A 55659-nucleotide genomic window follows, 5' to 3' on the forward strand; every position below is an offset into this window, starting at 1 on the left:
CGCGGCTGGCAATTTCGCTTTGCCATCGTTACGGTCCGCGTCCGGTGGTACTGAGCGGCCGGGTGCAGGAATTGCATCCGCTGATTACCGAATCACTGCGCAAACATCTGCCATCAGAAATCAGCCTGCGTCAGAGTACCTGTCAGGCCCATTTTTCTGCGGCCCGGCTGGCGGCCAAACAATTACCCGACACACCATGAAACGTCTTTTCGCTGTTGCCCTGCTGGCTGGCTTATTGTCCGCCTGTTCCACACCTGCGCCTGTACTGACTCAGATTGACCGCAGCGTCGTCTCGGTCAGCCAGGAGCCACGGATTCAGTTTCTGATTCTGCATTACACGGCAATCAATGAACCTGCATCGCTGCGTGTTTTAAGCCAGCGCGATGTCAGTGCGCATTATCTGGTTGGCGATCAGACGCCGGTGAAAGTCTGGCAACTGGTAGATGAGGGTCGCATGGCCTACCACGCCGGACTGAGCGAATGGAAAGGTTACAGCCGTTTAAATGCATCTTCCGTCGGCATTGAAATCGTGAATCAGGGTTTTCAGGATACCCCGCAGGGACGTGTCTATTTCCCGTTTCCGCAAGCACAGATTGATCAGGTAATCGCCTTGTCGAAAGATATCGTCAAGCGCTACAACATCAAGCCGGAATTCGTACTCGGTCACTCTGATATTGCCCCTTCACGCAAGCAGGATCCGGGTCCTTTATTTCCATGGAAACAATTTGCCGATGCCGGACTGATTATCTGGCCGAACGCAGATGAGGTAGCGCGACTGACGCCTTTGTACACCCAGCAGTTACCGGAAGCGCGCTGGTTCCAGCAAAAGCTGGCGAAGATTGGATACGGCGTACCGCAAAACGGACAGTTCGATGATGCAACCCGCAATGTCATTATTGCTTTTCAGACGAAATACCGTCCGACAAAATTTGATGGCGTGGCTGATGGTGAAACTGCTGCAATGATTGATTCTGTCGCAACTCAGACACGCTGAGTTCACCGGATATTGCCGAGAGAGCAGAACCGGAGTGCATTGTCTACGAGTTTATCGCTTTGGCATCGCTTTTTTTAATGCGTGGCCTACACTGAATATATGGTAATTTAGGAGGCTGCCATGAAACTCACTGATACCTTTGAATCTCTGATTCTGCTGAGCTTTGTGCTGATTGCTGCACTGCAGTTTTTATCGCAGATCGCACGTTAAGTCAGCAAACAAAAACCCGGTGTCAGCGCACCGGGTTGTTTATTACTGCACTTGACTGAAAATATCGTGCAGTTCTTCGAAGTAATCTTCCAGTTCATCGTGAGATATGCCGAGGTACTCGCATGCGGCGGCACCACCTTTATCCCACTCTGCCTGATTTTCACGCCCATAGTATTTATGGATACTGAACTCTGCGACCACACATAAAGCGATCAGTGCACGCACCATATCGTCGGTTGCGGAATCGTCGAGTGCTCTGTAATCGTGATGCAGCAAAATTGCTGCCGTAACTTGCTCCGGCAAACCCCAGGTACGTGCCATCAGCGCGCCAATTGAGGTGTGGCTGGTGGAGTGACGATCCTGTTCAATTTCGGTAAACCGCAACTCCCGTGCTTCCGCAGCGAGATTCAGCGTTTCCTGATAATCGTCGAAACGTTCCATCAGCAACGGGATGCCAATATCGCAGAACAAACCAAAGGTGTGCGCTACATCCGGCGGACAAACACGCATACGGGATGCCAGATAAGACATCGCCTGCGCCCGTTTGGTAGAAAAATCCCAGAATTGCTCCAAAGGCATTTTTTCCGTCTGCACCGACTGACGGGCAATGATGCCGGTCAGTACCAGCCCGCACTGACGCATACCGATCAACTGCACTGCATGCTCAACCGACGTCGCTTTTAAGCGCAGTCCGTAAAATGGTGAATTCGCCAGTTTCAGCAGCGAGGCAGACAGCGACACGTCGTTCGCGATCAGACCGGACAGACGACGCGGGTCCGGATCGCTGCCAGCCAGCTCATCCTGTACGTCGGCCAGCAGACTGGGACGCGGCGGGATACGGATCGTTTTGATCAGACTGTCAACAGACTTTTCGGCAACTGCGGATGTAGAGGAATTCATAGCGTAATCAACGGGCAAGACAGAAAAACCGGCAAGGTCGGAGTGTAACATTTTCCGTCAGGAAACAGCAGCACAGACCGGCAGCGTTTCAGAGAAAGCACCGCCAGATCTGCAAAGAATTGTTTCAGCGCAATGGAATCGTTACCGAGCGCTCTACCGGTACCGCTGTCACACTGTTTTTAGGAGAACCTTCGATCAGTTTATCCGAATAGGTCAGATATACCAGTGCATTTCGCTTGGCATCCACCATGCGCACGATGCGCAGCTTTTTAAACAGAATCGACAGGCTTTGATTAAACACTTCCTCCTGCTGACGCAGCTGACCATTGAAAGAAATCGGTCCGACCTGACGGCAGGCAATCGATGCTTCGGATTTATCTTCTGCCAGACCCAGACCACCGCTGATGCCGCCGGTTTTGGCGCGGGAAACATAGCACGTGACGCCGTTCACCTTCGGATCGTCATAGGCTTCCACCACCACTTTATGATCCGGCCCGATCAGTTTAAACGCGGTATCGACACTGCCGATATTTTCCGCCTGCGCCATACCGCTGATTGCAACCAGTACACCCGCTGCCAGCCAGCCAGAAGTTTTCATGCTTACCCTTTCAGAACGGTCATAAAAAAACAGGGAGGCCATGCCTCCCTGCCATCTTAGCAAGATATGTGGTCGCTCAGTTTTTATTCAAGCGGGAATGATGACGGCTGTATAACAAATAGATTGCCAGTGACACCAGCATCCACGCGAAAAACACATGGTAAGTGACTGCCGACAAGTCTTTCAGGATGTACAGACAAGCCAGAATACTCGCGCCCGGAATCAGGTAAGGGCCGAACGGCACACGGAAACCTTCGCCGTGTACACCGAGATGGCGGCGACGCACGACCGGCACCGCGGCTGACACCACGATAAACGCGACCAGCGTACCCATGCTGACCATATCCCACAGCAAGGTTGCATCCACCAGACCAGCCACCAGCCCCACCGCCAGACAAACAAAAATAGTGTTGATGAACGGTGCGCGGGTTTTCGGATTGACGACCTGAAACGATGGCGGAATCAGGCCATCTTTACTGATCGCATACAGAATACGGGTCTGACCGTAAATGGTGACCAGCGTCACGCTGAACACGGAAATCACCGCACCGGCAGACAGAATCAGCGCTGGCCAGGATTTACCGGTGACATTCTGCAGAATCACGGCGAGACCGGCTTCCTGCCCTTCAAACATCGCAGCCGGTTGCGCACCCACCGCAGCCACCGCCACCAGCATATAAAACACGGTCACGATCAGCAGCGCCAGCATGATCCCCAGCGGCACATTGCGTTTCGGATCTTTAACTTCAGCGCCGGCAGTCGCCACAGTATCCAGACCGATAAACGAGAAAAACACCGTGCCGGCGGCGGCTGTCACGCCGGCCATACCGGCCATGCCTTTGCTGTTATCGGTATTAAAGAACGGGGTGAAGTGTTCTGCCTGAAAACCGCTGAATGCGATAACGGAGAAAAACACCAGAATCGCCAGCTTGACCATCACCATCACAGCATTCACACCCGCGGATTCTTTGGCGCCGCGCAGCAGCAGGAAGCAGCAGATAATCACCAGCACAATCGGCGGCAGATTAATCTGGCCCGGATGGAATTCCACACCGTTCGCGCCCGCCACAATCATCGGGCTGCGCAGCATGGTCGGAATATGCCAGCCAGCCGCATTTTCGAGGAAGTTGTTCAGATACGCCGACCAGCCGATCGCGGTAGCGCTGCCAGCCAGCCCGTATTCGAGCAGCAAACAGGCTGCCACAACGAAAGCGCCGAACTCACCGACGCTGGCATAAGCAAACGAGTACGAAGAGCCGGAAGCCGGAATCCGTGCCGACAATTCGGAATAGCACAAGGCGGTCAGACCGGCAGTAATCGCCGCAATCAGGAAAGACAGAATGACGGAAGGTCCCGCCTTCGGCACCGCTTCCACCATTGTGAAAAAGATACCGGTGCCGATGGTGGCACCGACGCCGATCATGGTCAGGGCAAATAAGCCCAGCGTGCGGTGCAAACCGTGCTGACCTTCAACAATCACTTCCGGTGCATCCAGCGGGCGGGTTCGTAACAGCTGTTGTAAGAACGTCTGTCTCAAGATTTTTCCTTATTGATATTGCCCCGTCGCGGCGGGGCGGGATCAGCGCCGGGGCTGATGTATTCGGGTTTATGTCAGTCCGGTGACATAAAAACCGCCATCATATAGGCAAAAGCACCGCGCATGCTGCGGCAAAAGCCCAAAATCAGCGCAGAAAATGTGCTTTTTACGACAGCATCACGCCGGATACTGCGCCGCACGGGCAGATGGCAACAGGCAGTCGTCGTCGCCTTCATTGCAAAATAGCAACAGCGCGACGGCAGAAGATGATCAACGGCGGCACGAATACAGCTCAGTAGAAGACTGATAGCAGAGAAACAGCGCAGACTGGCCGGAACAGCCTGAAAGCAGCCGAAAATGCCTGAAATGCGGTGTTCTGCACAGCGATCCGGCGGTCGTCGGCAGAAAGTCCGGCTCTCCGGAATGAGCGGATGCGGACTTCTGCACAATGACATTGCCGATTCGGTGACGTTCGCTTACAAAACCAGTAGTAAGGGAGAAGCTAATTTGACCAGTGCGCTGCGCAAAGCTGCCAGAATACTGTTGACCGCATCCTGTACTGCGAGCAGCGTCAGCTGTGTCATCGCCACCAGTACCGAAACACAGGCGTGCTGCTGCATTTGCAACATCAGCTTGCCGGTTGCCGGACTGTAGCCCTGAGAGTTGTCGAGCTGAAAAGCTGCCACGTTGTCAGCAATGCTGTTCAGTTGCACCGCCATTTTCTTCAGCTCAGTCGGCAGATAGTCCGATACCTGCTGCCAGTGCGCGCCGAATGCGGTTTTGGCATTCAGCATCATTTCCTGAAATAAGTCGTCAGTTTGCATGGGAATCTCAGTGAAGTTGCGTCTCAGGGTTGAACCACAGCATGACCGGCTTTGGCGGCCTCAATCACAAACACCGCACGTATCGCCTGATCGGTGATCGCTCTGGCATCCGCCGCGGTGGCCGGACGCAGGCAGGAATACGCGCCGCAGCGGTCGGCATCGCGGTGAATTTGTTTCAGCAGCGCCAGTTGCTGGCGTATCTGGGTCAGCAATAAGGTATGACATGCCTGACTGGCGCCCTTGTCTGTCTGCGCTGAAGTTTGTACCGGAAACGGCAGTGCCTGCCCGAATACCTGCTGCATACGCTGATACACCGCATCCTGCACGGCGCAAGGGGTATTGCCGGCGTACACCGTGGCGCGTGTGATCAGCGCAGCAAGCTGTGCATCCATTTCCTGATAACTGCGCCAGTTCGCCTCATAACTGCCCTCCGGCTTGCCCGCCAGCTCTGCCATGCTGCCCAGATGCAATTGCAGGCGGGTCGCGTAGTCGAGCATACCGCGCTCCGTCAGCGGATCTGCCGGACTGACCAGTTTCAGTGGCTGGCAGGCAGTCAGCACGCCCAGCCCCGTTATCAGTAACAATCCGCGCAGGTGGCGGAAAGTCAGCTCAGAAAAAATCTGCATGCAATCTCCGGTATCAGGTATTAAGGAACGATGGTGGTCAGCAGATACACTGCAAAAATCACCAGATGGATAGTGCCCTGCATGATGGTGGTGCGACCGGTACTCAGCGACAAGGAAGTAATCAGCAGCGACAGCAATAACAAGACTGTGGACTTCGCATCAATCCCCAGACTCAGCGGCCAGCCGGTCCACAAAGAAATCACCGCCACCACCGGAATCGTTAAACCAATCGATGCCAGCGCAGAACCGAGCGCCAGATTAATACTGGTTTGCAAACGGTTAGCCCGCGCAGCACTGAGCGCGGCCAGACCTTCCGGCAGCAAGACAATAATCGCAATCACAATACCGACCAGTTGCTTCGGTGCACCAAGCGCCGCTACAGCCTTTTCCAGCCCCGGTGCCAGTGACTTCGCCAGCAGCACGACAGCAACCAGACTCGCAATCAGTAATGCCAGACTGGTCCATGCCATGCTGGCACTCGGACGCGGCGCATGAACAGCTTCATCCGCCGCCGCATTCGCCGGTAAGAAGTAATCTCGGTGGCGCACGGTCTGCACCAGAACAAAGGTGCCGTATAAGACCAGCGACACCAGTGCGATAAATGCCAGCTGCGATTTGCTGTAGAACGGACCGGGAACCGTTGACGTAAAGTTCGGCAATACCAGCGTCAGAATCGCCAGTGCAGCCAGCGTTGCCAGTGAAGTGCTGGCGCCATGCAAGCCAAAACTCTGCTCACGGTGACGCAATCCGCCAAGCAGCAGACAGGCGCCGATAATGCCGGACAAAATCACCATAATCGCGGCGAACACTGTGTCGCGCGCCAGACCGGAAGCCGATTCGCCACCGGCAATCATCAGCGATACGATCAGCGCGACCTCGATCAGCGTCACCGCCACGGCCAGCAGCAGCGTACCGAAAGGTTCACCGATTTTATGGGCAACCACTTCTGCGTGATACACCGCACAGGTCACACCGGCAAACAGTGCCGGCACCAGCAGCAAAGCCAGCCACTGACTGTCACTGACACTGGCGATTCCCAGCGTCAGCCAGGCCAGCACAGGAATCGCTTTTGCCCAGACCGGCAAGCGTTCGGAAATTTTCATGCAGGCTCCTCCTTCAAATAAACTACTGCCGCCGCATCGGTGCGCAGCAGCGAATAACAATGCAGACTGACATAGCGGTCCTGCTTGCGCTCACACTCACGCAATATGCCTTCCAGCTGAAAACCGGTGCGCTCCAGCAAACGGCAACTGGCCAGATTGGCGGGTTCAGCACGCGCCTGCACCCTGTGCAATTGCAAATGCCTGAAACCGTAACCCAGCACGGCATCGCAGGTTTCGCGCATCAGCCCCTGATTTGCATAGGCCGGCAGTAACCAGAAACCAAGCTCGGCACACTGATGCTCCTGTTCCCATTCATAAAAGCCGCAGGTACCGATGAGCACATCCGGTCTTTCAGCAAGATGTATTCCCCACCACAGACCGGTGCCACCGCGCTGCATCAGTTCATACCAGTCCATCTGAGCACTGGTGCTTTCTAAAGTTTCATAATGAATACCGTAATACTGCGTTACCTGCGGATCGGATAAGCCCAGAAAAATCTGCGGCTGATCCGCCCGGACAATTTGCCGCAACCCCAGTCTGGGCGTTTGCAATACCGGGAATTCGGGAATCATCGCAACCATTCACTTTCCCCTGTTATCAAACCAGCCATCAGTGTACGCGATTCATGCAAAACGCACGCAATGCATTGCGCAGCAGGCAAAGAAAAGCTTTGTGCAGAAAGTAGCTTTTGCTGTGTGCCGCCCCGTATAATCCGGCAGATCTGTTAAAAAAAAGGAGCTGTAATGAACCTTGCGATGATTGTCTTTTTTAAGGCATTTCTGGTCGTGCCTGTTGCCATGTTGCCGCTGGTGAATCCGATTGCGATTGCACCGATTTATTTATCAATGACCGGCCCGCTGGACCCGGTCACTGCACGACGTCTGGCAAAACGTATCGCTATTAATTGTTTTTTTATGCTGATGGGTGCTGTCTTTGTCGGCTCTTATGTGCTGGACTTCTTCGGCATTTCCATTTCTATCGTGCGGGTTGCCGGTGGTATTGTGGTCGGCATGGCAGGCTGGAAACTGCTGAATGACCAGAGTCAGGACAAGCTGCGCAGCTCGGTGGCGGCATCCAGCCATGCGGGCCAGTGGAGCAAAGAAGAATTACAGCGCCGCAGCTTCTATCCGTTCAGCTTTCCGCTGACTGTCGGCCCCGGCACGATTGCTGCTTCCGTCACCATCGGTACACAAATGCCGCACAAACCCATCGACTGGCTGGTGACCAGTCTGGCATCGGCACTCGGCGTGCTGGCAACTACACTGGTGATTTATTTCTGTTACCGCTTCGCGCACAAAATGGAACGCTTCCTTGGCGATGTCGGCGGCATCGTGCTGCTGCGTTTGTCCGCCTTTATTCTGGTCTGCCTGGGTATCGCGATCAGCTGGGCAGGCATTTCTGAACTGATTAAAGACCTGGTCACCGAACTGGTTTCCTGATCACGCAGCAACAGGCAGCATAACCGGCAGGCGGCTGAACATTCAGCCGCCTTTTTTATGCTCAGCAGAGGCTGCATGGGTATGGCACAGGCAGGCTTCACCATGGGCTGCCGCCACCAGTTCATGCAAAATACCGCACTCCCGTCCGTGATGCGCTTCATCACAGGCCGCACGTAAACGGCTTAACTGCTTCTCCAGTGCCGCCATACTGGCCAGTCTGGCTTGTACCCGCTCAATCTGCGCATCAATTAAATGGTTGATGTCGCCGCAATCTTCCGCAGGGTTTTCCATAAACTGCACCAGCCGCCGGATATCGGCCAACGGAATATCCAGCGCACGGCAATGCCGGATAAACGCCAGTCGTTCCAGATGCGCCTGCTGGTAATCGCGATAACCATTTTCCTGTCGCTGCGGCTCCGGCAGTAAGCCACTTTTTTCGTAATAACGAATTGTCTCCAGATCCACGCCAGTTGCTGCTGCCAGTGCTCCTATCCGCATAGTCTTCACCTTTGCTCAAATTACCCTTGACCCTGTAGTGACTACAGCCTCTAGACTGCAGATTATCACGGCTTCGCCCGTCACATTCGCAGAGAAAGCGCATTATGGATTCCTGTACATCATCTGCCTGCAAAACCAAAGCGGCTTCCGCAGCACATCGCCATGCACATACAGACGTTCATTCATCGGATCACACCGGCTGTGGTCACAGCACGCATGTACCTGATACGGCGGATGCATCAGAGCATGTGCACACTGATACCTGCGCAACAGACAGCGGGCATGACGAAACCACTTCTGCCTGCAGCTCCGGTCAGCACTGCTGCACGCCGGCAGATCTGGTTCCGTCTGAAAAAACATCAGCGCCGGAAGGCTTTGCGACACTGCGTGTGCGGATTGATGCCATGGATTGTCCCACGGAGGAAGCGCTGATCCGCAAACAGTTATCCGCCATGCCAGAGGTCCGGCATCTGGAATTTGATTTACTGAACCGGCTACTGACCGTGCATCATGAAAACCTGACTCACGAAGCATTGCAGGCCGCGCTGCGTGCGATTGGCATGGAGGCTGTTGCTGCAGGGAGCAGTACGGCCACCCCGCCAGCAACACGATTTCCGTGGCCTTTAGTCTTCGCCGCTGCGCTGGCACTGACAGCTGAAATTGCCGATCTGGCGGCAAACAGCGTACCAGTCTGGCTGGCTCCCGTCAGTGCATTGCTTGCCGTTGTTTTATGCGGCGGCACGACACTCAGAAAAGGCTGGATTGCGCTGCGCCATCTGACACTGAATATTCACTTACTGATGACGATCGCCGTAGCCGGTGCACTGGCACTGGGCGAGTGGCCTGAAGCTGCGATGGTGATTGTCTTATTCGCCGTTGCCGAACGCATCGAGGCCGCCAGCCTGAACAAAGCGCGGGATGCAATCCGTGCATTGCTGCAGCAAGCGCCGGACAGCGTGCGGATACAGGATGCAGACGGACAATGGCAGATACAGCCAGCCGCCAGTGTGACAACCGGCAGCCTGATGCTGTGCCGCCCGGGTGACAGAATTGCACTGGACGGCATGATCGTCAGCGGACGATCAGCACTGAATCAGGCCGCTGTCACCGGTGAGAGTCTGCCGGTAGAAAAGCAAACGGGCGACACCGTTTATGCCGGAACACTGAATATCAGCGCTGCACTGGAAATTCGCGTCACTGCAACCGCTGCCGACAGTATGCTGGCGCGGATAGCAGACTCTGTTCAGCAAGCACAAAGTCAGCGCGCACAGAGTCAGCGCATGATTGACCGCTTCGCTGCCATCTATACGCCGGTAGTCGGTCTGATCGCCCTGGCGATTGCGGTGATACCGCCCTTACTGGGCGAACTCAGCTGGCAAACCAGTCTGTACCGTGCGCTGGTCTTACTGGTTATTGCCTGCCCTTGCGCACTGGTAATTGCGGCACCGGTCACAATCGTCAGCGGCCTGACACTGGCAGCACGACGCGGTATCGTCATCAAAGGCGGACAATATCTGGAAATGGCGCGTTCCCTGAAATTTCTGGCACTGGATAAAACCGGCACACTGACCGAAGGCAAACCAAAGCTGCAACAAATCCTCTGCGCGCCGGATGTGTCAGAACAAGATGCGCTGCAAATCGCCGCCAGTCTGGAACAAGGCTCTTCCCATCCGCTGGCACACGCATTACTGTCTGCCTGCCAGCAACAATTGCTGCCCGTGACAGCAAGCGCCGTACTGGAAGAAGGTGCAATACGCGGCATTCAGGCGCAGATCGGCGGACAGCATTACCGGATCGGCAATCAGGCAATGCTGAGCACGCTTTCCGCTACCCCTGACTGGCTGTCACCGCTGCAAACACTGAGTACGCAAGGGAACAGTTTGCTGTACTTATGCGATACAAACCGTCTGCTCGCGGTATTTGCAGTAGCTGACAGCATACGCAGCAACACTGCCAGCGCAATCAACAATTTGCGTACGATGGGTGTGGAAACGCACATGCTGACCGGCGATCAGGAAGGTACTGCACAGTACATTGCAGCACAAGCCGGAATTGCCGTTGTCCACAGTCAGTTGCTTCCTGATCAGAAAGCCACACTGATTGCCGAACTGGCAGATAAAGGTGTTACTGCGATGACAGGCGACGGCATTAATGATGCACCGGCGCTGGCGCGCGCACATCTTGGTATCGCCATGGGTGCCGGCAGCGATATTGCACTGGAAACAGCCGATATCGCACTGATGGAAAATAATTTGCAGATAATCCCGGAGCTGATCCGCATTTCCGCCAGTACGCACCGGGTGTTATGGCAAAACATTGTGCTGGCGCTGGGGCTGAAACTGATCGTCTTTGGCCTGACACTCAGCGGACACGGCAGTCTCTGGGCAGCCGTGATGGCAGATACCGGTGCCAGCGTGCTGGTTGTGCTGAATGGCATGCGAATTTTGCGTACACGTCAACAGTAGGCATTTCGGATGACTGATCCTGACACACAATGGTTTTTTTGTTGCTGTAAAAGGCTTCATCAGAAGTCAGCTGCCTGCTATCTGTTGATGAATGTAATAAAAAACGCCGGAATCTGATCCGGCGTTTTTGTCTGTAATACATCCGGTCAATCAGTGAAAAGCGAATACCGTTCAGGCATCACTTTCGGCTTCTGCCTCCGGCAGCTCGCGCAGCATCAGAGCATGCTCAATATTGGAGGACTCATCCCCCATGCGACTTTGCCACGCGCGCAGAAAATAGGTCAGTTCACGCGCATTTGGTTGCTCGTACCAGATTACAACCAGATTACCTTTGTGATCATGCAGCTTGGCAACTTTTGCACAAAAACCGGTATTTCCGTCCATGTCGGACAGCGCAGTTGCATAACCATACACACGACTGAGGCGCTCCAGACGATCAGGTTCTGTTTCGCTGTTCGTTGCGGAAATTTTCGGAATATCAAGGAACATATATGCTCTCCAGAGTTTGCCGGTTCAGATGTGCCGGTGAATGCTCCGATTTTACTCCAAGCCAACAACCGGCAACAGGCAACCAAGCCCCTTTTTGATTTGTATGCAACGCCCCGGTGTCTCAGCAAGCGCCGAACAGCACGTATCAGCCAGCCACTGTCCGGAGAGCAAAGCTAGCGGCAATCAGGGACGATGACGTTTCTCCCATTTACAGTCGTGACGGGCAATGATTTTATTATTGCTGTCCACGGTATCCAGGTACACATCGAAGCCCCACAACCGTGCCACATGCTTCAGCATTTCCTGTGTACTCTGATTTAACGGCCTGCGCTGATACTGTGAATGACGCAGGGTCAGTGAGCGGTCTCCCTGCATATCGACAGACCATACCTGTATGTTCGGCTCCCGGTTACCCAGATTGTACTGACCTGCCAACTGCTGACGAATGTATCGATAACCTGCGTCATCATGAATTGCTGACACCATCAGCTTATCTTTGTGATCATCATCCAGTACAGAAAACAAATGAAACTCACGAATCAGTCGCGGCGATAAAAACTGTGCGATAAAGCTCTCATCCTTAAAATTCCGCATCGCAAACTGCAAGGTCTGACGCCAGTCACTCCCCGAAATATCCGGAAACCATTCTTTATCTTCCTGCGTCGGGTTTTCACAAATCCTGCGAATATCACGCATCATCGCAAAGCCCAGCGCATACGGATTGATACCATTGTAATATTTACTACCAACTGGTGGTTGATAAACCACATTGGTGTGACTTTGCAAAAATTCCATCATGAATCCGTCGCCGACAACACCTTCGTCATACAACTGATTCAGAATTGTGTAATGCCAAAAGGTTGCCCAACCTTCGTTCATTACCTGAGTCTGGCGCTGCGGATAAAAATACTGGGATATCTTTCGGATAATCCGCACAATCTCACGTTGCCACGGCTCAAGCAAAGGAGAATACTTTTCAATAAAATATAATAAATTTTCTTGTGGTTCTTTTGGAAATCGCTGCCTTTCCTGCGGTGCTTCCTGCACCTCCGGACGTCTTGGTAATGTGCGCCACAAATCGTTGATCTGTGACTGAATATAGCGCTCACGCTCTTCCTGTCGCTCGCGCTCTTCCAGCATAGAAATCCTAGCGGGGCGCTTATATCTGTCGACGCCATAGTTTTGCAATGCATGACAGGAATCAATAACCAATTCCACTGCTTCCGCACCATAGCGCTGTTCGCATTGTGATACATAGTTCTTCGCAAATACCATGTAATCAATGATGGCTTCGGCATCAGTCCACGTGCGGAATAAATAATTTCCCTTAAAAAAAGAATTATGTCCGTATGCTGCATGTGCGATCACCAGCGCCTGCATTGTCAGACTGTTCTCTTCCATCAGATAGGAAATACAGGGATTGGAATTAATCACGATCTCGTACGCAAGCCCCATCTGGCCGCGCTTATAGCTTTTTTCGGTATGCAGAAAATGCTTACCAAATGACCAGTGGTTGTACGATACCGGCATACCAACTGATGCATATGCATCCATCATTTGCTCGGCAGTGATAATTTCCAACTGATTCGGATACGTATCCAGCCCGAACCATTCAGCAACCCGGCGGATTTCTTCGTGGATTTGGTCAATTAGTTCAAAAGTCCACTCTGACTGCTCAGGTAGTGCGCTCAAGTGTTTGCTCCGGGCTACGGCGACAGGCGTTTCCATAAGCCACCTCTTCAGACAGGTTGTTTTTTAAACAATTCCCGAAAGACCGGATAAATATCCGCCGGACTCTCAATTTTTTGCATCGCGAAGTTCTCTTTCGCTTGTGCAACCTGCTCGTATTCCAGCCATAGATTTTGCGGATCTCCCTCAGTAATTTCTACATAGGCGTAATACTGGACGAGAGGTAAAATTGCCTTCGAAAGCAACTCACGACATTGCACAGAGTCATTGTCCCAGTTATCGCCATCCGATGCCTGCGCAACATAAATATTCCAGTCACTGGTTGCGTAGCGTTCCTGTATCACTTTCAGCAATAAGTTTAATGCCGACGATACGATGGTACCGCCGGATTCCCTTGAGTGGAAAAATGCGTGTTCGTCGACTTCAAGCGCAGTTGTATGGTGACGAATAAAGACAACCTCAATCTTTTCGTACATTCGTGTCAGGAACAGGTACAACAAAATAAAGAATCTTTTCGCGGTATCTTTTTTCTGCTCATCCATTGATCCAGATACATCCAGCAAACAAAACATCACGCACTGCGTTGCTGGTTTTGGCACACGAATCCGGTTACTGAAACGCAAGTCAAACGGATCAAGAAAAGGGATTGCAGCAAGACGGATTTTCAGATGATGAATCTCCTCGCGCAAACCACCGACACGACGATGATCAGGGCTAGGCGATGCGAGCTCTGCTGCCAGCTCCGCCTCAGCATGCTCAAGACGGTGCTTTGACTTGCCGCCTATAGCGATCCGGCGTCCAAGCGCTCCGCGCAGCGAACGGATCACATGCAAACTTGAGGCTGTTCCGGTCGTTTTATAACCAGCACGCTGCGTCCGGAAATCCTGTGTGGCACTCAGCTGAGTCTTGACCATATTCGGCAACTCCAGATCTTCGAAGAAATAATTCATAAATTCTTCGCGACTGAGCTGAAATGCAAAATCGTCTTCTGTCACGTCCTCGCTGTTACCGCCCTGTCCTTTACCACCGCCGCCACCGGCACCGCCTTTGGGTCGAGCGATCTGATCGCCTTTCTGATACTGATCGTTCCCCGGATAAACGCCTTCCCATACACCTCCGCGGGAATGTCCGAAAGTCGGCTCACTGATATCCTTGACCGGTATAGATATTTTCTCACCGTTTTCGATATCGGTAATCGAACGTCCTTTAACAGCTTTGGCAACAGCTTCTTTAATCTGCGCTTTATAACGTCGCAAAAACCGCTCGCGATTCGGCGCAGATTTATTTTTTCCCTGAACACGCCGGTCTATCAGATGCACCAAGATATTCTCCCGTTCGTTCAGACAATGTCAGCAGGTCATCACTACGATGACTTTCTGACCCTCAGATACCATTCGCACAACAAACGAACCTGTTTTGGCGTATACCCTTTGCTAACCATGCGATTCACAAATTCCTGATGTTTATTCGCATCTTCGGCACTGGCTTTCGCATTAAACGAAATTACAGGCAATAAGTCTTCTGTATTCGAGAACATTTTCTTCTCGATAACAGTGCGCAGTTTTTCGTAGCTGGTCCAGGTCGGATTCTTACCGCCATTCTGTGCTCTCGCCCGCAGGACAAAGTTCACTATTTCGTTCCGGAAGTCTTTTGGATTGGAGATACCTGCCGGTTTTTCGATTTTTTCCAGTTCGTTGTTCAGTGATTCACGGTCAAAACTCTCTCCGGTATCAGGATCCCGGAATTCCTGATCCTGAATCCAGAAATCGGCAAACGTGACATAGCGGTCAAAAATATTCTGACCGTATTCAGAATAGCTTTCCAGATACGCTGTTTGTATTTCTTTACCAATAAATTCTGCGTAACGCTGTGCAAGATATTCTTTGATATAAGAAATATATTTTTGTTCAGTCTCGGCAGCGAACTGTTCGCGTTCAATTTGCTGCTCCAGGACGTACAGCAGATGAACCGGATTTGCCGCAACTTCTGTATTATCAAAATTAAATACTTTAGAAAGTATCTTGAAGGCAAAGCGGGTTGATAGCCCCGTCATTCCTTCATCAACCCCGGCATAGTCAGAATACTCCTGCAGAGATTTTGCTTTCGGATCGGTATCTTTCAGATTATCACCGTCATAAACCAGCATCTTGCTGAAAATACTGGAATTTTCCGGTTCTTTCAGCCGCGAAAGTACCGCAAACTGCGCCATCATTTTCAGAGTACCCGGCGCACACGGTGCCTGTGCCAGTGAAGAGCTGCGAATGAGTTTTTCGTAGATGTGAATCTCATCAGAAATTCGCAAGCAGTAAGGTACTTTAACAATGTAAATACGGTCCAGGAATGCTTCGTTGTTCTTATTATTTTTAAAACTTTTCCACTCTGACTCATTCGAGTGAGCCAGAATGACGCCTTCAAACGGAATTGCTCCAAAGCCTTCAGTTCCTTTAAAGTTGCCTTCCTGCGTTGCAGTCAGCAGTGGATGCAGCACTTTGATCGGTGCTTTAAACATTTCCACAAACTCCATCAACCCCTGATTAGCAAGGCAAAGACCTCCGGAATAGCTGTAAGCATCCGGATCATCCTGCGAATAATCTTCAAGTTTACGGATATCGACCTTACCCACCAGCGATGAAATATCCTGATTATTTTCGTCACCTGGCTCGGTTTTCGAAACGGCAATCTGCTTCAATACCGACGGATAGCGTTTCACAACACGGAATTTATTAACATCACCGTTAAATTCATGAAGACGTTTTACAGCCCATGGACTCGGTATTGTTTTCAGATACCGACGCGGAACTCCATAGTCCTCTTCCAGGATTGCGCCATCCTCATCCTCGTTAAACAAGCCGAGTGGTGACTCATTAACCGGCGACCCTTTAATGCAGTAAAACGGAATCCGCTCCATGAGATACTTGAGCTTCTCCGCGATCGACGATTTTCCACCACCAACCGGCCCAAGCAAGTAAAGGATTTGTTTCTTCTCTTCCAGCCCTTGTGCCGCATGACGAAAATAAGAAACAACCTGCTCAATTACTTCTTCCATTCCATAAAATTCACGGAACGCAGGGTAAATCTTAATAACTTTGTTTGAGAAGATCCGTGACAGGCGTGGATCATGGCGGGTATCAATCAGCTCTGGCTCACCAATGGCAGCCAGCATACGCTCCGCGGCGCTGGCGAAGGCGAGCTTGTCTTTCTTGCAGAGATCAAGATATTCCTGCATGGAAAATTCTTCCTCTCTGGTCCGTTCATACCGTGCAGCATAGTTGTCAAAGATGTTCATCCTGACCTCCCGGGTTAAGCATCAACACGCAAATTCCGAACAGCAGCATTGGTCACAGACAGCCGGTGGTGTCACCAACCTGCAGGCTGTGGCTTTAGTGTAGATGAATTTGGGAAATTGTGTTGCGTTAATTAATTCATTTCACAAAATGACAAAAATATTCTGTGAAGTAACGCAAACAGCTGAATAAAACACGGTGTGATACGGCCGCTTTTACATAAAACCATGAAGATTATGGCGCATTGGAATATCAGAAAATGACTGACTCAGGCTGCGGTGTTGCCTGTTTTCAACATTCGTTCAGCAACCATCTGGTCTGCTGACAGATTCAGGCCCGGCTGGCTTAACAGCGTGCGCATTCCGTCCAGATCCATAGGACGGTAATACAAGTATCCTTGAAAGTACTGGCAGCCAACTTCTTTCAGGAATTGTTCCTGCGATTCATTTTCCACACCCTCTGCAATGGTATTGCATGCGAGAATTTCTGCCAGTGAAACTATCGCCTTCACAATCATCTCACTCTTGCGGTTATAGCCGATCTGCGCAACGAAAGAACGGTCAATTTTTACCGTGTGCGCCGGGAAATGGCTGAGTTTTGAAAGTGAGGAATATCCGGTACCGAAGTCATCAATCGCAATACCAAAACCACGGTTTTTCAATACATTCAAATGCTCAATTGACTGCTGCTCATTTGCAATCAACCCGGTTTCCGTGATTTCCAACTCAAGATAACTGGTTGCTATGCGGAACCGCGCACAAGTGTCATCGATCAGACTGATCAGATCCGGGCGCGCAATATCACTGACTGCCAGATTAATGGCGACGACGGGACTATGCCCGAATTCATCCAGCCATGCACGAATCTGCGAGCAACTTTGTTCAATGACAAAATTGCTCACCTGACGCACCAGGCCAGATCGTTCTGCCATCGGAATAAACTCCGATGGCGCCACCTTGCCCAGGGTAGGCGAAATCCAGCGAATCAGCGCCTCCACACCGGCAATTCTGCCGTCACGATCCACCTTCGGCTGATACATCAGATGGAATTCACCGGCTTTCAGTCCGTTCAGAATACCTACTTCAATTTCGACATTGCGGCGAATCTGATTCGCATCATGTTCGTCAAACAGAGTGACGTTCTGATCAGAACCACGGCGGGAAGTGTCCAGTGCGACTTCACTGCGGCGTATCAGCTCATCAGGATCCTTATCTTCCGGACGCAGTACTGCGATACCAGCAGAGAACTGAACCAGTAATAACTCACCATTCACCATCAGTTCACGCGGCATGGCTTCGCGAATCTGATCAACAAACTGAACAACGTCGGCAGGCGAATGCAACTGATCAATCACAAATGAGAACACAATACTGCGCAAGCGGGCGCAAAAACAATTTTTTGGCAACACCTGGGTGAGTTCATCCGCGAAGCGGCGCAGCAAAACATCACCGGTATGGGCACCATATTGCTGGTTTGCCTGCCGCACACTGTTTAAACGAAAGGAAACCAGTGCTGTTACCTGATCAGTAGACAAGTTTTCCAGCTTTTGCTGCAGGAACTGACGCAACATATCGCGGTTAGGCAAATTGGTCAGCGCATCATGGCTGCTCAGATAGTCCTGTCTTTCGATGCTGGCTTTCAGTGCATGCTGCATTTTATGCAAGCCGGAAACATCACGAAGCGCGACGATGTAGTGCTCGGTCGATGTCTGAGAAATATTATCCAGTGCAACCAGTTTGCCATCACGTGTGCGGTATGCGGATGTACGCAAGCCAGCCACCTCGTCCGCCTGCGACAACTTAAAACTCTCGTCCAGTGACAGCCAGCCAAACAGCGCCAGTTCGCTGTCGGTTTGCGGATTGCGTCCGAGTAAGTGATTCGCCTGCTGGTTTGCCTGCAAAATTTGTCCGTACGCATCGGTCAGCAGCAAAGCTGTACCTGCATTTTCAAATACTTCCTGATACTGCGCATGGCTGACTTGCAGCGCACCACTGGTATCCTGATACTGAACCAGAGTGGCATCAAGCGCATACAGAATACGAAATACAGCCAGAGGAAGGCAGATATTAAAGAAGAAGTAGAACAGCGTATGGATATATATTTCAGCATCCGGTATCGGGTGATGCCCTTCCAGCGAATGTGAGTACCCGCTGATGACACTGATATACGGTATCGTATTCAGCAGCATCAGAATCAGTGCAAGACCGCTGTGAAAAAATATCCGTGCCAGAATCGGCGTGATATATACAAGCAAATAGCCCAGCTTGGCCAGCTCAGGATCGCGGGTAAAGATACTGATGGCACTCGCTATGCCATAGATATTCAGCAATAATAGCGCCGCACTGAATCTGGGGTATTTGCGTGATCCCCAGATAGCGACGGATTTCAGCGCATACAGGCTGATAACGGTGAGCAGAATTTCGTAGGCACCGCGCTCAACGGCGCGGAATGAACTGTGTAAGGCTACCCATGCTTCCAGAATGAAGCCGGAAACCAGCAGAATTCTGAGCGTACTGATCTTCCATGCAGCATGTTCGGCAGGCGCGAGAGCACTCTCATTTAAAAATAGCCAGCGGAACATAGTGAAGGATTGAAATGAAAAAAGATCAAATGGTACTAATCAGGAATTTAGCATTTTCGCATAAAGCGGAGTGGTATCATAGACGATTGTTACATTTTTTTCTACTTTCCACAAACCCGTCGCACTTTTTAAATACGCGCTATACTTGATAGACGACCGGTCCAATAGATCTTAACATGAGCAACGAAATCCGACCTGCGATTCAGGACACCCGAGAAAGGATACTGGCAACCGGTGAATGCCTGATCCTCGGCAAAGGCTTCAGCGCAATGGGCCTGAGTGAGCTGTTGTCGGCCGCAGCCGTCCCCAAGGGATCGTTTTATCACTACTTTGCGTCCAAGGAGGCATTTGGCGTTGCCTTGCTGGAACGCTATTTCCGCGACTATCAGCAAAAAACCGCGCTATTGTTTGACACACAGGACATCAGCGCCAAACAGAAATTAGTGTTGTATTTTAATCAATGGCGCAGCCTCGCAGATGTACCGGGCTGCAATAAACTTTGTCTCGGCGTCAAACTTGCCGCCGAAGTTTCAGACTTGTCAGATGCAATGCGTCAGGCCTTATCAACCGGAATGGCACTACATTGCGATCAGATCGCCGCCGTTATCAGCGATGCTATTCGGGAAGGCAGCATTGCACCGGTATCCGATCCTGCCGAACTGGCCAGTTTTTTGTATGGCAGCTGGATAGGTGCTTCTATACTGGCCAAAGTCAGACAGGATGCCGGCGCACTTCATGCAGCACACCGACAGACCATGCAAGCCTTATTCGGCACCGCTCTGTAAGGGTGTACTCACAGTCGTCAGGGGCAGGAACAGACTGACACATAAGCCGGATTGCGGACGGTTATGCAAACTGATCCGTCCGCCATGGGCCTCGATAATCTCGCGTGCCAGTGCCAGCCCCAGTCCTGTGCCATGGCGCTTGGTCGAGTAAAACGGTACCAGTGCATTTTCCATTACAGTGGCGCTCATACCGGGCCCGCTATCCATTACATCGATGCGCCAGCCATCATGCAGACGCTGCACATGTACCTCGGTTTCACCTTCCGGCGCAGCATCTGCCGCGTTTTTGAGAAGGTTGATCATTGCCTGTTCCATCTGCGCACGGTCAGCCACAAAATACTGCCCTGCAAACTTCCCATGCTGAGTAAATGCATACTGACCGGACAGCGCGGCTAAGAACCCGTCCCATGGATGCTGCGCCAGTCGCGGTGCAGGCAACTTGGAAAAACTCGCGTAACCCTGAATAAACTGATCCAGATGATTCGCCCGGTCAGCAATTGCACTGAACAATTCCGGCACCCGCTCGGTCTGTCCGCGCTGCATCATCAGTTTTCCGGAATGCGCCAGCGACCGCATCGGCGCCAGCGAATTATTCAGCTCGTGACTGATCACACGAATCACTTTTTTCCAGGTCTGCACTTCCTGCCGCCGTAACTCGGCCGTCAGTTGCCGCAGCATGATCAAACGATGCCGCCGCCCGTTGAGTAAGAACTGGCGTTGCGCAAGATGATAGGTTTCCTGCTGCTCCTGTGCATCATCTTTACCGGATGTATCGGTGAATAAGCCATCACTCTCCTGCTGCAACGCCGCCACCAGTGCCGGCGACAAGGAGGCTGTCAGCGTCTGCAGGCTATAACCCTCTAACTGTCGCCCTGCGTTCAGAAAATGCCGCGCAGCCACATTGGCATACAGAATGTTTTCCTGCTCATCTATCAGCAACATGGCAACCGGTGTATTTTGCAGCATGGTATCCAGCAGTAACTCCCTCTGTGCCAGATGCAAACGCTGATCCCGCAGGCTCGCCGCCAGCCGCTGATGTGCGCTGGCCAGCTCGCCTAACTCGTCCTGCCGCGGCCAGTGGATGCCGAAACTGTAGTCGCCATCCTTATAGCAGTACACGGTACCGCTCAGCGCTCTGAACAACGCCAGAATTTCACGGAACTCACGCTGCAGCCACCAGATTTGCAGTACCGCCAGCACCAGCAGCACAGCAACCATTCCCTGAACCACAGCAGGTACGCCAGTTTGTTCAGACAACAGTAATGCTGACAGCGCAATCGCTAACAGCATCAGCAATGGCGCCAGCATCACACGCCGGGTAACCGTAGATTTCATCGACCAGTGAATGATGCGCCTCTTTATCCTGAATGACGTTCAATACCAAAACGCTCCATACGCCGGTACAAGGATTGCCGGCTCAATCCCAGCGCAGCAGCAGCCTGAGCAACCACGCCGCCAGCCTGTACGAGCGCCGCCTCAATACTCGCTTTATCGGGTCCGGCTTCCGTATCTTTCGTGCGCGCAGTGCTGACCGGCAATTGCAGATCCTCTTTTCCCAGTACAGTGTGCGGACATAGCAACTGCACCCTTTGCATCAGATTTTTCAGTTCGCGCACATTGCCCGGCCATCCGTACTGTTCCAGAGCCTGAACTGCATCCGGTTTCAGTTGCCTGTTTGCGCCCAGAAATGCCTGTGCCAGCGGCAGAATATCGTCCGGGCGCTCGCTTAACGCCGGCACACTCAGGGGTATCACATTCAGACGGTAATACAGATCTTCACGGAACTGTCCGGCGCGTATCATCGCAGGCAGATCTGCATTGGTTGCACTCAGAATTCTGACTTTCACGCGCCGCTCTCGGTTCGAGCCCAGACGCTGAAACCCGCCGGTTTCCAGTACCCGTAATAATTTTATCTGCCCGCTCAGAGGCAGATTCCCGATTTCATCGAGAAACAGCGTACCGCCGTCTGCCGCCTCAAATTTTCCTTCACGCGCTTTTGCAGCACCGGTATAAGAACCGGCCTCCGCACCGAACAATTCTGCCTCGATCAGCTCAGCAGGAATCGCACCACAGTTCAGCACCACAAACGGGCCATCCGGCACCGATGAATTACGCTGAATAATCTGCGCAATTTTTTCCTTGCCTGCGCCGTTCGGGCCAGTGATCAGCACCGGCACATCCGACGTTGCCACCTGACATGCCATTTGCAGCAAGCGCGCCATCGCTGCATCCTGCCAGATCAGTCCGCACAAATCATAACGTTGCTCCAATGCCTGTTTGTCCTGCAAATCACGGGCCAGTCGCTGACGCAGTGAACGGCCTGCCTGCCCCAGCTCAATCAGGTTACGTACGGTCACCATCAGACGCTCATCATCCCACGGCTTGGCCAGATAATCCGCAGCGCCTGCCTTGATCAGGCCTACTGCTGCTTCCAGATGCGTCCATGCAGTCAGCAGAATCACCGGCATGTCCGGCCAGGCATCACGGATCCGGTGAAACAGATCAACACCTTCCGCGCCCGAGGTCGTGTCCGCAGAAAAATTCATATCCTGAATCACCAGATCCACTGTATGTGCCTGCAGTTGTGCCAGACCTTCCTGCGGCGTCGCCGCACTGACGGTCTGCATATCATGCAATGACAACAGCACTTCCAGCGCCATCACCACAGCAGGGTTATCATCAATAATTAATACCAGCGGCATCCATTTACTCCGGAAACTTCAGAAAAGCCGGCGGCACCGGCGCGCACAACATACCACGCCGAAACATGCACGCCAAGTTCATACCGTACGTGTTGCCGTTGCCGGTGTAACACAGGCGGCACGCCATGACGGTGCTGCCGCAGATAACAATCCCAGCAACCAGAACACCAATGGTGTCAGCAACAAATACTGCAGGGGTAAGGCTGCCATCTCAAACGTACGGATCAGTACCTGATTCAGTCCCAGCGCCAGCAAAATACCGGCTGCGATGCCTGCTGTGGTGATCATGAAATTTTCCGTCAGAAAATACGCCAGAATATCAATTCGACGGGCGCCCAGCGCGCGCCGTATACCAATCTGGCGGGTACGCTGACTGACCCACAAACTGCACATACCGATGATGCCGGTCGCGGTCACCAGAAATAATAAACCGCATACGGCGATCAGCATCCACGACATACCGTAATCATTCCGGTAGCGGTCGGCGCGAATTTGCGGAACGCTGCGCATATCCACCTTCAGCGGTGTGACAGATGCCTTACGCAGCGCCGCTGTCAGATCACGCATCACACGGTCTGCCTGTCCGGCGCGGGCACGGACGGTGTATCCGGAATAGGGATCTTGTGTCGCGCGTATCGGCAAGATAAATCCCAGACCATCATCCGGCCCCGCATCCGCATTCGGCGACTGTATAAGATCAACCACGCCGACAATGCGGATACGGTCTGCACCGCTGCCCCTGCCGTTATAAAAATACTTGCCGACATAACTGCCGTCATTCGGATACAGCCGTTTCGCCAGCGCTCTGGTGACCACACCAACGCCCGGCAAACTGGTCATGGCTTTGCTGTCGGCTTCCATGACTTCTTCCGGCAAAAAGTCACGGCCTTCTGTCAGTTTCAGTTTCCAGACGCTGATCAGTGACCCCGGTGACATAAATGCTGCCGCCGTCACCGTTGCGCTTTCCGGCTCACCGTTTTGTGACAGTGAGTTATACCAGCCGGACTGCGACATCGGCACAGAATTGGTACGCGCAACGCCTTCCACACCGGGTACTGCCAGCATGGTTTGCTCTTCCTGTTTTTGCATCGCTAGCTGCGCTTCATGCCCGTCAACTTTCTGATTGCTGACATGCACGTAAAACACATCCTGTTCATCAGCAATGCCGCTGGGTCTGGCTGCCATACTCAGGCGTTCGCTGATCATCAGCATCGCATTACACAGAATCGCCAGACTCAGCGCCACTTGTAAAGCCACCAGTAAAGGACCTGTTTTATGGCGCAGCATTGCAGCCAGCACCGGCCCCGGTTGAAAAAGTCCTGTCATCGTATCCTCACTGAGATTTAAGCTGAATAGCCGGCGTTACTCTGCAGGCACGCCAGGCGGGGAAAACACCGGCACAAATTGCGGCTGATAAAGACATCAGCACCGTCACGCCCAGCATGACCCAGTCCATACGGGTCACTGCTTTCAGATATGCTGACTGCGAACCGATCAGATACAACAACAGCAGACTGAGCAACACCCCGCCGATGGCACCGGCAATCCCCATCACTGCACTCTCGGTTAAGAACTGAAAAAATATTTGTATTTGCGAAGCGCCGAGTGCACGCCGCACGCCCACTTCCGCCGCTCTGCGTGAAAAACGTGCAAGCAGTAATCCGACGGCATTCACCAGACACAAGAGTAAGAATCCGCTCGCCAGCCATGCTGCCATTTTGTTTTCCGCACCGACGATCTTCCGCTCTGTCAGCCATTCGCGGATATTGAAAACCCGGACTACCGCTTTGCGCGGGAAGCGGTCATGCGCTTCCTGCTCCTGCTGATACGCACGCAGAAACGCTTCCAGTTGTGGCCGGTCCGATGCGTTTTTCAATTCCGCCCAGAACATCAGCCAGGTGCATTCCGATTCCAGCAATGACTTCCAGCTTGCATCATTGCGGTTAGAACAGCTCATCCCGCCGGCATGCGGAATTTCATTCTGCATCGCATTCCTGAAAGGAATCACAAAATCTTCATCGTTGGCAAATGCACCGCTGCGTCCGTTAATCAGATAAAAACGTGGCCGCACATGCCATTCATCCATCACACCCACTACCTGATACGGCCGCCCCCACATCGTGATGCTTTTACCGAGAGCGGATTCTTTACCGAATAGTTTTGCCGCGAAATTTTTTGAAATCACCACCACCGCAGCACCGCGCTGATCATCCTGCAACGACCATGGCTGTCCGGCCAGAAACGGAATTTCCAGCATACCGAACCAGTCCAGCGTACCGGCTACCCCCATCCCCGACAAAACACCCAGTTCTTTACGCGGCATTTCCACCGGACTCTGTACCGCATACATACCGGCTTTACGCATGGCAGGTGCGCGCTCCAGTAATGCCATCAGATCAATGTAACTCATCTGATGATCGACATAAGTATCGCCGGGCCGGTAACCCTCTGCAGGCGCGTTGTCGAGCACCGTCGTCATCACCCGGTCGCTCTTAAACGGTAACGGGTCTGCCGACATCAGATGCAGAATCGTCAGCGCGGCGATGCTGACTGCAACGCCCACCGACAGGATCAGCACTGTCAGACCGGTCAGCCAGCGATGGCGGCGTAAGGCACGTAAGCCCAGCCAGAAATAATATTGCAACATGCTGCCTCCGTTCACAAAGCTGCCTGACGCAGACTAGGCACCGGTTTCACCAGATCAGCGACCTGCCCGTCAATGATGTGTACATTGCGCTGCGCACGCACCGCCAGCTCAGGATCATGCGTCACCATCAGTATCGTGGTGCCGGCCTGATTAATCTGTTCCAGCAACTCCATCACACCACGCGCCATTTGCGTATCCAGATTACCGGTCGGTTCATCGGCCAGTAACAGGCGCGGACTACCCGCCAGTGCGCGCGCAATTGCCACCCGCTGTTGCTGACCACCGGAGAGTTCAGACGGATAATGTTTGCGACGCGAAATCAGCCCGACTTTCTCCAGCGCAGACTCAATCCGTTCACGCCGCTCTGCCGCGCTGAAACCACGATAGCGCAAGGGCACATCGACGTTGTCTGCCAGATTCAGATCCGGAATCAGATTAAATCCCTGAAAAATAAAACCCAGTTTTTCATTCCGCAAGCGGGTACGCTGCGTATCATTCAGGCCCTGCACCTGCACACCATCCAGCTGATACTGACCGGAACTGAAATCTTCCAGCAATCCGGCAATATTCAGGAAGGTGGTTTTGCCGGACCCCGAAGGCCCCGTCACTGTCACAAATTCACCCTCTTTCACTTCCATATCCAGCCCGCGCAAAGCATGGGTTTCCACCAAATGCGTGCGGTATACCTTGCATAAATTTTTCATGACCAGCATCTGAATTCCTTTCTTGATATTTGATTCTGCACTGAAATCAGTGCTGATTAACCTGCACACGGGTGTAATCGGCAAAGCGCTCTGCACCCGAAATCACAACCTGTTCACCTTCACGTAAGCCACTGACAATTTCCACTGCAGACAGGCTGGTTGCGCCGGTACGCACCGGTTTGCGAACGGCCTGACCATCCTGCAATACCCATGCAGTCTGGCCACCATCCAGCTCCAGAAAAGAACCCCGGCTCAGCATCAGCACATTCGGGCGGGATTCCAGTAACAAACGGGCACTGATACGCTGACTCTGGCGCAAACCGGCAGGCATACTGCCGCTGAAACGCGCTCTCGCAACCACCTGATTTCTGACCACTTCCGGCGATAAAGCACTCAGTGAGGCGCTGACCTTGCTGCCATTCACTGTCAGTTCCACCGGCATACCGACACTCAGTTCCGACACATAGGATTCCGGAATTTCCAGCTCAGTTTCCAGTTCAGACAAATCCACCAGTGTCATCAGCGCGGTATTCGCGGCAACCACTGTGCGGTCTGCCACTGCCAGTGTGCCGACCACGCCGGAGACCGGTGCGCGCAAACGCAGTGCATCCACCCGACGCTGCAGATTGTCACGTACCAGTTGCTGCTGTTGCAGCTGCGCCTGTTTGCTGCGCAGGGTTTGCACCACTTCCTCGTTTTCCAGCTCTGTCGCCTGACGCGCATGACGCGCACGAATCGCCGCACTGTCCATCGCATCGCGGGCCCGCTGAAATTCATTCTTTTGCACCACACCGGCAACACCGGCCTGTTCAATACGCTGATACGCGCGCTCTGCCGTCAGTCTTTCGATTTCCGCAGTATCTGCATCACGTTGTGCCAGCAGCTTTTGCTTGCGTGCCAGAATTTTCTGTTTCTCAATATCCGCTTCTAATTGCTGCAGACTGGCTTCTTCGCGCCGCAGTTCTGACATCAGATCCGGCGAATCCAGTTCCGCCACCACATCACCGGCACGCACCGCGTCACCGGCTTTGACTTTAAAACGCACGGTCGCGCTGGTGGTGGAATACAGCGCCGGACTGTTCGCTGCAACCAGCTTGCCATTCACCACGATATCGCGCACCAGGGTGCCGCGTGTCACGGTCGCAATCCCCAGACTGTCGCGCGACACGGCGATGGTACGCGCTGACCATTTCTGCACCACAAACCCGGCACCAGCCAGAGCAGCGATCAGCGCCGTTGCTGCCAGCCACATCCGTTTTTGCTGCCACCACGGCTGCGCGCTCAGCACCGTATCCTGCGCGGAAGTATCACGTATTGAATTCATCATCTTGTTTTGTCGTTTGGTTTTCGGTCAGGAGAGAAGGAAAGTATGCAGACCATGCCGGCATCTGGCTGTGCAGGCCGGGTGAGGCGAACGCCCAGACTCCGGTGCGCAGGTAGCGCAATTGCAGGCTGGAGGTTTCCCAGCAGGCTTCGATGCGGTAACTCTGTGGATGAATATCGACCTGCACACCAGCCGGCGTACACGGATGCCGGATACTGTCTGATGCCAGCGTGCGCAGGCTGATCACGCTGCAGGAATCTGCGCCGGTCAGCAGCATCAGTGCGCACAGCAATACCGCCGCACTCAGCAAGGCAGCAGTGGCGAGCTGGCGGCATTGCTGCCAGAACAGTGAAACAGAAAAATCGGATGGCGCAGACATAAGGTTCTCCGGTCAGTTGTATCCTGACTATCGCGAAAACCGTGCCAGCTTTTGAAAATTCTTAAGTCACTGATTTGAAAAGGAATTTATTTTTGACACGGGCGGACTTCAGTGTCCGCAGCCGGACACCGGACAGTCCGGACGCTCTGGCGGACAGGTGGACGCGGACAATTCACCGGCCAGTGCGGCAATAATCGGGCAGGCGGTATCGCCGCTGCTGTGTGCGCAAGCCTGTATCAGACCGGACAGCATACTTTCCATCTTTTGCAGATCATGGATTTTCGCCTGCACCTGCGCCAGCCGCTCCGCCGCCAGACTACGGATCGCCACCCTTTCTCCGCCCTGCTCTAACTGCAGTAAATGGCCGACTTCATCCAGACTGAAACCCAGCTCCTGTGCACGGCGGATAAAGCGGATACGGTCAGCCAGCGTTGCCGGATAATGGCGAAAACCCTGCGCATTGTCCGGCACCGGCAGCAAACCACGCCGCTGGTAATAGCGTATGGTTTCCACGCCAACGCCAGCGGCAGCCGCCAGTTTGCCGATGGTGAACTGCGGGCTGCTGTCATTTTTGTGCTGTGTCATACAAATCTCCTTGACTCCGTACTCAGGTACAGAGTCTATGATACGGTCAAACGTCTATGGAGGTCACGATGCAACACGATCATCAACATCAGGGCGGATGCTGCGGCGGCCATCCGGCACCGGAACAGCCTGCGCCCGCCAAACCAGCCAAAGATCCGGTCTGCGGCATGAGCGTGGTACGCGAAGGCGCATTGCAATCGCGCTGGCGCGGTGTTGCGTATTATTTTTGCAGCCCGCATTGCCAGACCCGCTTTGATGCGGCACCGGAAAATTTTGTGCAGGCACGCAAAGTGATTCCGCTGGCAGGCGGTATGAACGCGGTTGCGGCGCCGCTCAAACCAGCCACGCCCGCCAAACCTGAAACAGCGTCCGGCAGTTGTTGCGGCGGACACGCAAAAGAAACCATGGTCAGCGATGCGCAGGGTGCGCACACCGATCCGGTCTGCGGCATGAAGGTGAATGAAAACAGCCAGCATCAGTGGCAGTATCAGGATCAGACCTGGTATTTTTGCTGCAACAGCTGCCTGCAAAAATTCAGCAAAGATCCGCAAGCCTATCTCGATCCGCAACGCAAAGCTGCACGCGAAGCCGCCAGCAAAACGGCGGCGCCGGATGCTGTGTATATGTGCCCGATGGACCCGGAAATTGAACAAATCGGCCCCGGCATTTGCCCGATCTGCGGCATGGCGCTGGAACCGAAAGAAGCAACGCTGGAAGAAGATGACAGCGAATTACGCGATATGGAAAAGCGCTTCCGTATCAGCCTGCTGCTGGCCCTGCCTTTGCTGATACTGACCATGACCGACATGCTGCCCGGCGTGAACTGGCATCAGCGCATGGGCATGCAAGTCTGGAACTGGCTGCAATGTGCGCTGGCAACGCCGGTCGTGGTCTGGCTCGGCAAACCATTTTTTGAACGCGCCATCGCATCGTTCCGCAGCCGCAATCTGAATATGTTTAGTTTAATCGGCATCGGCACTGCCACCGCTTATGGCTTCAGTCTGCTGGCCTTGCTGGCACCGGGTTTGCTGCCGCAAGCCTTTATGGCAGACGGTATGCCACCGCTGTATTTTGAAGCGGCGGCGGTGATCATCAGTCTGGTGCTGCTCGGACAAATTCTGGAGCTGCGCGCCCGTGCACAAACCGGCAGCGCGATACGACGTTTATTAACGCTGACGCCATCGCAGGCAGTCAGAATCGGTGCCGATGGCAGCGCGCAGGAAATTGCACTGAATGAAGTGCAGCGCGGCGATCTGTTGCTGATACGTCCGGGTGCCAGCGTGCCGGTCGATGGCCGTGTGGTTTCGGGTGAAAGCTATGTTGATGAAGCGATGCTGACCGGCGAACCGGTCGCCGTCAGCAAGCAAGCGGGTGATGCGCTGATTGCCGGAACGCTGAACCAGCAAGGAAGCCTGCAAATGCGCGCCGAAAAAATCGGCAGCGAAACCCTGCTCGCCAACATGATACAACTGGTCAATCAGGCCAGCCGCTCGCGCGCGCCGGTGCAGCAACTGGCTGACAAAGTGGCAGGCTGGTTCGTACCGGCGGTAATCCTGATTGCGCTGCTGGCCTTTGCCGGCTGGGCCTTGTGGGGACCGGCACCGGGTTTAGCGAACGGGCTGATGGCGGCGGTATCGGTGTTAATCATCGCCTGCCCTTGCGCACTGGGTCTGGCGACACCGATTTCGGTGACCGTGGGCATGGGGCGCGGCGCATCTGAAGGGATTCTGATTAAAGATGCCGCAGCGCTGGAACAGCTGGGCAAAACCACGACCCTGATTATTGATAAAACCGGTACGCTGACCGAAGGTAAGCCTGTGGTCAGCCATCACTGGCTGCACCGCGATGCCGGACAACAGCCGGAGGTCTGGCTGGCACTGACGGCAGCGCTGGAAAGCCAGAGCGCGCATCCGCTGGCGCAAGCCTTGCTGCGTCATGTACGCGGCCTGCAAGCGGACACGCCGGAGATTACACTCAACGGCTTCACATCGGTGCACGGTGCCGGTGTGCAGGCAGACTGGTATGGCCGCATTGTGCGCCTAGGCAAGCCGGACTGGCTGGCGGCGCAAGGCGTGGATTTGCAGCCGGTGAAACAGGCGATACAAGCCGCGCAGCAACGCGGTGACAGTCTGGCTTTGCTCAGCGAAGGCAAGCGCGTGGTCGCATGGTATGCCTTGTCGGATCAGATCAAAGCCAACAGTAAAACCGCAATTGCCGAATTACGTGATGCCGGTTTGCGCGTGATTCTGATGACCGGCGATCACGCCGCCAGCGCACAGCGGGTGGCGACTGAACTGGGCATCACGGAATGGCATGCCGATGTGACGCCGGAAGATAAATACCGCATGGTGGAACAATGTCAGGCCGCTGGTCAGATTGTTGCGATGGCGGGCGACGGTGTGAACGATGCACCGGCGCTGGCGAAAGCAAATACCGGTATCGCGATGGGTAACGGCAGTGATGTGGCGCTGCATTCGGCGCAATGCGTGCTGGTCAAAGGTGATTTGCAAGGCATACGCAAAGCGATTGCCTTAAGCCAGCGCTGCATGGGCAATATCCGCCAGAATCTGTGGTTTGCATTCGGCTATAACTTCATCGGCGTGCCGGTAGCGGCTGGTTTGCTGTACCCGTTCACCGGTTTGCTGCTGAGTCCTATGCTGGCCAGCGCGGCGATGAGTCTGAGCTCGGTATCGGTGATCAGCAACGCATTGCGGCTGCGTCGTCAGTCGCTGTAAATCATCCTCTGTATTTCTGCGGTTTCCGGCGCACTGTGTGGCTGCCGGAAACCGCTTTCACTACCCCATCCCGCCGTTTTCGTGCCGGACTGCCTGCTCCTCCGTTGTCTTCCTGAAGTTCGCCTGCTACCCGTCTGACGCCCGTTTTTTGCCATTTCCAGCCGTTTTTGGCCTCAAAAATACCCCCGGGGGTATATAAAAAGCCCCAGCATTCATACCGACAACAAGGCGGTTTTTACGAAAACAGGGGGGAGTATCCGTTTTTATGATGTTTTTCTTTGGCTGAAGCGCCAACTCAGGCATAGTCAGCGCACTGTTTTCCCATCGCCGGAGTCGCGGCAGAATGCACCCGGCAGCGCAGCTCCCGCCACTTCTCGGCTGCCATAACCTGTGCCGCAGTCTGTGAGGTAAGCGCAAGCGGTTCACAGGTAAAATAGTGGTTTTTTGCTTAACGGATTGCTGACATGAACACTCTGGCCCTCGCTGCCCTGACTTTGCTTGTCCCCGTGTTTGCCAGCGCCAGCGATACGCCAGCCGCAGGGCAAGCCAAACCGCGCGCCAAAGCACAGCCTGTGTACACGCTGTACGCTGCCGGTGACATTGCCGACTGCGCCAAAAAACCGGCGCTGCAAACCGCAGCCGCGCAAACCGCGAATCTGATTGCCGCCGCGCTGGAAAAAGATCCGCAAGCCTTTGCCGTCACGCTGGGCGATAACACATATCCGGTCGGTGCGCCGTCAGAATTCACCGAATGTTATGAACCGACCTGGGGCCGCTTCAAAGAACGCACGCTGCCGTCACCGGGCAACCATGATTACGGCCAGCCAAAAGCACTCGGCTACTACAATTATTTCGGTGAACTGGCTGGCCCGGACCGGCGCGGTTACTACAGCAAAAAACTCGGCAACTGGACGCTGTATTCGCTGAACAGCCAGCTCAGCGGCAATGCGATGCAAACACAATTGCAATGGCTGAAAGAAGAACTGCAAAAGAATAAAAGCCGCTGCACACTGGCGTTCTGGCATCACCCTGCTTACAGTTCCGGCGGTCACGGCAATAACAAGCAGATGTGGCCGGCGTGGAAATTACTGGCCGATGCCGGCGCTGATATCGTACTGGCTTCACATGATCACGATTACGAACGCTTTGTGCCGATGAATGCGCAGGGCGAAGCGGATGAACGCAAAGGCATACGCAGTTTTGTGGTCGGCACCGGCGGTGCGAAATTAACGCCGATGTTTTTCCCGAAAGCAACCACAGAAATCCGCGACAACAATAACCACGGCGTACTGAAACTGGTGTTGCAGGAAAACAGTTACAGCTGGGAATTTCTCTCCATCCCCGGCGACAATCTGCGCGACAGCGGCAACGGCAGCTGCCACTGATTCTTTTCAACTGAGCGCTTTCCATCCTGATCACGGTATACAAATTTCTGTATACCGTTTATCGATTTTGCTGATGCCAGCGCTCCCCCCGTTCCGACTATACTGAACTACGGCCCAACGGTCTGAGGCATACACGCGCCCCGACCGTCTATTTTCGCGTCTGCCCTACGCATACTGGAGTCGTTATGCACATCGAAGAATCCCTGAAGCTGGACTTTAAAGACGTCCTGATCCGCCCGAAACGTTCTACCCTGACCTCCCGCGCACAAGTCGAACTGGAACGTGAATTTGTTTTCCGTCATTCGCACCGTCATTACCGTGGTGTACCGGTGATTGCCGCCAACATGGATACCACCGGCACGCTGGAAATGGCAAACGCGCTGGAACCGCACGGCTTATCCGTCGCTCTGCATAAACATTATGATGTGGAAACACTGGTTAAGTTTTTCACCGGCCTGCAAAACAAATCGGCAGTGTTTTACTCGATGGGCATTACACCGGCAGATTACGAAAAATTCACCACCGTGATGAAGCAAGCCGGTTCCGCGATTGAATACGTGTGTATCGACGTCGCCAACGGTTATACCGAAACCTTTATCGAATTCGTCAAGAAAGTCCGTCAGACTTATCCGCAACTGACCATCATGGCCGGTAACGTGGTCACCGGCGACATCACCGAAGAATTAATTCTGGCCGGCGCGGATATCGTGAAAGTCGGCATTGGTCCCGGCTCGGTCTGTACCACCCGCAAAATGACCGGCGTCGGTTATCCGCAACTGTCTGCCATCATCGAATGCGCGGACGCAGCACACGGCCTCGGTGGTCAGATTTGTGCCGATGGCGGCTGCGTGGTACCGGGTGATCTGGCGAAAGCCTTCGGCGGCGGCGCCGACTTCATTATGCTGGGAGGCATGCTGGCAGGCCATGACGAATGCGCCGGTGATCTGGTCGAACGTGACGGTCAGCAATACAAACGTTTCTACGGCATGAGCAGCAAAGCCGCGATGGATAAATATGCGGGCGGCGTTGCCAAATACCGCGCTTCCGAGGGTAAGGAAGTGCTGGTTCCGTATCGTGGTCCGGTAGAACAAACTGTGCAGGATATTCTGGGCGGTGTGCGCTCAGCCTGTACCTATGTTGGTGCACACAAACTCAAAGAACTGACCAAACGCACCACTTTTGTACGTGTGACGCAGCAACTGAATGAGTCGCTCGGCAAATCCTGATCTGTTTTTCGTGTAGTTGGCCGCAATGCGGCTCCCTGCTTACGGGCTGACCACATGGTCAGCCCGTTTTTTTCTGCACAATCTCAGCCAAAGGCTGTTTTCCCGCACAAACTGAGCCGAAAACAACAACTGGCACATAATGTGCTAAACAAATTTCCGTATTCCCTGCCCATGATGAAAGAACTGTTGCACCCTGTTTTTTTCCGTGGCACGATATTTTTCAGCACCCGGCTGCGCGCAGTCTGCAGACCGGACGCAAGGGAATAAAGCACAGAGAAATAACAACACTGGCAACAAGAATCTTCCGTTTTCAGGCAGACAAGATACACATCCGGCAAGCCAGGATAACCCGCATTTCGTAAATGGAGAGATATGAAGAAGGCAGGAGAATACAGCCGCAAGGGCATTCCTTCGCTGGCGATTACGAGTGTACTGGCAGCATGCTTGCTGACAGCTTGTTCCAAAGACCCGCAACCACAGGCAGCACCAGAAGAAACTGCCTCTGCACCGGCCAATCCTGACCACCCTACCGGTCTGGTCAAAAATCCGGTCAAACACGGCCACGTTGCCGATGTGACGCAATGGATGGATCAAGCCGGCACCAAAACCCCGCAACAGATCGCCGCCGAAGAACGCGCTGCGAAAGAAGCGAAAGAGAAAGCGGAAAAAGCCGCACTGGAAGCCAAAAAAGCGCAGGAAGCCAAAGCCGCACCGGCACCGGCCAAACCTGCCATCCGTGAAACCGTAACGCCGGTGACACCGGCTCCGCAAGCCGCAGCACCTGCGCCGGTACAGGCTGCGCCGGCACCCGTTCAGGTTGCTGCCGCAGCCCCCGCTCCGAAACCTGCCGCAGCGGAACCGGAGAAAAGCAATGTGCTGAAACTGGTCAGCAATCCGGCACCGAAATATCCGACTGCTGCAGCGCGTGCCGGCATTACCGAAGGTGCCGTCAGTGCGCGTTTGCATATCGAACCGGACGGCCGCGTTTCACAAGTGGAAATCCTGAAAGCACGCCCGACCAAAGTGTTTGACAAAGAAGTCATCGCCGCCGCATCGCAATGGAAATATGCACCAATTGCGAAAGGTCAGACTATCGTGACCGAATTTAATTTCAAATACGATAACTGATACAACAGCGGGAACGCTTGCTGATCCGGTAACAGTTACCGCAACGCTTCCGTATCGTTCCGGTTCAGTGCAACAGAAACAAAAACAGCCGCAATTGCGGCTGTTTTGCTTGGCGCCTGGCGCTTACACAACGATCAGGCTTCCGGTTTCAGCAAGCCCACTTCCGGCAAACGCATGACCTTGATAATGTCGATCAGGATAATCATGCGGCCCTCATCCATCTGACCGATACCGTCAATCACGTCCGAAGAAAATGCCGTGCCGACTTCCGGTGCCGGACGAATCGCCGAATCCGGCAGACGAATCACATCCGATACCGCATCCACCACCATACCAATCACGCGGCCGTGCAATTGCAGAATGATCACCACGGTTTCTGCATCGACAGTGTCCGGGCCGGTGTTAAAGCAAACCCGCATGTCCATCACCGGCACAATCACGCCGCGCAGATTCAGCACACCTTTCATGTGCGCCGGTGCATTTGCAATCACGGTCACCGGTTCCACGCTGCGCACTTCCTGCGTCAGCAGAATCGGCACACCGTATTCTTCTTTACCCAGGCGAAACGCCAGAAATTCGCGTTCGGCGACGATGCCGTCTGATGCTTGTTGCTGATCATTCATACTGTTTCCGTTTCAAAAAACACATTTATCAGGCCAGACCGGCCAGTTTGCGCAATACATGGGCCACTGCACGCAGCCCGAATGAAGCCGTCACCACCACCGCCGAACCAAAACCTGCGCAGTTCAGACCGGTAATGCCTTCTGCGCTGGCAGCACCGGTTTCACAGGCTTCTGCGGTTTCCGGCATGGTCAGCACTTCCATCGAAAACACTGCATCGATGCCGAATTTATTTTTGGTACCGCGCGGAAAACCGAAATTCTGACGCAGGCGTTTGCGTACCAGCGCCAGCAATGGCTCCTGCTCGGTGCGCGACAAATCACGAATCTCGATTTTACCCGGATCAGTCTGCCCGCCCGCTGCGCCTATCGTGATCAGCGGAATACCTTTTTCGCGGCAATACGCAATCAGTGCGGTTTTGGCCTTGACGTGATCCATCGCGTCGATGATGTAATCAATCGGTGCATCGCCCAGCATTTCCGGCATATTGTCCGGCAGGATAAAGTCTTCGACTTCACGCACCTCGCAAAACGGGTTAATCAGCGCAATACGTTCAGCCAGCGCCGTGACTTTGGCCTTGCCGATGGTATCCGATGTTGCCTGAATCTGACGGTTGATATTCGATTCCGCGACCATATCCAGATCGATCATGGTGATTTTGCCAATCGCGCTGCGCGCCAGCCCTTCCACCACCCACGAGCCGACACCGCCCACACCCACTACCACCACATGCGCCTGACGGAAACGTGCCAGTGCATCGGCGCCGTACAGTCTTGCAATTCCGCCAAAACGGCGGTCAAAGTCGATTTCTGAATCTTGTTGCATAATTGAAGTCAGGGAAAATTCAGACTACATTTTACTGGAACTCACCCTGCATTATTTGCCGGGTTGTTCCGCAAGCATCGCCGGAGCGGCATTGATGTGTCGCAAGCGCGCTGCGAAGTACTGCTTCATAATGAGAATCTGCTTCTGTGCAAGGAGTTACCATGCCAAATTTGTACGATACCGCCCCCGCTTTCGATGAACCGATTGCTGTGATCCGTCACTGCCATGAACGTATCCGCAAACAACTGACCACGCTGGATAAACTGGTCAACTATCTGCCGGACCGCGGGGTGGATGAAAGCGTACAATCGGCCGCCAAAGCCGTACTCAAGTATTTCGACAAAGCAGCGCCGCTGCATCATCAGGATGAAGAAGTCGATCTGCTGCCGGCACTGCGCGCCACCGCACAGGGCGATGATGCGCGCCAGCTGGAACAAACCACCGCCACCATTCTGCGGCACCACAAAGAAATGGAACGCCTGTGGCAAACCCTGCGCTCCCAGTTAGAAGCGCTGGAAGACGGCTCCGGCTACGATTTATCCGCTGCCGATGTCGAAGACTTCAGCGCGCTGTACCGTGAACACATGGCGCTGGAAGAAGGCCAGATCGCACCACTGGCGATACGCGTGCTGAGCGAACAGCAAATGCGCGAACTCGGCGCCTCGATGCAGGAACGTCGCGGCATCGTGCCCGCCACCTGAACCGAATTCAATCTGTTTTTAAAGGAAAAGTATGTCTATAGCTGATATCCGCACCGATTACCAACGCGATCAACTGACGGAAACCGATGTTGCCGCCGATCCGTTTGCCCAGTTCGCCCGCTGGTTTGATCAGGCGCTGACCGCCGGTGTACCGGAAGTCAATGCCATGACCCTGTCCACCGTCAGCGCCGAAGGCAAACCGAGCGGCCGCATCGTGTTGATCAAAGATTATGATCAGCGCGGCTTCAGCTGGTTCACCAATTACGACAGCGCCAAAGGCCAGGATCTGGCCAGCAACCCGTTTGCCTCGCTGTTGTTTTTCTGGATCCCGCTGGAACGTCAGGTGCGCATCGAAGGCCGTGTTGAAAAACTCAGCGACGCTGAAAACGATACTTACTTTTTCAGCCGTCCGGTCGGCAGTCAGCAAGGTGCTCACGCCTCACGCCAGAGCCAGCCTATCGCCAACCGCGAAGCACTGGAACAACAACTGGTAGACGTCGTCGCCAAATTCGGCGACCAGCCACCGCGTCCGGCCCACTGGGGCGGCTACCGCCTGATTCCGGAACGCATCGAATTCTGGCAAGGCCGCCCGTCCCGCCTGCACGACCGCATCGTCTACGAAAAACAAGCCGACGGCAGCTGGTCCATCCAGCGCCTGCAACCTTAAGCGCCGCGCCGCCGCTAAAACAAAAAAGCCATGCTGTGATGCATGGCTTTTTGTTTTTTCACTGACAAATGAACGTCAAAGACACCGAAACTGAGACTCCGGCAGCTTCACGCCCGCGGCTTGTCACCAGTGTTGCAATGATCAAGCAAATTCCATGTCGGCGCGGAACGCTATAGATTCCACACCTGAGGAGGAATAGTCGACTGCAGGCATCGCCACGCGCTGAACTGTTGATGATTTTTTTGTACTTTGGGGGAGTCATTATAGGAAGGGTTAGGCTGCGGGTTCATACATCAACTCGCGTGCATTCAAACTCTACCGCACCATCGCATGGAACATCGCCAAGTTCAATTTTGAAGCCCAGAACTTCAATTAAACCTGAATTTGGATCTATAACCCGGCCAACCCCACGATAGGCATATGGACCAATTTGTTCTAACCTTTCTTTCGATTTTTCTTCTTTTTCTTCCTCGGGCCAATCCTGTAGATATGCCGCACGTACCTCCGCATCAAGCGCCGAAAGGCGATTTTCGATGGTGTCACCTTCCTTCAACTCCAGCCCCCAGCAGAAAGCGGTAATTTCACCAAGATTGCTGCGCAGGGTAACACTGGCACACTCATCGTCGGGCGAATAGGGTTCTACGCGAGAAACAACAACGGTGGCGTTCATAGCGGCCTAACGAAGCTGTATAAAAACTCCATCCACAAGCAACAAAGCCTGCAAGTATCGGAAGTTTTCAGCAAATAAATTGAATGGACATTTCATGCAGCGAGTGTGCCGCGCAATTGGTTTAAATGGCAAGCTCTTTCGATGGCGCGACTGGAAACCATGCCGCGACTGTAGGCCAGCAAGAATGAATCTAGGATTACGATCGATGTGTTTGTAACGTGCCATCTGCATCTCCGAATTGGGTGACTAAAGATGGAACGTTTACCGGCTTAATTCGTTTACCTGTTTTTGGACTTGTTTGGACTTTTTATACAGCCTCAACGCCCAAGGTAAGCGGCGCCGGAGCCCGGAAGGGCGGAGGGTACCAACACTGGCCATGAAAATGGCGAAGCCATGGCCAGTGTTGGCGTCCGCTTGACCGCCCAGTTAGGCGTCACGCCGTTCAACCGCGGCTCTTGCGGGTTCTGGAAGTTGTGCATATAGCTCCGCAATTTGCTTCGGGCGTGTGATTCGGTCTTCAACAATGAAGTTAATCATGTTGAAAAGATGCTGCCCCATTTCAGGAGTGTCATTCAGGTTGATCTCTCCTGGGTGAACTGCATTATTTCCAACAACTCGACAGAAATCGAAGGCCTGTTGAACCTGGACAGGTAAACCTTTGGCGACAAGGGATTTAATGTCTGTATTGATGTTTTCTCCCTTTTCGCCAAGCTCTGGCATCAGCTTCTGTATAGCCAACCTCAGAAGTGCAACGGCTGCCCTCGGCGACCTGGCAAATATACTCCTGGCTTCCTGGTACTCATCAACAATTGATGCTGGCGTGTCCGGATGTGGGGGCGCAACTGGAGCCTCTGCTGGAATGATCATTCGGGATTGGTGCCAATAGCTCAATTCACGACAGTGCTCGCACTGGCAGTATGTGACTGGCGATTTCGTGGTGCTGTGATAGCCAAAGGTAAGGATGCCCCAGTGCTGTTTTGCGAAGACTCCGCAATGGATGCAGTTGAACTGCTTCACTTGGTCTTGTGGCGGATAGTACTTGCTCATGATTCCTCTATTTGATGCCTAACGAAGCTGTATAAAAACCCCATCCACCCGCAACAAAGCCAGCAAGCATCGGAAGTTTTCAGTAAATAAATGGGAATGAAATTTCATGTAGGAAGTGTGCCGCGCAATTGGCTCAAATGGCAAGATTTTTATGCTTCGTTTCGCGGCTTAATGCATCGTCAAGACGACTTATTCTTATCGTCTCGCCCCGTAACCACAATGCGCCAGTTTTTCGATGTTATGGACTAAGCAGAATAAATTCCACTGCGTGTTAACTTTGATTTGGCTGTGTAAAGTGAATCGGGCCAGCCCTTTGTTTTAGCGCAGATTTCCAAACACGGGCTCGACTGTGCACATGCACTCACTGTAGCGCCGTCGGCCTTCGGGGCTATCGATACGTGCCATCTGCATCTCCGAATCAGGTGATTAATGAAGGAACGCTTACCGGCTTAATTCGTTTACCTGTTTTTGGATTTGTTTGGACTTTTTATACAGCCTCAGCGCAAAATTGAGCGGCACGTGCGTGTGCGTCCGGCGGAACGAAGTGGAGCGAACCCGAATGTTTTGTTATGTTTCATTTTTGAGATCATCTAAGCATTTTCTCGGATCAGTAACAAATCGTGCCGCACACGACATTTGTATTGACTCCATTAACTGCCTTTCAGTCGCATTCGAAATCAAACGTAATTCAGGAAAAAACAAAACACAATTTAGTTCATTGGCGACTTCAATCAACTTACCAATTAACGGCATAAATTGTGTGTGTAACGCTAAACGAATTTGGATATCTTTAACTGAATTATTTTCATAGCCTACTTGGATATCATTTTCCTTTTCATTTCCCCAACACAGTAATGTATCGCTCCAAGTTTCTGACGGAGGAAGAATCGTGGACAATAGATCTTTAAAGTTTGTCGTCGGTTGGCGGTTCTTCCATGTAATCTCAGTTTCGTATCCATCCGATTCATACAGGCACGATGGATCGAAATCAGCTTCCACAGCCCAGTCTCGAGGTACTAAAACGATTATGAATTGCCAAGCGGCCATATTTTCTTATAAAACATAACGCAAAAATGAGCGGATGGCCGCCCACGAATCAAAAACAGACTGATTCATATCATAGCCAGTCTGACCGATTGTCCAGTTATACCTTTCCACTTAATGCCCTAAAGGTTAAAGGAAACTGGCGGTTAAATTGTTCCCAATTTGGTGTTGCTGAGAAGCCTCCATATTCATGCCCCGCCATTAGTAAAATTAGTAGAGTATCTTTCTCGTTCTTGTTCAGTTTGGAAATCATTCCGCCAAAAATGGGATCCCCCAACTTGATAAGTACTTGAACCAGCGTTCTACCATGTTCGAAGGCTCCTTCTCCATCAACCTGAACATTAACTAAGTATTCCAATGCATCGGGATCTTGATCACCGAGTAAAAGTCTTAAATGTTTATGGTATCCATACTTTTCAGTAGGACTTTCCAGAGATAACGCCACTTCACTCACGTCAACACCCTCAATTGGGCGAAACACGTAATAAAGGTGTGTTGCAAAGCCCAAAAGTGCCAATACAAGAATGATTCCTATTTTCTTCATACGATTTAACGAAGCAGTATAAAAACCCCATTCGCCAGCAACAAATCCAGCAAGAATTGGAAGTTTTCAGTAAATGAATGGGAATGAAATTTCATGTAGGGAGTGTGCCGCGCAATTGGTTTAAATGGCAAGATTTTTATGCTTCGTTTCGCGGCTTAATGCGTCTTCAAGGCGACTTATTCTTATCGTCTCGCCTCGTAACCACAATGCGCCAGTTTTTCGATGTTATGTACTAAGTCATCGCGAAAAATTGTAGTCGGTAGTTTTACTGACGGACGTAAAACTCAGCAAATCAGAACACTGCCTAACGTTTGAAGTCAGCGCAGCTGGCGCTACGCTGCAATGAAGGGTTGGGCGTCACTGCCCGCTCCACAGTTCATTTAGCCACTCTGGATACGCATCGTTTTCGGCGTAGTAGATGACAGCCGCTACTCTTTGTTCAGCTGACAACGCTACTGGCCCAGTGAGCACATCATCCACCGCGACAGAAACCTCCAAAAAGTATTTGTAGCCATTTGCTAAAACCTCCTCGGAAATCCGAAATTCTTCGGTGAAGGCTACAAGTTTCGCTTCTGAATCGCTAGACCAAGGTCGTTTGGCAACGATACACAGCGACTCATCGCTCGATTCCAACATGGCTACGATCTGCGCTAGTTTCATGACGCCCGACGTGTGCGTTCAGCGGGAGCCGTAGGCAAACCGCTGCAATGATGGGACGGACTCCCCCGCTTTTTTGCGCGGTATTAAGCGCGCTGATTCACATTGAGGATAAGGATCAGTTTTCAACGTAAGGAGTCCACTGTGAATATTTTTGTGGCCTTTGGTTTGGCCAAATCTGTTTTTTAACTTGCTGTCGCCGATACGCAATGGCGAGTAGTTGAACAACACCGGTTGAACCACGCGCAATGTGCGCGATGCTTTATCAATCGCAGTGTTTCGCTGGTGATTATAATAGCTTGCGGCGTTGAGTTTTCAACATTCTGCAAACACAGACGTACAGATTCTTATTTGTTTCAGCTCTGACTGCTCTGAGTTTCGACACTAACACTATGCAAATATCGTCATTTCAGGTTTTCTGAGGTCCGGACTTTCTGCCGACAACCGCCGGGTTGCTGTGCTGAACTCCGCATTTGAGGCATTTTCGGCTCCAAAAGCGATGTTCTCCGGCGTTTTGTGAGCGCAGGCCGGAATGCGTGTCGTAATGACTGCTGCATTGCAGGCCGATGACATCAGGCTGACATATTTGCTGTTTAGTCTGGTGCGGTCTGAAACAGCTTGACGTGTGTATGCAGCCTGCGCCTTTCCGTGTGTTGATTCTGAGTGTGTCTGCCGGTGCCGGTCATCAGCGGGCGGCGGAGGCTATTGCGGCGCATGCGGCGCGGCATTTTCCGCAGGCGGAGATACGTCATCTGGATGCGATGCAGTTTGTCAGCGCGGCGTTTCGTAAGCTGTACACCGATTTGTATCTGAAGCTGATCAGTAAAGCGCCGGGGCTGTGGGGTTATCTGTATCAGTTCAGCCATGATGCGCAGCAGGACAGTAAAACCGAGCGTTTGCGCCGTGCGCTGGAAAGGCTGAATGCGCGGCCGCTGCTGAAAGCGGTGCGGGAGTACGGTGCCGATGCCGTGATCTGTACACATTTTTTACCGGCAGAAATTCTGAGCCGCCTGAAACATCAGCGCCGCCTGCCTTGTCCGGTCTGGATACAGATTACCGATTTTGATTTGCACAGAATGTGGATACAGCCGGGTGTGGCTGGCTATTTTGCGCCGAATGAAGAAATCGCTTTCCGTCTGCGTATGCATGGCGTACCGGCGCAGCGCATTCATGTGACCGGCATTCCGGTGATGCCCGGTTTTGTGCATCCGCCGACACGGGCACACAGCTTCGCCAGCCTGCCGCTGCAGGAAGAACGGCCGACGCTGTTGCTGATGAGCGGCGGTGCGGGGCTGGGGAATGCGGCGACGCTGGCAGAGCAGTTACTGCAACAGCGCAGCGATATTCAGCTGATCGTACTAACCGGAAAAAACGCGGTGCTGCTGCAGCAATGTCAGGCGCTGCAGACACGCTATCCGCAACGCCTGCTGGCAGTCAGTTTTACCTCGCAGGTGGAACATTACATGGCTTGCGCCGATATCGTGATCAGCAAACCGGGCGGATTAACCAGCAGCGAATGTCTGGCGATGGGCGTGCCGATGATTGTGCATGATCCGATTCCGGGGCAGGAAGAGCGCAATGCCAATTACCTGCTGGAGCAAGGCGTGGCGCTGCATGCATGGGATTTTCCGAGTCTGCTGTACCGGCTGCAAACCCTGCTTGATCACCCCGATTTAATGAAACGTATGTGCGATAAAGCCAGAGCGCTCGGGCGTCCGGCGGCGGCATTACAAGTGCTGCATCTGGTGTTATCGCATGCTGACCAGAAAGTACCGTATGAGTCTGCAACGCCTGCTGCCGTTAATATGCCGTCTGATCTTTGTGAGCCTGCTGGCCATAGGCTTTGCACAGGTCGAAATTCAGATTGAAGGCAGCGCAGGCTGGGGCGCAAGCCTACCGACCTGGCGTATCGAAAATCACTGGCTGCTGGATGTGTTCTGGGGTGGCCGCGCGATGACAGGTTATCACGCATGGGTATTTCCGTGGATTGCCTTATTTTTTCACTGGCCACTGCTGCATTTAGAGCGCCCGACATGGCGCGACGAAGCCGGTGTGATCGCAGCGATTATTCAGTTCTGGATTATTGAAGATGCGATGTGGTTTGTGATGAATCCGGGCTTCGGCTGGCAGGCACTGAATCCGGCAGTGGCGCACTGGCATAAACACTGGCTCTGGGGTTTGCCGGTGGAATACTGGGGTGGCACGCTGGTGATGCTGGGTTTGCTGTGGTACAGCCAGCGGCGCATTCTGGATACATATACACCGCCTGCCTGACTTATTTACGCTATCACTTATCAATTAAATTAATTGATATACATCTGCATTTATACCGGCGTCAGAAATAAAGCCTTTTCTGCCGCACGGCGCTTGACCAGTCCCGGTAAAGGTTTCCCACCGGCATTCACCCATTTACCGAATTCATCTGCCGCACCGGCGCGGTCTCCGGCGTTCAGTTTTTTCAGCAATGTGGAAGATTTCAGATTGCCGATTCCCAGATTAAAGGTAAAGCTGGTCAGCGCGCCGAATTCATTGTCATTCAGCGGCACGGTCACGGCTGCTGACACATCGCGGCCGGTATTCATCAGATCACCGGATAACAAGGCTTCTGCCTGCGCTTCGGTAATGCCACCGGGATACAACTGATTCACAGTCGCCTGATCCGCCGTACCACGCAGCATGCGGCCCTGATACACAATGGCGTGGCCCCAGCCTATGGTCCAGATGCCAACCGGATCCATGTACGGATCAATCGCGCTGGTTTGCGGTTTTCCGTCTCCCAGCCCTTCATACTGCTTGATCAGATCGATTGTCGCCTGATTGACTGCACGTAATGCCATCGCTGTTCCTTTCGCAGAGCGGCCGCTGTGCGGCGCTACCGGTTTCTGCCGTTATCCCCGCGATAACGGCATACAGCATGATAGCAAAATGCAATCAACTACAGACTGAACCAGCTCAGTTCTGCCAGCGCGCAGCAAACAGTTGTCGCGCTTTCACCACCTTCGGTGCGACCACAAACGCGCAATACCCCTGCCCCGGATGCTGAGTGAAGTAATCCTGATGATAGTCTTCCGCCGGATAGTAAGGCGCCAGTGCCGCCAGCTCCGTCACCACCGGCGCATCCCACAGCGCACCCGCCGCCTCAATCGCCGCTTCCGCCTGCTGACGCTGCTGTTCATCATGGTAAAAGATCACAGACCGGTACTGCGTACCAATGTCATTACCCTGCCGGTTTAAGGTAGTCGGATCATGAATCGCAAAAAAGATTTGCAGCAATTCCGCAAACGAAATCTCGTCTGCATCAAACACCACCCGCACCACTTCCGCATGCCCGGTCTGACCGCTACAAATCTGCTCATAGGTCGGATCCGACGTCCGCCCGCCGCAATAACCGGACTCCACCTGTACCACACCGCGTATTTTGCGAAACACGGCGTCAAGGCACCAGAAACATCCACCGCCTAAAGTTGCTGTTTGTAATGAAGGCATTGCCTGTCCTTTCCTGTTGATCTTTTCATTTCCTTTTTACGACAAACCCGTCTGACTTAGTCTGCGCGGGATGCTATTTCCTGACAGTCTGCCACGTTTCTTACCAACGCTTACAAAGCCTTGCAATTTCTGCACGGTCTTGCTTTTACAATACGCGCCTTTTCCAGCATTGATCAGGTTCTCATGCAAACCAGCAAATTCAAAGACTTGCTGCGCACGCTGTTCCGAATTCGTCAGCCGCGTGCGCTGCCGCCCGCAGGGCCGAAGCCGGCTTTCGGGACTTCTATTGTCAGGGACAACCTGAAAATGCAATTGTTTCTGGCGATTGACTATGAACAGTGGGATTTTCTGACGGCACAGGGCTGGCGGGCGCTGGATTATAAAAACAACCGCCGCCGTTACTACCGCGTACCGCGCAAGGCAGTGGAGCGCTTATTACGTGCCGATGCGGAGCAACGCCATGAAATCCATCAGCGCATACTGGATACCCGTTATCCGGCCCGGTATCTGCACTGATGCTGATAAACGCGCATAAAAATAGCTTTGTAACAAGTTCTCTCTCCGGCCAGCCGCTGGTATCCCCGCTTGCGGCTGGCATCTGCCACTGACCTGTCTGTACACCGCCACCGCCTGCCGCCGCCCTGTACTCAAGCACTGGGTGAACGGTTAAAATGCGGTATGCAGAATTTTTCCGACGATGTTCATACCCAGAGCGCTGATGATTTCGCTCTGCAGACTTTTTTTAAGACCGGTATTTCCCCCGACGATATTTCCGCTGTGTATTCCCTGAAACGGGCGCAACCCGTTTTGCAGGCGTTCACGGCGATTTTTCACGGCGGATTTAACGGCGTGCTGTTGCGCCTGCTGGTATTGCGCGAGCTGGCATCCGATACCGCGACCACGGCGTTCAGCCGTGCCGATATCAATGCGCGTCTCGGTTATCTGGACCCGGATGCACTGGAAACTGTGCTGACCCGTTTGCGTTCAACCGGTCTGATCAGCTGGGATAACAGCCAGTCTGTGTACCGGATTACGCCGAATGCGCGCAACGTACTGGCTGCCACCGAATCCCTGCTCGGCACCGATGAAAATGCCGATGCGGCTGAGATGAGCTTTGTACTGACGCAGGTCGCCGGTGCGCAGGCCGTCGGCGGCGTGTCGGTCGAACAATTGCATCACTTGCTGGGCCGTTTGCTGGAACTGACTGAAGAGTTTTCGGATGCAATTGCATCCGGTTCGGAATTCCAGTTGCGCAGCGCACAGCAAAAGTGGCACAGCGCCTGTGACTGGGTGGAAAAAGGTTCGCAAATCATCCATGCGATTACGCATGATGAACGTGCGGATGCCGCCACCCACAAAGCGGCGCAAGCAATTGGCCGTGCGCAGAGTCATTTGCTGAATATGCAGGGCATGTTCTCGCGCGCACTGAACCAGATTGAACGTCAGCGCGTGCATCTGGGACAATCCGGCTTGTCCACCACCGATATCAAAACCTGGCTGCTGCAAAAAGATGATCTGGCTTCGCTGGCTGACGATGCTTTATCGCATCCGGTCACACCGCTGTTTATCACGCCGTCTGAAATGATCGACGTGGCAGAAAGCGAATTGCTGAGTCACCGCGTGTCTGCGGTATCCGGCGCGCTGCCTGCCGGTGAAAATGCGGTCGCGCTGGCCGGTGATGATTCCGATGCGCTGCATGAACTGGATCACTGGCTGGGCATGCTGCAGGGACTGAGCCAGAATGAACAACCGCAACTGGTGGCAGACTTGCTGACACCGGTGAATTTTGCGGTGGCGTCTTACCGCGCTTCCATGCTGCCGCTGATCGGCGATCCGAATGAATCTGCCTTACAGGGCGCAACCGGTACGCTGGCACGCCTGCCGCTGCAATGGCAGATTCACGACAAAATGAAAAAGGTACAGGCGCAGGACATTGCCTCAATGTCCGTTGCAACCATCGCCCGCCTGCCATCCGAAACCACACCGAATTCTGATTCCACATCATGACTGAAGAAGTACAAATCCTGATCGCCAGATTACTGGCGCATCAGACCTTGCGCCGTGACGATAAGCTGGTGAAACGCGCCTTGTCTGACGAAATTTTCCGTACCGATCTGGATGCGCGCCTGAAAGCCTGCGGCATGCGCTTTGTGGACAATGTGTATGCCGATCACGTGACGCTGGCATTTACCCGCGATTGCGAACCGCGTGTATTCGGTACGCGCGAAACCTGGCAAAACAATAATTTCGGTCTGGCGCGTGACGGCGTGGCCTTGCTGGTGGTGTTGTGGTCGCTGATTATTCTGCCGAAACGCGCCCGTCAGGAAGCGCATCAGGCTGCAGCGGAAGACCAGACCGATATGTTCGGCAAAGAAAAACCGATGCTGCGCGCCGAAGAAACCTCGGTCGGTATTTCTTACCGTGCGCTGCTGGCGGATTTCGGTGAAAAACTCGGCAAAAAAACCCGTCTGGATATGAATCTGGGTTTGCTGGCACGTCTGGGATTTATCGAACGCAAGGGCGATCAGTTGCTGGAAGGCCCGCTGCTGGATTTGCTGATGGATACCGATACCCTGCGCGACCGCATTATCAACGGCGCCTTATCGGATATTTTCCCGCTGCCGGTCAGCCGCCTTGCTGCTGAACTGCAAAGCACGCAGGATGATGTCGCGGAACCGTCCGCTGACGACGCCTCCTGATCAGGCATCCCGCCGTCTCAACGTTAATAAGACAGAATTATGTTTCATCTTCAATCGCTGGAACTGGTGCACTGGGATTACTGGCAGCGCATCAAAAATATTCCGCTGAATGCGAAAATCATTACCATTGCCGGCCAGAACGGTTCCGGCAAAACCACACTGCTGGATGCATTGCGCACGCTGTTCGGGCTGGAATGCTCGATGGGCCGTTCGTATAAACATTATGCGCGTCACTCCGGCCAGCAATCGTCGTGGATACGCGCCGTGGTTGATAACAAAGCGGTCGGCCCGCAGATTTCCAATCGTCCGTTCCGCATGTCCGGTCTGTATGACGATGAGGTCACGCTGATCTGCAAAATCGAAAAAAACGGCGGCGATTGGAAACGTCAGTATCTGATGCGCGGCGGCGTGGTGGACATCGAAGAAGTCACTGAAGCCAGTGACTGGCTGGGTGTGGAAAGTTACCGCAAACGTCTGGCGCATGCAGGTTTATCGAATGCGATGGGCAAGGTGCTGGCACTGGAACAGGGCGAAACCGACAAGCTGTGCGAATACTCGCCGCGTCAGTTGCTGGATCTGGTGTTTCAGGTATTCGGTGATAAAGAAGTGCTGGATGCCTACGACGATGCGAAGCGCCATCAGCACGATACGGAAATTGAATTACAGCGTTTTGAAACCGAACTGGATGGCGCAAAAACCAGTCTGGAAGGCTTGCGTCTGCGTGTCGCCAATTTCCATCAGTATGAAAGTCTGAACAAAGAAAAACGCGATTTGCAGGAATCGGTATTACCGACCCTGCAGTACCATGAAGCACGTGAAAAAGCCGGTGGCATTTCTGCCAGCCTGCGCGCATCGCGCCGCCATCTGGGCAGCCAGAATGAAACCCTGAGCAGCCAGCGTCAGCACATTGCGAAGCTGGCGCAAACCCTGACCGAATCGCGCCAGTCTGAAGCAGCGCTGGAACAGGAAGAAAACACACTGCGCGAACAACTGGGCAGAATCAACAGCAAACTGAAGCCGCTGGAAAGTTTGCTGGAACAAAAGCAGCGTCTGGAAAAACTGGCAGCAGAAGCCGATGAACAGGTTGCCGATCTGGCGCAGGGTTTAACGCAGAAAGAGAGCGAATTCACCCGCCTGAAATCCGAACGCGATCAGCTCAGCCAGCGCATCGCGGCTGACCAGTCCACCATTTCTGCATTACAGGGCAAAACCGGTTTGCCGGACCCGGACAATGTGCGTCAGATGCGCAAAGCGCTGCGTGACGAAGACATCGCGCACTGCATGCTGACCGATATCGTCGAAGTAACAGATCCTGCATGGCAGGCGGCAATTGAAGGCGTGCTGCGCAGCTATACCTCGGTGATCCTGCTGGACAAAGCCAGCGATGCACAGCGTGCGTATAAAATCGGTGAAAAACAGCGCTACAACCACTTCATCGTGGCAGACCGCGTCAGTGCACCACTGGTCAAAGATAACAGTTTATTGTCGGTAGTGAATTTCACCGCGCTCGCGCCGGAATGGCTGATTGATCAGCTGCAGCGCATTACCCGTGTCGATTCGATTGAAGAAGGTCTGGCGTTTTCGCGTCAGCGCGAATGGATCACGCCGGAAGCCTATCATTTCGAACGTCGCGGCGGACGCTCCCTGTTTGTGGAAGTTTCGCGTTACCGCTTCGGTAATGCGGGCCGTTCGCAACGTATGGAAGCGCTGCAGCGCAGTCTGCCGCGTCTGCAGGCACAGGAAGATCAGCTGACACTGCAAATCTCGCGTCTGGCCAGCGAGATCAGCGATATCCGCAGCCGTCTGGCCGGTGTCGATGCCACCAAGGAACTGATGGCTCGTCAGGCTGAATTTGACGAGGCCGTACAGCAGGTTGCGCCACTGCGCATGCAGCGTACCGAAACCGGAACACGTCTCGGTGAAATTGCGCCGCTGCTGAAATCCGCGACAGAACAGCGCTCGGTCACGCATCTGAAATGGGAACAGGCCAAAGCCGCTCTGGCAGAAACCGAAGCGCAAAAATCACAGGCAGAAAAACGCTATTCCGAAGAACGCCGCAGCCATGCGGAACACTTATGCAATCTGCGTGCAGAATGGAAACATTTGCCGGTTGGCTGGCGTCGCCGCGCGCATCGCGAAGCGCTGATCGCGGAACATGAAAACGCGCATCAGACCGAGCTGCGTTTGCGTAATCTCGGCAATCAGCTGGCGCGTGAAGACTGGGAAACCGATGCAACCGTGGTCAGCCAGTACAGCCGCCTGCAGCATTTGCTGCAAACCCGCGTCTCTGAAACCGAAGAGCGCCGCTATCAGAATAACCGCGCGATTGAAGCCACCATCAACGCCCGCGCTGCTTATATCGAACGTCTGCGTTTCACCATCAAGGCTTACAGCAAAAACATCCGTGAACTGGGTGAACTGGCTGGCATCGAAGTGCATACCGATCCGGTAAAACTGGAAAACGATGATATCCAGCTGAATCAGGCCGGCCTGCATGTACGCTTCAAATTCGACGGCAAAGGCCCGATTGGTATGAACGACGGCGAAGCTTCCGGCGGACAACAGGTGATGAAGTCGCTGATTTTGTTAATCGGTTTATTAAAATCCGAAGACGGCAGTGGCGGCTTCGTATTTATCGATGAACCGTTTGCCCATCTGGATATCCGCAATATTCAGCTGGTCGGCGAATTCCTGAAAAACACCGATGCGCAGTATCTGATGACCACACCGCTGACGCACAACACCGATGTGTATGATCCGTCTGAACTGACGCTGATCACCAGCAAAAAGAAAAAAGAAATGCCGTGGGCGCAGCCTATCTTCGTGCTGCAGCGTAAAACCCGTGGCCGCGATGCACGCTGATAGCGCCGGCCACGGATCTTAGCTTTCAGCGGGGCTGGTGATTCTGCTGCACTAACGGGTTCTGCCTGAACAGCAGAACCCGTTTTCTTTTCCGGCTTTCCGGATCGTTTACACACAACACTGCGGATGATTGCCGTGCCTCACTGTGCAGCTATCCGCATCGATGCATTCTGGAGAGCCGGACTTTCTGCCGTGGAGCGGCGAGTTGCTGTGCTGAATACCGCATTTGACATGTTTTCAGTGGCTGATCTGGCTTACCGCCACACTTTCCGCAAACACGTTCTTTTCCTGCAAACAGATGCCATCACGTCAATCATCGTCCTGTTCATCACTTTATCCCTTCCTGCCAACATAATATTTAAGTAATTTATAACTTTGATATTGGCATTAATTGAGCTGTGCGTTATTTTTTAATCTTCGCAGCGAACAATAAACAACCAGAGAGAACAATATGAAAAGACGCGACTTCCTGCGCATCAGCGCCATCAGTGGTACCGCCGCCGCCCTGCCCGGTTGCGGTGGCAGCGATAACAACACTAGCAGCGTTGCGGAAGCACCGCAACCGAAAGTGGTGGTGTTATGGAATACCGCGGCACTGGCTGCCGTACGTGATGCGAAACCGGGGCCACCGATGGTCGCGCGCTCACTCGCGGTTATCCATACCGCTATTTATGATGCCTGGGCTGCTTATGATGCCGTTGCGGTCGGCACGCGCCTGCGTGGCGCACTGCGCCGTCCGGAGGCAGAACGTACTGCTGCGAATAAAGTCAAAGCCATGAGTCAGGCGGCGTATGCAGCATGTCTGAACCAGTTTCCTGCGCAGAAAGCGATTTTCGATAAAGCCATGAGCCAGCTCGGATTCAGCGTTTCGGCATCTTTTGATCCGGCACAGCCGGAAGGCATCGGCAATCTGGCGGCACAGGCGGTAATTGATTTCCGTCGCGGCGATGGCTCGAATCAGGATGGCAGTCTGACTGCCTCCGGTACACCCTACGCGGATTACACGGGCTACGCACCGATGAATCCTTCAACAGTGTTCACCGGCACCACACCGATGAGCAGCTTTCCCGCACCGGATCACTGGCAGCCGCTGACATTTACCGATGGCGCCGGTGTCACCCGCACTCCCGGCTTTATCGCACCGCACTGGCGTCATGTCGTACCGTTTGCGATGACTTCATCCAGCCAGTTCCGTCCGGGGCCACCGGCAGCGCTGAATACTCCTGCATTCACTGCACAGGCGCAACAAATCGTCGACATGCTGATCAATCTGACGGAAAAACAAAAGTGCATCGCCGAATACTGGGCAGATGGCCCGAACTCTGAACTGCCGCCGGGTCACTGGAATCTGTTTGCACAAGTCATTTCTGAGCGCGACAAGCATGACAACGACAAAGACGTGCGCCTGTTCTTTGCTTTGACCAATGCGGTGTTTGATGCGGGTATCGCCACGTGGGAATGCAAACGCTTCTATGACTACGTGCGTCCGATCAGCGCAATCCGTTATTTATTCAACAGCCAGACCATCAAAGGTTACGGTGCCGGCGGCCCGCCAGCGGGTCTGGTCGATATTTCCGGTTCCGGCTGGCGTCCGTTCCAGCGCGATACCTTCCCGACACCGCCATTCGCGGAATACACCTCCGGTCACAGTGCGTTCTCCGCGGCCGGAGCCGAAGTCCTGCGCAGCTTCACTGGCAGCGATGCATTCGGTCACAGCGCAACGATACCGGCGCGTTCCCTGATTGCAGACAGCAGTTTGCCGACAGCACCGGTCACCCTGAGCTGGGCAACCTTTACCGAAGCCATGGAAGAAGCCGGCATGTCGCGCCTGTACGGCGGCATTCACTTCGCGGATGGTAATAATGCCGGTAAAGATATCGGTAAAAAAACCGGCGCTCAGGCATTTGCCAAAGCACGTCGTTACTGGGAAGGCACGGCATAATCACGCAAAGTTGCCTGACGCAGCAGGCAACTTTGCGCTCATGCATCCATTCTTTACACGGTCAAACCTCACTATATCCATACTGAGATGTGTTTGACCGTAGTAAGCAGGGTTTGCGGCAAATAGCTGAAATCGCCCTACAACGTAAGTGTGGGGCAGATCAGAAATACGCGCATGATCTCTGCTTGCAGCGTCTGGTGCACATACAAAAGATTCAGAGTTCAGCTTTGCTCTGTTAATGTTGGTTGGTTCTGTGCAGTAACCGTTATTTCAGGTAACTCAACATAAAAGCAGCTTCCCTTTCCGACTTCCGATTCAAACCCCAGTTTTCCGCCCATACCTTCAACCAAGTCTTTGGTAATTGCCAGCCCAAGTCCGGTACCACCTTTTTCCCGTGTGTCAGAAGAGTCCGCCTGAGAAAACTTTTGAAAGAGCCGTTCTCTGAATTCCATCGGAATCCCGGGACCATAATCGCGTACTGAAATACGTATCATGCTGCCAATTCGCGCGACAGTCACATCAACATTGCATGATTTCGGTGAATATTTGGCTGCATTTGAAAGAAAATTCGCCAGTATTTGCTGAAAGCGAGCAGGGTCTGTACGCACAAACGCATGCTCCAGTTGCGCCTGAATATCAAACCCGACCCCCCATTGTTCTGCGTAACTGCGATTAGTTTCCACCGCCAGTTCCACAGCACTCAACACCTCCGTCACTTCAAAATGCATCTGCATTTTTCCGGCGGACAGTTTTTCCATATCCAGCAAATCATCAATTAATGCCCCGAGCCTGAGGCTGTTCTTGTAAGCTGTTTCCAGCAAATTTTTTGCCTTTGGCGGTAAATCTCCCAGTACACCACCACAAGCTAATCGTAAACTGCCACTAATGGAAGTCAGCGGCGTGCGTAACTCGTGGCTGACAATCGAAACAAATTCCGATTTCATTTGCTCAGCTTTGTAGCGCTCCGTAATGTCTGTCAGCGCTCCTGCCATCCGAACCGCCACACCTTGCTCAGAACGTATTGCCATTCCCCGGGCATTAAACCAGCGCCATTCTGTACCGTCTTTACCCTGCACTTGCAATCGAAAACGTGCATCGAAGGTGGCATGATTCTGCAGATGATTGGACAGTTGCTGCTGCAAAATGGCTTTGTCGTCCGGATGTGCCAGTGCCTGCAGCGAATCCAGTCCCTGAGGCAAGTCATTTTCACTCAGCCCGAGTAATTCAAATACGCGCGGCGAATAATAAAAACTGTTTTCGACGATATTCCAGTCCCAGATGCCATCATTGGTTCCCCGCACTGCGAAATCAAAACGTTCTTCACTGCGTCGCAAAGTTTCGTGGCTCTCACGAATTTCTGACGTCATTTCTTCCGCCAATCGAACCGCTGCATCCCTTTGCCTGGATATAAAGTACATCAGAAAAAGAATCAGAAAGCTGATGCTCGTACCCAAAGCTAATACAACCTGAGGCAACTGCTTTTCTGTCAACAAAAGATTATTTACTGCTTCAATATCTGCATCCTGAGGAGCACCGTATCGCTCACTCAGAACAACAGTCCATTGCCTTCCGAAAACATGTAGTTGCCTGACTGTACGAAAGCGTAAGTGCTGCTGCCCGACGGTCGTGCCAGCAGCAATGGTGGTGTCATAAAGCCGGTTCTCAGGTGACAGCTCAGTTCCGTCAAAAATCTGAAACTCTACACCTGTCGCCCCCCGTCCTAAAATACCTTCCATCAAATCATCAACCCGATAGGGGCTATAAGCAAAGCCATATAGCGCAGCACGGCGCTCAGCAACATTCTGAGGCTTACTTTGTTTGCGGTAGACTGGCACATACATGAGAAAGCCCGCCTGCACCTTGCCCTTATTTTCCTGAACCAGCGTCACCTTACCGCTGATTGTGGTTATGCCGTTTTCCGCAGCTTGCCACATTGCCAGAGCCCGGGTCCGTTCACTCGCCATGTCAAATCCGAATGCAGCAAGATTCCTGCCCTCAAATGGCTCCAAAAATATAATAGAGGTATATAAATCTCGCTTGCCTACCGGCTTTACATGGTATTGAGGAAAGCCTTCTGCACGAATAGCTTGTTCATGCCTAGCTAATTCATCGGGTTTAAGTAGTAAACTGAATCCGACCCCGAGAATTCCGGGATAATTCTTAGCCAACTGCAGCCGGTCTACGTAGGCTTTCCAGGCGTTTCGATCAACTGTCGGGCTGGCATCAAATAAGCCGGCACTTCCCAGCAGAATTTGCTCATGTTGTGTTAAGCGCTTCTCAATGTTGTCAACGATGTCTTTGGCTGTCAGTTGAAAACGAGCTTCCTGGTAGAGTATTTCCCTTTTCTTAACTTGTTGCCAGGAAAATAATGTCACACCCATGCTAACCAGAAAAACCATAATTGCCGGAAAGAGGCCAACGTTTGCATGCCAGAATTTCGAATTCACGTCCCCCCCACTTTCAACGGATTATGTGGAAACACACATCAAAAAAAGCACAAGGTATTCAGGAAAAACACTAGCGTAGGCAAGAGAATATTGCAATTGAATACCACCAAACATCTGTTAAGCCGAGAAACTTAATTTGTTTGCCAGCAACAATGAGACTGAACATATCAATTTGGCGATCACCTCGGCGTCGGCTATGTGTTCAACAACGGGCTGGACCTTGGTCTGAAGGTGCAGCATTTTTCGAACGGCGCGATCAAGCGGCCGAATCCGGGTGCAAATGTTGCTGTTGTGCGGGTGGCGTACCCGTTCTGAGGTGTTGGCGGAGCGCTGCCTGTGCGGCAATCCGCATTGATGTATTCCGGAGAGCCGGACTTTCTGCCGTGGAGCGGGGAGCTGCTATGCTGAACACCGCATTTGGCCTGTTTTCTGATCTGCAAAGCACAAACCCGGCGGGAGCCGGGTTTCTTTTTGTCTTTCCGGGTTTGTGTTGTTTGTGCTTTTCGCTTAGTTCTTGTTCTTTTTCCGCTTTCGCACTTTTGGCGCGCACAAAGCAAAACCCCCGCCTCATTCGAGAGCGGGGGTTTCTTATGGGGAGCCTGACGATGAC

Annotated in this window: 51 protein-coding genes and 1 pseudogene (1 of these 52 cut by a window edge); 20 read left to right on the forward strand and 32 right to left on the reverse strand. The window is 53.2% G+C overall.

Annotation, left to right across the window (positions count from 1 at the left end; all coding sequences use genetic code 11):
* On the forward strand, positions 1–200 hold the 3' end of the coding sequence (locus IE092_RS17695; protein ID WP_189358868.1) for an N-acetylglucosamine kinase. 757 nt of this gene lie to the left of the window's left edge; 200 of the gene's 957 nt are visible here — the last part of the coding sequence; its start codon lies beyond the left edge, outside the window; the stop codon is at positions 198–200.
* Complete coding sequence (locus IE092_RS17700) at positions 197–994, forward strand: N-acetylmuramoyl-L-alanine amidase (protein WP_189358870.1); 798 nt, start codon at positions 197–199, stop codon at positions 992–994. The genes IE092_RS17695 and IE092_RS17700 overlap by 4 nt, the downstream gene beginning before the upstream one ends.
* A 252-nt stretch (positions 995–1246) precedes the next feature.
* Here IE092_RS17700 and IE092_RS17705 read toward each other — a convergent pair whose 3' ends face one another.
* The 7 genes from IE092_RS17705 to IE092_RS17735 form a co-directional block, all read right to left on the reverse strand.
* Positions 1247–2104 carry an HDOD domain-containing protein gene (locus IE092_RS17705; protein WP_189358872.1) on the reverse strand — a complete coding sequence of 286 codons (858 nt, stop codon included), beginning with the start codon at positions 2102–2104 and terminating at the stop codon, positions 1247–1249.
* A 124-nt stretch (positions 2105–2228) separates the two neighbouring features.
* On the reverse strand, positions 2229–2702 hold the full coding sequence (locus IE092_RS17710; RefSeq protein ID WP_189358874.1) for a CreA family protein: 474 nt from the start codon (positions 2700–2702) through the stop codon (positions 2229–2231).
* 76 nt (positions 2703–2778) lie between these two features.
* Positions 2779–4239, reverse strand: coding sequence for an APC family permease (locus IE092_RS17715; RefSeq protein ID WP_189358876.1), 1461 nt, complete (start codon positions 4237–4239; stop codon positions 2779–2781).
* Between the two features lie 476 nt (positions 4240–4715).
* Entirely contained in the window at positions 4716–5063 is a 348-nt protein-coding gene (locus IE092_RS17720) for a hypothetical protein (protein WP_189358878.1), read from the reverse strand.
* 23 nt (positions 5064–5086) lie between these two features.
* Positions 5087–5689: a hypothetical protein gene (locus IE092_RS17725; RefSeq protein ID WP_189358880.1), complete on the reverse strand. Its 603-nt coding sequence runs from the start codon at positions 5687–5689 to the stop codon at positions 5087–5089.
* A 20-nt stretch (positions 5690–5709) separates the two neighbouring features.
* On the reverse strand, positions 5710–6792 hold the full coding sequence (locus IE092_RS17730) for a calcium:cation antiporter (protein WP_189358882.1): 1083 nt from the start codon (positions 6790–6792) through the stop codon (positions 5710–5712).
* Complete coding sequence (locus IE092_RS17735) at positions 6789–7373, reverse strand: GNAT family N-acetyltransferase (protein WP_189358884.1); 585 nt, start codon at positions 7371–7373, stop codon at positions 6789–6791. The genes IE092_RS17730 and IE092_RS17735 overlap by 4 nt, the downstream gene beginning before the upstream one ends.
* Positions 7374–7535: 162 nt before the next feature.
* Here IE092_RS17735 and IE092_RS17740 point away from each other — a divergent pair, with 162 nt between their 5' ends.
* The gene (locus IE092_RS17740; protein ID WP_229793249.1) at positions 7536–8231 is read left to right on the forward strand and encodes a MarC family protein; all 696 of its coding nucleotides are present in this window, start codon (positions 7536–7538) and stop codon (positions 8229–8231) included.
* Positions 8232–8273: 42 nt separating this feature from the next.
* Here the strand turns inward: IE092_RS17740 and cadR are convergent, their stop codons facing one another.
* Positions 8274–8729, reverse strand: coding sequence for a Cd(II)/Pb(II)-responsive transcriptional regulator (cadR, locus tag IE092_RS17745; RefSeq protein WP_189358886.1), 456 nt, complete (start codon positions 8727–8729; stop codon positions 8274–8276).
* 248 nt (positions 8730–8977) lie between these two features.
* Here cadR and IE092_RS17750 point away from each other — a divergent pair, with 248 nt between their 5' ends.
* Positions 8978–11194: a heavy metal translocating P-type ATPase gene (locus tag IE092_RS17750; protein ID WP_229793250.1), complete on the forward strand. Its 2217-nt coding sequence runs from the start codon at positions 8978–8980 to the stop codon at positions 11192–11194.
* 171 nt (positions 11195–11365) lie between these two features.
* Here the strand turns inward: IE092_RS17750 and IE092_RS17755 are convergent, their stop codons facing one another.
* The 5 genes from IE092_RS17755 to IE092_RS17775 all read right to left on the reverse strand — a co-directional run bounded on the left by IE092_RS17755 (position 11366) and on the right by IE092_RS17775 (position 19237).
* Positions 11366–11683 (reverse strand): hypothetical protein, encoded by a 318-nt coding sequence (locus IE092_RS17755; protein WP_189358890.1) that lies wholly within the window; start codon positions 11681–11683, stop codon positions 11366–11368.
* Between the two features lie 183 nt (positions 11684–11866).
* On the reverse strand, positions 11867–13411 hold the full coding sequence (locus IE092_RS17760) for a SpoVR family protein (protein WP_189358892.1): 1545 nt from the start codon (positions 13409–13411) through the stop codon (positions 11867–11869).
* 11 nt (positions 13412–13422) lie between these two features.
* Entirely contained in the window at positions 13423–14694 is a 1272-nt protein-coding gene (locus tag IE092_RS17765) for a YeaH/YhbH family protein (RefSeq protein ID WP_189358894.1), read from the reverse strand.
* A gap of 41 nt (positions 14695–14735) precedes the next feature.
* Positions 14736–16658, reverse strand: coding sequence for a PrkA family serine protein kinase (locus IE092_RS17770; RefSeq protein ID WP_189358896.1), 1923 nt, complete (start codon positions 16656–16658; stop codon positions 14736–14738).
* A gap of 266 nt (positions 16659–16924) precedes the next feature.
* Complete coding sequence (locus IE092_RS17775; RefSeq protein WP_189358898.1) at positions 16925–19237, reverse strand: putative bifunctional diguanylate cyclase/phosphodiesterase; 2313 nt, start codon at positions 19235–19237, stop codon at positions 16925–16927.
* Between the two features lie 176 nt (positions 19238–19413).
* On the opposite strand from IE092_RS17775, the gene IE092_RS17780 reads away from it, so the two are divergent.
* Positions 19414–20022: a TetR/AcrR family transcriptional regulator gene (locus IE092_RS17780; RefSeq protein ID WP_189358899.1), complete on the forward strand. Its 609-nt coding sequence runs from the start codon at positions 19414–19416 to the stop codon at positions 20020–20022.
* On the opposite strand, the gene IE092_RS17785 is transcribed toward IE092_RS17780, so the two are convergent.
* The 8 genes from IE092_RS17785 to IE092_RS17820 all read right to left on the reverse strand — a co-directional run bounded on the left by IE092_RS17785 (position 20002) and on the right by IE092_RS17820 (position 28363).
* Positions 20002–21357: a sensor histidine kinase gene (locus tag IE092_RS17785; RefSeq protein ID WP_189358901.1), complete on the reverse strand. Its 1356-nt coding sequence runs from the start codon at positions 21355–21357 to the stop codon at positions 20002–20004. The genes IE092_RS17780 and IE092_RS17785 overlap by 21 nt on opposite strands.
* Before the next feature lie 23 nt (positions 21358–21380).
* The gene (locus IE092_RS17790) at positions 21381–22724 is read right to left on the reverse strand and encodes a sigma-54-dependent transcriptional regulator (protein ID WP_189358903.1); all 1344 of its coding nucleotides are present in this window, start codon (positions 22722–22724) and stop codon (positions 21381–21383) included.
* A 78-nt stretch (positions 22725–22802) separates the two neighbouring features.
* Positions 22803–24050 (reverse strand): ABC transporter permease, encoded by a 1248-nt coding sequence (locus IE092_RS17795; RefSeq protein ID WP_189358906.1) that lies wholly within the window; start codon positions 24048–24050, stop codon positions 22803–22805.
* A 7-nt stretch (positions 24051–24057) separates the two neighbouring features.
* A complete protein-coding gene (locus IE092_RS17800) occupies positions 24058–25371 on the reverse strand; it encodes an ABC transporter permease (protein WP_189358908.1) in 1314 nt (437 codons plus the stop codon).
* An 11-nt stretch (positions 25372–25382) separates the two neighbouring features.
* A complete protein-coding gene (locus IE092_RS17805; RefSeq protein WP_189358910.1) occupies positions 25383–26084 on the reverse strand; it encodes an ABC transporter ATP-binding protein in 702 nt (233 codons plus the stop codon).
* 37 nt (positions 26085–26121) lie between these two features.
* Positions 26122–27402 carry an efflux RND transporter periplasmic adaptor subunit gene (locus IE092_RS17810; protein ID WP_229793251.1) on the reverse strand — a complete coding sequence of 427 codons (1281 nt, stop codon included), beginning with the start codon at positions 27400–27402 and terminating at the stop codon, positions 26122–26124.
* Positions 27383–27778, reverse strand: coding sequence for a hypothetical protein (locus IE092_RS17815; protein WP_189358912.1), 396 nt, complete (start codon positions 27776–27778; stop codon positions 27383–27385). The genes IE092_RS17810 and IE092_RS17815 overlap by 20 nt, the downstream gene beginning before the upstream one ends.
* A 108-nt stretch (positions 27779–27886) precedes the next feature.
* Entirely contained in the window at positions 27887–28363 is a 477-nt protein-coding gene (locus IE092_RS17820; RefSeq protein WP_189358914.1) for a MerR family transcriptional regulator, read from the reverse strand.
* Positions 28364–28431: 68 nt separating this feature from the next.
* Here IE092_RS17820 and IE092_RS17825 point away from each other — a divergent pair, with 68 nt between their 5' ends.
* From IE092_RS17825 to IE092_RS17840, 4 genes are all read left to right on the forward strand, one after another.
* The gene (locus tag IE092_RS17825; RefSeq protein ID WP_229793252.1) at positions 28432–31098 is read left to right on the forward strand and encodes a heavy metal translocating P-type ATPase; all 2667 of its coding nucleotides are present in this window, start codon (positions 28432–28434) and stop codon (positions 31096–31098) included.
* A gap of 464 nt (positions 31099–31562) precedes the next feature.
* The gene (locus tag IE092_RS17830) at positions 31563–32483 is read left to right on the forward strand and encodes a metallophosphoesterase family protein (protein WP_189358918.1); all 921 of its coding nucleotides are present in this window, start codon (positions 31563–31565) and stop codon (positions 32481–32483) included.
* 185 nt (positions 32484–32668) lie between these two features.
* A complete protein-coding gene (locus tag IE092_RS17835; protein ID WP_189358921.1) occupies positions 32669–33709 on the forward strand; it encodes a GMP reductase in 1041 nt (346 codons plus the stop codon).
* 372 nt (positions 33710–34081) lie between these two features.
* Positions 34082–34837: an energy transducer TonB gene (locus IE092_RS17840; protein ID WP_189358923.1), complete on the forward strand. Its 756-nt coding sequence runs from the start codon at positions 34082–34084 to the stop codon at positions 34835–34837.
* Between the two features lie 134 nt (positions 34838–34971).
* On the opposite strand, the gene IE092_RS17850 is transcribed toward IE092_RS17840, so the two are convergent.
* Together IE092_RS17850 and IE092_RS17855 are read right to left on the reverse strand one after the other, a co-directional pair.
* Positions 34972–35460 (reverse strand): chemotaxis protein CheW, encoded by a 489-nt coding sequence (locus IE092_RS17850; RefSeq protein WP_189358924.1) that lies wholly within the window; start codon positions 35458–35460, stop codon positions 34972–34974.
* Positions 35461–35488: 28 nt separating this feature from the next.
* Positions 35489–36283 carry a tRNA threonylcarbamoyladenosine dehydratase gene (locus IE092_RS17855; RefSeq protein ID WP_189358926.1) on the reverse strand — a complete coding sequence of 265 codons (795 nt, stop codon included), beginning with the start codon at positions 36281–36283 and terminating at the stop codon, positions 35489–35491.
* A 161-nt stretch (positions 36284–36444) separates the two neighbouring features.
* Between IE092_RS17855 and IE092_RS17860 the strand changes: the two genes are divergently transcribed.
* Positions 36445–36984 (forward strand): hemerythrin domain-containing protein, encoded by a 540-nt coding sequence (locus IE092_RS17860; protein WP_189358928.1) that lies wholly within the window; start codon positions 36445–36447, stop codon positions 36982–36984.
* Positions 36985–37015: 31 nt separating this feature from the next.
* On the forward strand, positions 37016–37651 hold the full coding sequence (gene pdxH, locus IE092_RS17865) for a pyridoxamine 5'-phosphate oxidase (RefSeq protein WP_189358930.1): 636 nt from the start codon (positions 37016–37018) through the stop codon (positions 37649–37651).
* 286 nt (positions 37652–37937) lie between these two features.
* Here the strand turns inward: pdxH and IE092_RS17870 are convergent, their stop codons facing one another.
* From IE092_RS17870 to IE092_RS17895, 6 genes are all read right to left on the reverse strand, one after another.
* Positions 37938–38321 carry a hypothetical protein gene (locus IE092_RS17870; RefSeq protein ID WP_189358932.1) on the reverse strand — a complete coding sequence of 128 codons (384 nt, stop codon included), beginning with the start codon at positions 38319–38321 and terminating at the stop codon, positions 37938–37940.
* Positions 38322–38747: 426 nt separating this feature from the next.
* Positions 38748–39368, reverse strand: coding sequence for a DUF4145 domain-containing protein (locus IE092_RS17875; protein WP_189358934.1), 621 nt, complete (start codon positions 39366–39368; stop codon positions 38748–38750).
* Positions 39369–39563: 195 nt separating this feature from the next.
* Complete coding sequence (locus IE092_RS18975; protein ID WP_268249287.1) at positions 39564–39677, reverse strand: hypothetical protein; 114 nt, start codon at positions 39675–39677, stop codon at positions 39564–39566.
* 258 nt (positions 39678–39935) lie between these two features.
* Complete coding sequence (locus IE092_RS17885) at positions 39936–40415, reverse strand: hypothetical protein (RefSeq protein ID WP_189358936.1); 480 nt, start codon at positions 40413–40415, stop codon at positions 39936–39938.
* 97 nt (positions 40416–40512) lie between these two features.
* A complete protein-coding gene (locus IE092_RS17890; RefSeq protein ID WP_189358938.1) occupies positions 40513–40956 on the reverse strand; it encodes a hypothetical protein in 444 nt (147 codons plus the stop codon).
* Positions 40957–41313: 357 nt separating this feature from the next.
* Complete coding sequence (locus IE092_RS17895) at positions 41314–41592, reverse strand: hypothetical protein (protein ID WP_229793253.1); 279 nt, start codon at positions 41590–41592, stop codon at positions 41314–41316.
* Positions 41593–42242: 650 nt separating this feature from the next.
* Between IE092_RS17895 and IE092_RS17900 the strand changes: the two genes are divergently transcribed.
* Both IE092_RS17900 and IE092_RS17905 read left to right on the forward strand, forming a co-directional pair.
* Entirely contained in the window at positions 42243–43481 is a 1239-nt protein-coding gene (locus IE092_RS17900) for an MGDG synthase family glycosyltransferase (protein ID WP_189358942.1), read from the forward strand.
* Positions 43435–43887 (forward strand): hypothetical protein, encoded by a 453-nt coding sequence (locus IE092_RS17905; protein ID WP_308427156.1) that lies wholly within the window; start codon positions 43435–43437, stop codon positions 43885–43887. Before IE092_RS17900 ends, IE092_RS17905 begins: the two co-directional genes overlap by 47 nt.
* Before the next feature lie 50 nt (positions 43888–43937).
* Here IE092_RS17905 and IE092_RS17910 read toward each other — a convergent pair whose 3' ends face one another.
* The gene (locus IE092_RS17910) at positions 43938–44450 is read right to left on the reverse strand and encodes a lysozyme (protein ID WP_189358946.1); all 513 of its coding nucleotides are present in this window, start codon (positions 44448–44450) and stop codon (positions 43938–43940) included.
* Positions 44451–44565: 115 nt separating this feature from the next.
* Entirely contained in the window at positions 44566–45099 is a 534-nt protein-coding gene (gene msrA, locus IE092_RS17915) for a peptide-methionine (S)-S-oxide reductase MsrA (RefSeq protein ID WP_189358948.1), read from the reverse strand.
* A gap of 183 nt (positions 45100–45282) precedes the next feature.
* Between msrA and IE092_RS17920 the strand changes: the two genes are divergently transcribed.
* The 5 genes from IE092_RS17920 (at position 45283) to IE092_RS17945 (ending at position 52602) form a co-directional block, all read left to right on the forward strand.
* Complete coding sequence (locus IE092_RS17920) at positions 45283–45615, forward strand: hypothetical protein (RefSeq protein ID WP_189358950.1); 333 nt, start codon at positions 45283–45285, stop codon at positions 45613–45615.
* A 162-nt stretch (positions 45616–45777) separates the two neighbouring features.
* A complete protein-coding gene (locus tag IE092_RS17925; RefSeq protein ID WP_189358952.1) occupies positions 45778–47106 on the forward strand; it encodes a hypothetical protein in 1329 nt (442 codons plus the stop codon).
* Entirely contained in the window at positions 47103–47798 is a 696-nt protein-coding gene (locus IE092_RS17930) for a hypothetical protein (RefSeq protein WP_189358954.1), read from the forward strand. The genes IE092_RS17925 and IE092_RS17930 overlap by 4 nt, the downstream gene beginning before the upstream one ends.
* A 39-nt stretch (positions 47799–47837) precedes the next feature.
* Complete coding sequence (locus IE092_RS17935) at positions 47838–50660, forward strand: ATP-binding protein (RefSeq protein WP_189358956.1); 2823 nt, start codon at positions 47838–47840, stop codon at positions 50658–50660.
* 451 nt (positions 50661–51111) lie between these two features.
* Positions 51112–52602 carry a vanadium-dependent haloperoxidase gene (locus IE092_RS17945; protein WP_189358960.1) on the forward strand — a complete coding sequence of 497 codons (1491 nt, stop codon included), beginning with the start codon at positions 51112–51114 and terminating at the stop codon, positions 52600–52602.
* A 221-nt stretch (positions 52603–52823) separates the two neighbouring features.
* Here IE092_RS17945 and IE092_RS17950 read toward each other — a convergent pair whose 3' ends face one another.
* The gene (locus IE092_RS17950) at positions 52824–55049 is read right to left on the reverse strand and encodes a CHASE domain-containing protein (protein ID WP_189358962.1); all 2226 of its coding nucleotides are present in this window, start codon (positions 55047–55049) and stop codon (positions 52824–52826) included.
* 165 nt (positions 55050–55214) lie between these two features.
* On the opposite strand from IE092_RS17950, the pseudogene IE092_RS17955 reads away from it, so the two are divergent.
* Positions 55215–55364, forward strand: a pseudogene (locus IE092_RS17955) (acyloxyacyl hydrolase); the annotation flags it as partial.
* 86 nt (positions 55365–55450) lie between these two features.
* On the forward strand, positions 55451–55659 hold a 209-nt coding region (locus IE092_RS18910; RefSeq protein WP_229793254.1), incomplete at its 3' end, for a hypothetical protein.

The sequence above is a fragment of the Cognatundibacterium squillarum genome (assembly GCF_014652435.1).
In the GTDB taxonomy this organism is placed as follows: Bacteria; Pseudomonadota; Gammaproteobacteria; order Burkholderiales; family Burkholderiaceae_D; genus Undibacterium; species Undibacterium squillarum.

Coding starts and splice junctions, on each gene's coding strand:
- IE092_RS17700 (WP_189358870.1), top strand. CDS start 197: ATGAAACGTCTTTTCGCTGTTGCCCTGCTGGCTGGCTTATTGTCCGCC.
- IE092_RS17705 (WP_189358872.1), bottom strand. CDS start 2,104: ATGAATTCCTCTACATCCGCAGTTGCCGAAAAGTCTGTTGACAGTCTG.
- IE092_RS17710 (WP_189358874.1), bottom strand. CDS start 2,702: ATGAAAACTTCTGGCTGGCTGGCAGCGGGTGTACTGGTTGCAATCAGC.
- IE092_RS17720 (WP_189358878.1), bottom strand. CDS start 5,063: ATGCAAACTGACGACTTATTTCAGGAAATGATGCTGAATGCCAAAACC.
- IE092_RS17725 (WP_189358880.1), bottom strand. CDS start 5,689: ATGCAGATTTTTTCTGAGCTGACTTTCCGCCACCTGCGCGGATTGTTA.
- IE092_RS17730 (WP_189358882.1), bottom strand. CDS start 6,792: ATGAAAATTTCCGAACGCTTGCCGGTCTGGGCAAAAGCGATTCCTGTG.
- IE092_RS17735 (WP_189358884.1), bottom strand. CDS start 7,373: ATGGTTGCGATGATTCCCGAATTCCCGGTATTGCAAACGCCCAGACTG.
- IE092_RS17740 (WP_229793249.1), top strand. CDS start 7,536: ATGAACCTTGCGATGATTGTCTTTTTTAAGGCATTTCTGGTCGTGCCT.
- cadR (WP_189358886.1), bottom strand. CDS start 8,729: ATGCGGATAGGAGCACTGGCAGCAGCAACTGGCGTGGATCTGGAGACA.
- IE092_RS17755 (WP_189358890.1), bottom strand. CDS start 11,683: ATGTTCCTTGATATTCCGAAAATTTCCGCAACGAACAGCGAAACAGAA.
- IE092_RS17760 (WP_189358892.1), bottom strand. CDS start 13,411: ATGGAAACGCCTGTCGCCGTAGCCCGGAGCAAACACTTGAGCGCACTA.
- IE092_RS17770 (WP_189358896.1), bottom strand. CDS start 16,658: ATGAACATCTTTGACAACTATGCTGCACGGTATGAACGGACCAGAGAG.
- IE092_RS17775 (WP_189358898.1), bottom strand. CDS start 19,237: ATGTTCCGCTGGCTATTTTTAAATGAGAGTGCTCTCGCGCCTGCCGAA.
- IE092_RS17780 (WP_189358899.1), top strand. CDS start 19,414: ATGAGCAACGAAATCCGACCTGCGATTCAGGACACCCGAGAAAGGATA.
- IE092_RS17785 (WP_189358901.1), bottom strand. CDS start 21,357: ATGAAATCTACGGTTACCCGGCGTGTGATGCTGGCGCCATTGCTGATG.
- IE092_RS17790 (WP_189358903.1), bottom strand. CDS start 22,724: ATGCCGCTGGTATTAATTATTGATGATAACCCTGCTGTGGTGATGGCG.
- IE092_RS17795 (WP_189358906.1), bottom strand. CDS start 24,050: ATGACAGGACTTTTTCAACCGGGGCCGGTGCTGGCTGCAATGCTGCGC.
- IE092_RS17800 (WP_189358908.1), bottom strand. CDS start 25,371: ATGTTGCAATATTATTTCTGGCTGGGCTTACGTGCCTTACGCCGCCAT.
- IE092_RS17805 (WP_189358910.1), bottom strand. CDS start 26,084: ATGCTGGTCATGAAAAATTTATGCAAGGTATACCGCACGCATTTGGTG.
- IE092_RS17810 (WP_229793251.1), bottom strand. CDS start 27,402: ATGATGAATTCAATACGTGATACTTCCGCGCAGGATACGGTGCTGAGC.
- IE092_RS17815 (WP_189358912.1), bottom strand. CDS start 27,778: ATGTCTGCGCCATCCGATTTTTCTGTTTCACTGTTCTGGCAGCAATGC.
- IE092_RS17820 (WP_189358914.1), bottom strand. CDS start 28,363: ATGACACAGCACAAAAATGACAGCAGCCCGCAGTTCACCATCGGCAAA.
- IE092_RS17825 (WP_229793252.1), top strand. CDS start 28,432: ATGCAACACGATCATCAACATCAGGGCGGATGCTGCGGCGGCCATCCG.
- IE092_RS17830 (WP_189358918.1), top strand. CDS start 31,563: ATGAACACTCTGGCCCTCGCTGCCCTGACTTTGCTTGTCCCCGTGTTT.
- IE092_RS17835 (WP_189358921.1), top strand. CDS start 32,669: ATGCACATCGAAGAATCCCTGAAGCTGGACTTTAAAGACGTCCTGATC.
- IE092_RS17840 (WP_189358923.1), top strand. CDS start 34,082: ATGAAGAAGGCAGGAGAATACAGCCGCAAGGGCATTCCTTCGCTGGCG.
- IE092_RS17850 (WP_189358924.1), bottom strand. CDS start 35,460: ATGAATGATCAGCAACAAGCATCAGACGGCATCGTCGCCGAACGCGAA.
- IE092_RS17855 (WP_189358926.1), bottom strand. CDS start 36,283: ATGCAACAAGATTCAGAAATCGACTTTGACCGCCGTTTTGGCGGAATT.
- IE092_RS17860 (WP_189358928.1), top strand. CDS start 36,445: ATGCCAAATTTGTACGATACCGCCCCCGCTTTCGATGAACCGATTGCT.
- pdxH (WP_189358930.1), top strand. CDS start 37,016: ATGTCTATAGCTGATATCCGCACCGATTACCAACGCGATCAACTGACG.
- IE092_RS17870 (WP_189358932.1), bottom strand. CDS start 38,321: ATGAACGCCACCGTTGTTGTTTCTCGCGTAGAACCCTATTCGCCCGAC.
- IE092_RS17875 (WP_189358934.1), bottom strand. CDS start 39,368: ATGAGCAAGTACTATCCGCCACAAGACCAAGTGAAGCAGTTCAACTGC.
- IE092_RS17885 (WP_189358936.1), bottom strand. CDS start 40,415: ATGGCCGCTTGGCAATTCATAATCGTTTTAGTACCTCGAGACTGGGCT.
- IE092_RS17890 (WP_189358938.1), bottom strand. CDS start 40,956: ATGAAGAAAATAGGAATCATTCTTGTATTGGCACTTTTGGGCTTTGCA.
- IE092_RS17895 (WP_229793253.1), bottom strand. CDS start 41,592: ATGTTGGAATCGAGCGATGAGTCGCTGTGTATCGTTGCCAAACGACCT.
- IE092_RS17900 (WP_189358942.1), top strand. CDS start 42,243: ATGCAGCCTGCGCCTTTCCGTGTGTTGATTCTGAGTGTGTCTGCCGGT.
- IE092_RS17910 (WP_189358946.1), bottom strand. CDS start 44,450: ATGGCATTACGTGCAGTCAATCAGGCGACAATCGATCTGATCAAGCAG.
- msrA (WP_189358948.1), bottom strand. CDS start 45,099: ATGCCTTCATTACAAACAGCAACTTTAGGCGGTGGATGTTTCTGGTGC.
- IE092_RS17920 (WP_189358950.1), top strand. CDS start 45,283: ATGCAAACCAGCAAATTCAAAGACTTGCTGCGCACGCTGTTCCGAATT.
- IE092_RS17925 (WP_189358952.1), top strand. CDS start 45,778: ATGCAGAATTTTTCCGACGATGTTCATACCCAGAGCGCTGATGATTTC.
- IE092_RS17930 (WP_189358954.1), top strand. CDS start 47,103: ATGACTGAAGAAGTACAAATCCTGATCGCCAGATTACTGGCGCATCAG.
- IE092_RS17935 (WP_189358956.1), top strand. CDS start 47,838: ATGTTTCATCTTCAATCGCTGGAACTGGTGCACTGGGATTACTGGCAG.
- IE092_RS17945 (WP_189358960.1), top strand. CDS start 51,112: ATGAAAAGACGCGACTTCCTGCGCATCAGCGCCATCAGTGGTACCGCC.